Consider the following 57,671-nt stretch of genomic DNA (forward strand, 5'->3'; position numbering starts at 1 on the left):
GACGCCAGCGACTGTGCTGGGTGGGGTCGGACGCATGAGGCTCGGTCACGAGCGAACCCTAACAGCTCTTATATAAGAACTTACATAAGAGCTGACACATGCCCTTGAGCCCGGCCTATGGCACTGACAAAGGCACACCGCCGAAGAAGCCGCCACAGAACACCGGTGAGGGACGTCCACGAGTGAACATCACCGCAGGGACACTATGAGGAAGGCCGTCCACGAGGACGGACGCATGCAGAGGTCATCGAAAGGGACATGAATGGCTACCGATGTGGCGTGGACGCCGTCCGAGCCGGCCGACGCCGAGCAGGCGTGCCCGATCGGCCCGGCCGTGGAGGTGGTGTTCAGCCGGTGGACCACGCCGATCCTGTGGGCCCTGGACCGCCACGGCCGTCAGCGTTTCGTCGAGTTGCAGGGACGCCTGCCGTCCATCACCCCGAAGGTCCTGACCGACACCCTGCGCCGCCTGGAACGCGACGGCGTCATCACCCGCACCTACCACCCCGAGGTCCCGCCACGCGTCGAGTACGAGATCAGCGACCTCGGCCGCACCCTGGCCCCCCTGTTCGCCCACCTGAACCAGTGGGCCACGACCAACATGCCCAAGGTCGAAGAATCCCGCCACATCTACGACACCCGACCGCCCCGCTGAAAGCCCCCCGAGCCGCCCCCGCCACCCTCACGGCGTGACCTCGAACCACACCGTCCGCCCCCCGCCGTGATCCGCCCACCCCCACGCCGAGGACAGCTCCCGCACGAGCCACAGCCCCCGCCCGCCTTCACTCAGCGGATCCACCTGCACCGGAACCACCGGAATCCCACCCGGCGCCCCCTCATCGACCACCTCGACCCGAACCGATTTCCCGTCGTCATACACCTTGAGATTCACCACCCCACCGGGCCTGCGCCCCGAGGCCGAATGCGCCACGGCGTTCGCGACGAGCTCGCCGACCAGAAGCTCGACGTCGTCCGTGCCGGTACGCCCGGCCGCCATGAGCAGCCCCCGCACGTAAACCCGCGCGAGCGACACGGACCCGGCCCGCCCGAGAAGGTCTACAGCGCCCAGCAGATCGTGCACTTTCACAGAGATTCCTCCGGATCCTCATCGGGTTGAGAGATCGGCATGTCTCTGCTCAAACGCGGACTGGGCATCACAGCGTCTCTCACCGCACGTTATTCAGCCCTCCAATCGTGCGGTCATCCGATAGTTTCGGTGAAGCAAACAGGCCCACGGTCCCACCACATTCATGGTGAGACCGGCGCCGTATTGGTGAGACCAGGTGAGACCACGGAGAAAAGCGACATGCCTCAGCCAATCCAAATCAATCCGGACGAGTCACCACAGGCGCGTTTCGCCTATGAATTGCGACGGCAGCGGCTCCGAGCAGGGTGGACGCAGTTGCACCTGGCGCGGATGCTGACCGTGTCGGTCAGCATGGTCGGAATGCTCGAAACGTCCCGACGGCGGCCTGACAGAAGGTTCGCGGAAGCGTGCGACAAGATATTCAGATTGGACGGAGTATTCGTCGAGCTATGGAAGCAGACCAGATGGGAGAGCGCGCCCGAGCACTTCCGGGACTTCGCTGCGGCGGAGGCTCAGGCGTCCGTGCTCCAGGTCTGGGATCCTCTGCTGATTCCAGGACTCTTCCAAGTCGAGCCGTACGCCCGGCGAATCTTCGAGGACGAGCCCGGGATCACCGCCGAGACGGTCGATCAACGGGTGGCCAACCGACTCCAGCGTCAGGCCCTGCTCACCAGTACGAAAGCCCCCATGGTGTACAGCCTCATAGACGAAGGAGTGCTTCACCGGCCTTTGGGCGGTGCGGACATCATGGGTGAGCAACTGGCATGGCTGCTGAAGATGGCGGAGCTTCCGCGAGTCACCATCCAGGTCGTCCCGTATGCCTCCTGGTCAACCCTGGGCCTCCAGGCATCCTTCACCGTCGCCGAGCAACGAGGCGCGCCCCACAGCGCGTACGTCGAGAGCGCTCCGCGAGGACTCACGATAGGAAACCGTGAGACCATAACGGAATTAGTGGGGCGTTTTGACGCCTTACGAGCAGCGGCCCTCCCGCAGAACCTGTCCCTGGACATCATCAAGGATGTGATGGCGCAATGGATCTGACCGGAGCGAAGTGGCGCAAGTCCTCATGGTCCAGCGGTGACGGCGGAACCTGCGTGGAGGTGGCTGCCAACCTGCCAGGACTCGTCGCCGTGCGGGACAGCAAGAACCCCTCGGGCCCCGCACTCATCTTCTCCCCTGTCGAATGGCACGCCTTCTTGCGCGCGGCCAAGGCCGCAGACCTCTGAGGGAATCAGGCTCGGGTGGGTGACGGGGTCACCCACCAGGTTTCCAGGTCGTCGTAAGGCTCGTGGTCGAGGGGGAGGCCGCCGGTTCGGTGGGCTATGGAGCGTAGTTCGCTGACGGCGGGGTCGGTTTCGAGGTCTTCCGGGTCCAGAGGGTTGCTCACCAGCACGTGGGGACCGAGGGCGTACCAGTCGGCGATCAGTTGATGGTCGGACCGGGCGTCGGCGGCGCGGGCGACGGCGGCGACGGCTTCCACCAGGGACGTGCGGCGGGGTGCGACGGCGTCCCCGCCGGTCAGGAGTCCCGCCTCGGACATGCGCCGCCACAGGTCCGTGCCAGCGTCGCAGTAAAGGTACGGGGGGTCGACGTACCCGTCCTCCAGCCAGGTCTCGAAGCCGTCGAAGTCGTCGGCCTCCTCGTCGAAGACCCGCAGTTCGGTGAAGTCGTCCAGGCCGTCGAAGTACTCACGCCGCGCGGCGTAGTCGGGGTGCCGCTCCAGGGGGAACCGGTAGGCGTACCCGCGCCGGAGAAGGGCGTCCATGACCCGGAAGTGCGTGAACGAGCAGTCGTACTGGTCCTGGAAGCGGTACAGCGCGGCCACCCAGTCGCGGACGCGCGGGTCGGGGTCGGGGTAGTGGGCGTCCAGGACGCGGATCGAGTCCGCGACGAGATCCTCGATCAGGTGCATCGACATCCGGACTCCTGGTCGGCGCTACGGCATGGCGTTGCGAATCTACTGGAACCGGCCCCGTCCATCCCCGCGTGATCCCTTCATCCCCGCCCCTGCCACACCGCACCTCTTCCGTCCCTCCTCCCCGCCGCACGTCGTCGCTGATCGCACTTCTCACCAGCAGGTGGGTTACGCACTCCCAAGTGCCTACTTCCCATTAGGAAGTTTCTCTCCGATGCTGATGCAGGGAGGCAGCAGGCGTCATCCCCGCACGACGAAGGGCACCACGATGAGCACTCTTCCCGGAGGTACCTGGACTCTGGGTGACCTGACCGTCACCCGGTTCGGCTACGGCGCCATGCAACTGGCCGGCCCATGGGTCATGGGGCCGCCCGCCGATCGCGGGGGCGCCCTGGCCGTCCTGCGTGAAGCGGTCGACGTCGGTATCACCCACATCGACACCAGCGACGCCTACGGGCCGCGTGTCACCAACGAGTTGATCCGTGAGGCGCTGCACCCCTATCCCGAGTCGCTGCACATCGTGACCAAGGTGGGCGCGACCCGCGACCACCAGGGTGGCTGGCCCACGGCCCGGCGACCCGAAGATCTGCGCCGCCAGGTCCACGACAACCTCAAGTCCCTCCGGCTCGACGTACTCGACCTGGTCAACCTCCGGCTCGGCGACGCCGAAGGTCCCCGGCCCGGCTCGCTCGCCGAGGCGTTCGAGACGCTCGCCGAACTCCGGCAGCAGGGCCTGATCCGCCACCTCGGGGTCAGCAACGCCACCGCGGAGCAGGTCACCGAGGCACAGGGCATCGCGCCGATCGTGTGCGTGCAGAACATGTACAACCTCGCCCACCGCCACGACGACGACCTCATCGACCGGCTCGCCACCGACGGCGTCGCGTACGTGCCCTTCTTCCCTCTCGGGGGCTTCACCCCGCTCCAGTCCTCGGCGCTCTCGGCGGTCGCCGCTCGATCGGAGGCGACACCGATGTCCGTCGCACTGGCCTGGCTGCTGCGGCGATCACCGAACATCCTGCTCATCCCCGGCACGTCATCGACGGCACACCTGCGCGAGAACATCGCCGGCGCGGGCCTCTCCCTCTCTCATGAGGACTTGGCCAACCTGGACGACATCGGCCGCTGAACGCCCAGAGCTGAACGACTCACCGGCCACGACCTTGGCTTATGAAGAGCCCTATCAATACAGCCGTGATACCGCGATATTTTCGACCGGCGTATCGCCGGCGCCCTCACACGGCGCGACCGGCGTTCCGAGCGCGGTCGGTCCGTGCGCGACCTGACCGTCGTCGGTGAGACACCGGTTGGAGGGTGCAGTTTCATGAGTCGCAGCCTGCGGGCCGGGGCGATCATGGCCGCGGGCACGATGGTGTCCCGGGTCACCGGGTTCGTTCGCACCATGATGCTGGCCTACGCCATCGGCACCGCGGCGATGGGCGACGCGTACAACGCGGCCTACGCCATCCCGTACGGCATCCTTGATCTGCTCCTGCTCGGCGTGCTGAGCAGCGTGATGGTGCCCATGATCGTCAAAGCGCAGCAGCGGGACCCGGACGGCGGGCGGGCCTACGAGCAGCGGCTGATGACCGTGGTCATGCTCATGTTGGTCGTGGTGGCGGTCGTGGCGGTGCTCGCCGCGCCGTTGCTGATCGACCTTTACACCACCGACTGGGCGCCCGACAGCGACGAGTTCCGGGTCGCGGTGCTGCTGGCCAGGTTCATCCTGCCGCAGCTCGCCTTCTTCGGCGTCGGCGCCGTCGCCGGCGCGATACTCAACACCCGCGACCGTTTCGCCGCGCCCATGTGGGCGCCCGTGGTGAACAACCTGGTGGTGATCGCGGTGCTGCTGACCTTCGCGCTGGTCACCGGCCATGCGGGCGGCGACGTCGCACAGGTCACCGATGCGCAGCTCGCACTCCTCGGCTTGGGTACCACGGCCGGGATCGTGGCCCAGGCGGTGGTCCTGGTCGTCTCGCTCAGGCGAGCCGGGTTCTCCTGCCGCCCCCGCTTCGACGTGCGCAACGCCCGCCTGGGCGAGATGGCCAGGATGGGCGTCTGGACCGTGGGGTACGCGGTGATCACCCAGCTCGGTTTCATGCTCACCACGAATCTGTCCAGTTCGGCCGGTGACCAGGCGCCCGGCCACGGCATCACCCCCTATACCTTCGCCTTCCAGCTCTTCCAACTGCCGTACGGCGTCGTCGGCGTCTCGGTGATCACGGCCATGCTGCCCCGGATGAGCCGCGCGGCCGGTGAGGGGCGGCTCGACCTGGTCCGTGACGAGTTCCAGTCGGGCGTGCCCCTCATCAGCGCGGTGATGGTGCCGATGTCGTCACTACTGATGATCCTGGGCCCGGCCATCACCGTGCCGATCTACGCACACGGGGCCACGACGGTGGACGACGCCGTCTACATCGGCAACGTGCTGCAGGTGTACGGGCTGGCGCTGATGCCGTTCACGATCTTCCAGGTGCTGCTGCGCGTTTTCTACAGCTTCGGCGATACCCGCACGCCGGTTCTGGTGGGCGGGGGTACGACGGCTCTCTATGCCGTACTGATGATCACCTTGTACTTCGTGCTCCCCGCCCGGTATGTCGTCATGGGACTGGCCTTCGCGTACGCCATCGCTTACGCGGTGGGCGCCGTCGTGGCGTGGACGCTGGCCCGCCACCGCGTGCGAGGGCTCGGGGGATGGTCCATCGGCTCGGCCTTGACCAGGATGTACTGGTCCTCGCTGCCCGGCGCCGTGCTCGCGCTGGCGTCGGTCTGGATCGCTCAGCGGCTGTTCGGTGCGCCGGGATTCTCGAACGCGCTGATCTCCCTGGTCGTCGGCGGTGGCCTTGGCATGCTGCTCTACCTCGGCATCGCCCACAGGGTGCGGATCTGCGAGGTCGGCTCGATCGTCGGTCTTGTGGCCGGACGCGCGCGCCGAAGCGTCTGAAAGAGGAAGCCTCGGCCGGATCGGTTGGAATGCCAGATGTTCTGGCATGGCGTGCCGAGGGGACCGATGTCGCTTTGGTGTTGAGACTTTCCGTGGTCACTTCATGACCCGGCGTGTTCGGTTGCCGGTCCGCTCTTGTCCCCACGTGTCACGCGCGAAGGGCGGGACGGCGGCCGGGTGCGCCGTTCGCGACGGTTCGTCTCACACGGAGGACTTCAATGACGACCATCGACCGCCGAGGGTTCGCCCGGCTCGCCGGGCTCGGCGCCGTCGGATCTCTCGCGGGCACTCTCCCCCCGGCGCCCGCCTCGGCATCCCCCGCCTCCCCCGCGCGCGGCCTCGCCGTGCCGAGCTGGGACACCTGCCTGGACGTCGCCCGCGACCTGCTGCTCGTGGACGACCGCGACCGGGACCTGAAGCTGAAGTACCTGCGGGTGCTCATCGACGAGGGCCTGCCGAGGACGCGGTCGCCCAAGAAGGTGCTGGTGGTCGGGGCGGGCATCGCCGGCCTGGTGGCGGCCACGCTGCTCAAGCGGGCCGGCCACCAGGTCACGGTGATCGAGGCCAACGGCAACCGGATCGGCGGCCGGATCAAGACCTTCGGCGGCGGCTTCGCCGACCCGGCGCAGTACGCCGAGGCGGGCGCGATGCGCATCCCGGACTTCCACCCGCTGACGCTGGCCCTGGTCGACAAGCTGGGCATCCCGCGCCGCCCGTTCTACAACGTGGACGTGCGCCCGGGCGCGGTCGCGACCGGCCCCGTCCCGCCGGTCGTCTACACCGCGCGGGACGGCCACGTGTGGCGGTCGGGCCCGGTCAAGGGGAGGTTCGAGGCGCCGAAGCGGCTGAACCACACCTGGATCCGGGTGAACGGCATCATCCAGCGGCGCGACGAGTACGCCGCCGACCCGCGGAGGATCAACGCCTCGTTCGGCCTGAAGGACCGCAGGACCACCGCGCAGATCCTGGACCAGGCGCTGGACCCGGTCCGCGACCACTTCTCGGTCGTCCGGGGCGCGGAGCGGGTGGACAAGCCGCTGCCGGAGCTGATCAAGGGCTGGGCCCGGGTGCTGCGCGAGTTCGACGGCTACTCGATGTACAACTTCCTGTCCGGGCACGCCAAGCTGAGCGACGCGGCGATCGACGCCATCGGCACGGTCGAGAACCTGACCTCGCGTCTGCCGCTGGCGTTCATGCACACGTTCCTGACGCGCAGCCTGGTGAACCCGGCGGCCACGTACTGGGAGCTGACGGGCGGCAGCCGCCTGCTGCCGTACCGGCTGGAGCCGGGCCTGCGCGGGGAGATCCGCATGGACCGCCGCGCCGTGCGCATCACGACCACCAAGAGCGGTGTGCGCGTCGACACCGTGAGCGAGAAGGGCAGCGACGAGTCGTCCTCGACGCCGCAGCGGCCCGCCGAGTCGTTCCACGGCGATGTCGCGATCATCACGATCCCCTTCCCCGCGCTGCGGCACGTCGAGATCGCCCCGGCCCTGTCGTACGCCAAGCGCCGCGCGATCATCGAGCTGCACTACGACTCGGCGACCAAGGTGCTGCTGGAGTTCAGCAAGCGGTGGTGGGAGTTCGACGAGGAGGACTGGAAGCGCGAGCTCGGCCCGCGCTACCGCCCGGGGCGGGCGACGCACGTGATGGGCGGCGGGTCGGTGGCCGACAACGCCAACCGGTTCACCTACTACCCCTCCCACCGGGTGCCGGGCAGCGAGGGCGGCGTCGTGCTGGCCAGCTACGTGTGGGCCGACGACGCGGCGCGCTGGGACTCGATGGACGACCGGGAGCGGTACTCCTACGCGCTGCGCAACCTGCGCGAGGTGCACGGCGACCGGATCGCCGAGTTCTACACCGGGCACGGCCAGACGCAGAGCTGGCTGCGCAACCGGTACGCCTTCGGGGAGGCCGCGGTGTTCACGCCCGGCCAGATGACCGAGATCCACCCGGCCATCCCGGTCCCGGAGGGACGGCTGCACTTCGCGGGCGAGCACACCTCGCTCAAGCACGCCTGGATCGAGGGGTCCCTGGAGTCGGCGGTCCGCGCGGCGCTGGAGGTCAACGCCTGACAGTCACGCCGTTCCCCGTCGTGGCCCCGGTCCGCGGGCCACGACGGGGAACGGAGGGACATGTCCCCATCTGGTGATCGTTCTGACACCCCCCGACCACCTGTTGTCTGACCGCGGCTGTCATCATTCAGCCATGAGCATTCGGGTCGTCGTCCTCGGGAACGGGATCGTCGGGGCGAGCGCCGCCTACCACCTGGCCGTCCGCGGCGCGTCGGTCACCGTGATCGACCGGCCGAGGCTGGGCCGGGCGACCGACGCGGGAGCCGGCATCGTCTGCCCATGGGTGGACCACGCCGGCGACGAGGCCTGGTACCGGCTGGCGCTGCAGGGCTCCCGGTACTACACGACCCTGGCCGGCCTGCTCGCCGAGGACGGCGAGACCCACATCAGCCACGCCCGGGTGGGCGCGCTGCTGGTGGCGGAGGACCGCGCCGAGCTGGCGGCGACCGAGGCGCTGCTGCGCGACCGCGCCGCCGCGTCCCCCGACATGGGCGCGGTCGACGCGGTGGACCGCCCGGCCGGCCTGTTCCCGCCGCTGGCCCCCTCTCTCACGGCGCTGTTCGTCCCGGGGGCCGCGCGGGTGGACGGCCGGGTCGTCAGGGACGCCCTGGAGCGGGCGGCCGTACGGCGCGGCGCCCGGGTGCGGGGCGGCGCGGCGGCGCTGACCCCGGCGGGGACGCCGCTGCTCGACGGCACGGCGCTGGACGCCGACGCCGTGGTCGTGGCGGCGGGGGCGTGGGCCGGTGAGGTGTGCGCGCCGATCGGGCTGCCGGTCGCGGTGGGCCCGCGGCGCGGGCAGATCGTGCACGCCGAGCTGCCGGGGGTCAGGACGGAGGGCTGGCCGATCGTGCTGCCCCGGCGCGGGCCGTACCTGCTGGGGTTCCCCGGGTCGCGGGTGGTGCTCGGCGCCACGGTGGAGGACGCCGGGTTCGACCCGCGCGCGACCGTGGGCGGGGTGGCCGAGGTGCTGTCGGGCGGGGCGTGGCTGGCGCCCGGCCTCAAGGAGGCGACGATCGTCGAGACCCGCTCGGGGCTGCGCCCGGTGACCGCGGACGGGCGGCCGCTGCTGGGCGCGCTCGGCGGGCACGCGGCCAACGTCGTGGTCGCGACCGGCCTCGGCGCCTACGGCCTGACGGCGGGTCCCTACATGGGCATGGTCGCGGCGTGCCTGGCGCTGGGCGAGCGGCCGCCGCTGGACGTCACGCCGTTCTCGGCCGACCCGGCGGAGCGCGAAAGGGACACCCTTCTCGAAGCCGGGTGATCGCCGGCGGGCCCGGACGCCCGCGATCCGGGGGACAGGGATGCCTAAGAAGGCGTATAGAGAGGTTCTGGCGGGATACGCGGGAAATCACAGGCTCGCGGGCCGACGTCCAAGTGTGTTCAAGATTTCCCCCAAGGGGCTTCGGGTGTCCCTACCCACCTGACCTGCGATGATAACTTGAGGTTTTCCAGATGGTTTCGTCGTTTCACGGCGATTTCGGCGCCGGGCCCGGTCCGACGAACGGGACTCGCCACGGCGTTCCGGGGGCCGCCCGTGCGTTCCTCCGTCGCCAGGCAGGACGTGGCGGGCGAACGACCGGCCACCTTTGACGATCTCGCCGAAAAACCGAAGATTCCTTGAGTAAACGGGTGGTAAGCGCTTTCCCGCGCCGGACGGCGTTCGCCGCCCACGACCTCATACCCGGGGGTTTCCCGGCCGCCGCCCGCGCGGGACGCCCCGGCGGACGCCAGGGGTCACCTGTCCTGGCTCCGCCTCGACCCACCGTTGGGATGCTGAGATGCTCGCAGAGGACCGAAAGACCGGCACACGCCCGTCACGGCGTGTGAGGGCCTTCTCACCCGTGATCCGCAGCCCGCTGTTGCTGCCGGTCTGCCTCCTCGCGGCGCTGCTGTTCCTGCCTTCGGGCACGATGGTCGGCATCATCCTGGCGGTGGTGCTCATCGTGCTGGCCATCGCGGCCACCTGGTGGTTCTCCGGCCGCCGGAGGCACTCCCTGGAGGACGTCCGCACCGAACTCGCGAAGATCGACGATCTGAGCGGCCGAGTCCCGCAGCCTGACGGCGGCGGCGAGGTCGCCCGGCTCGCCCGGACCATCAACAGCACGCTCTCGCGCCTGGAAGGAGCGAAGACGGAGATGGACCAGGCACTCGAACGCCAGCGGCGGTTCGCCGCCGACGCCTCGCACGAGCTGCGCACCCCCCTCGCGGGGCTGCGGGCGAACCTGGAAGAGGCGCAGCTCCATCCCGACGACACCGACCTGGACGAGCTGCTCCGGCGCTCGCTGCGCGACGTCGACCGGCTCCAGGCGATCATCGCCGACCTCCTCCTGCTGGCGAGTGTCCGGGCCGACAACCACAGACTCCGCGAGGAGACGGACCTGTCGGAGATCGTCCGCGAGGAGGTGACGCGGGGGGCGCACCGCGTCGAGGTCCGGCACCACCTGGACCCGTGCGTGCCGGTCGAGGGCATACGCGGCCAGATCGGCCGCATGGTCACCAACCTGCTGGAGAACGCCGAGCGCCACGCCCGGCACACCGTGGAGGTAGAGGTCCGCAGGTCCGGCGGCGCAGCCGACTTCTTCATCGACGACGACGGGGCCGGCATCGCCCCGGACGACCGTGAGCGCGTCTTCGAGCGGTTCACCCGCCTGGACGCGGCCCGCAGCCGGGACCGGGGCGGCACGGGCCTCGGCCTGGCGATCGCCCGCGACATCGTCCTCGCCCACGACGGCACCATCGAGACGTCCACCTCGCCGCTGGGCGGCGCCCGCTTCCACGTCCGGCTTCCGCTGGCGGGGCCGCCGTCGCGGTGGTCGCACGACCCCGCCGCGTGGGACGCGCGGACGCCGTGAACGCCGGGAGCCCGGGTCAGAAGCGGTAGCGGGTCTGCCCGTACGGCCCCTTGGCGAAGGCGAAGCCCGTGGCCGGCGCCACCCGGTACACCAGGGCCCGGCCGCCCTCGCCGTGGAAGGCGCCGTCGCGCACCTCGAAGCGCCAGCCCTCGCCGTACTTGCGCACGTACGCCTCGGCGACCCGCCCCAGCAGCGTCTCGTCCGTCGTGGGCACGGCCCGCCCTTCCAGGACGAGGTCGACGCCCTCCCGCAGGGCGTTGGCCCCGGTGGTGACCGCGCAGCAGGGGTTGTCCGCCAGATTCGCGGCCTTGCGCTCGGCGGCTCCGGTGCAGAAGTACAGGGCGCCCTCCGTCCAGACGGCGATCAGGGGCGTCACGTGCGGCCGCCCGTCGTCGCGGACGGTGGACAGCCAGTACACCTCGGCCTCGGCGAGCCTGGCACGCGCCTCGCCCCACGGCGTCGGGGCGGCGTCCTCGGCGCTGTAGCGCCTGTCCAGCTCGGTCACGGGCTCCTGGCGGGTCATGTCCTCATCTCCTCGTGATCCCTCGGTGATCGTCCCCGGACCAGAGCGTCAGGGGCACGGAGATGTAGACAGGCCCGGCGCGCGGAACTCATCGGCCGGCGCGGGCGTCACCAGGCGGTGGCGCCGAGCGCGGCGGGGACGGGGACCGACAGGTGGCGGAGCAGCAGGGCGAGCTTGTGGTCCAGCTCGGCGCCGACGGCGGTGATGGCGTCGTCGCCGAAGCTGCCGAACCCGTCGGCGGGGCGGTCGAAGCAGAACCGGGTCATCCCGTCGGCGCCCTCGGTGACGGCGGTGCGCAGCGGCGCGTACAGCAGGATGGCCGGGTTGTGGCGGAACATGCGCTCGGCGATGACGTGGTTGCCCATCAGGTACTCCGAGCAGCGGAAGTAGTCGCCCGCGAGGCCCATCATCGGTCCGGCGTCGTACTTCCAGTAGATCATGAAGTGGTGGGGCGCGACCCGGCCCGCCAGCTCGCGCACCTCCTCCCACTCGGCCCCGCGTTCCACGAGCCGGCCGAACTCCTCCGCCGGGTAGGGCGGCACCGCCCGCTCGTACCGGTCGAGGAACTCGTCGAAGTCCTGGCCGACCTCGATCTCGTACCGCGTGACAGGGCGGCTGACCGCCGCGATCCGCTCCCGCTCCATAGACGCCCCCCACGTCCCGGCCCATCCCCACGGCTGTACGTGCCCCCGAACCCGCGGCCGCACGCAGTCACGGACGGCCGGTCAGGTCGTGCCGGGCCAGCAAGCCTGTTGCAGGTCAGCCCCAAGTCGGCGCATCCATGCTGGGCTCATGGACCTGTCCGACGCCCTTGAGCCTTTCACCACGACCGTGACCCCCGGGCGCCGCATGCCGGGGAAGATCGGTATGGGCATCCTGCTGATCTGCTGGCTCGCGCTCGGCGTGCTGCCGTTCGTGACCGCGGTGCCGGATTTCCGGCTCGCGACCGGGAAGATCGGCACTCCCGGCACCCTCACCGTCGTCTCCTGCGTCTCCCTCGGCCAGGGACGCTACGACTGTGAGGGCAGGTTCGACCCCGACGGCGGTGGCGACGCGGTCATGGTGGCCGCGTCCCCCGACTCGGAGGCGGGGGACGTGACGAGGGCCCAGCTCACCCCTGAGGGGGATCGGGCGCTGCCGTCCGGCACGAAGGGCGTTCTGCGGGCCATGACGCTGCCGGCCCTCGGCCTCGGCGTGCTCGCCTTCCTGCCCTACGTCCTGCTGTACGTCTCCAAGGTCAGGCGGGGGCGCAGGACCGCGGTGATCGCGGGATCGGCGGTCACCGTCCTGTCCCTGGTGCTGGTCGTGGTCGGCATGGTCGCCGCCTACTCCTGACCGGCCGGCGGAACAGGCGCTAGCCCAGGTCGGGGTGGGGGCAGTAGCGGTCGAGGCGGAGCAGGCCGGGGTCGGAGGCCATGAGGGTGTCCAGGTCGTCGATCTCCCAGCCGGCGTCCAGCAGGCGGGGCAGGAGGGGGTGGACGCCCGGGACCGCCACCTGGACCTCCTCGACGCCCGGGTGCGCGGCGACCGCGGCGGACAGGGCCGCGCCGCAGTCCTCCGGTGTCTCGCCGCCGACCGGGCCCACCTCCAGGTCGCCCTCGGTCGTCCGGGCGAAGGCGTATCCCGAGCCGGTCAGGTGCAGCGTCACCCCGGGCAGGCCCGCGTACCAGGACAGGGTGCCGGTCCGCTCGCCGCCGGAGGCCCGCGCGTCGAGCGCCCCGGCCTCCCGCACCCGGGAGCCGTCCGCGACCCTTTCTCCGTTCGCGCCGCTCACCCCGTTCCCGCGAGCGCCGCCGCCCGCCGCCCGCACCCCTGACGGCCCCGCGGACGTGGCGGCGTCCGGGGTGAAGGTGAGGTACATCAGCGGGCAGACGGGGCGCATTCCCTGGCGGATGTACAGGCCGAGGGCCCGGGAGTCGTCGGAGGAGAACGTGACCGCGGGCGTGCCGGACGGCAGCGCGAAGCCGAGGATCCCGCGTCCCACACCGGAGGACTGGTATTCCGGCAGGACGTACAGGTCGCCGAGGTGGGAGATCAGCCCGCGGCGCAGCACCCCGCCCAGGCCCACGATCCGCTCGTCCACCTCCCCCACCACCAGCGTCCCGAACGCCCGCTCGGCGTCGAGGAAGTCCGGCATGTCCGTCCAGCCGTCCAGCGCCTCGAAGTGGGCGGCGACCTCCCGCACGCCGGGCATGTCGGCGTCCTGCGCCATCCGCACGATCGTCTCCCCCATCGGCCCCCCAGCCACGCTTCCTGCCGCCTGTCCGGCCGTTCGCGCCGGTCTTTCCCAGGTCCTTCCCAGGTCCTTCCCAGCCGGAGCCCGGCGGCCACCCCGGCGGGGGTGCGGGACGGTCATCCGAACCTTTATCCCCGTGTGACTTCCTTGCCCTATGCTTTTGTCTGGTTTGCACCCTTTTGGGGTGTCTGCTAGAGTCGCTTTTGCCCTGACGGGTCCCCCTGTGCACGGGACCACCCACCTTCCGTGCCGCGCCGATCACCCGGCGTGCCCCGTCCGCCGCCCCCTCGCTCCGCCGGACGCCTTCCGTCCCGCGTCGACGCGGGCGGGCATCGCCCCAACACAGCGGCGGGCCACCGTAAAGACCACAAAGACCGATGAAGGTGGACACAGCGTGAGGAGGACCCGCGTGCGGCGCAGACACCAGGATTCATCGCGCCCATGGTGGCGCGCCCTCCGCCTGTGGCGCATCCGGTCCATCCGCGGGCGGGTCACCGCCCTCGTCGCCGTCATCGCGATGCTCCTGCTGGTCCCGGCCGGCCTGCTGGCCGGCATGCTCGCGCGCCAGCAGCTCACCGAGGCCGGCTGGGCCGACGCGCGGTACGCGGCCGGGGCCGTCGCCGCCGCCGACCGGGTGGGACGGCTGGTCGGTCCGGGCATCATGACCGCCTACCCCAGCATCGACCTCATCCAGATCGTGGACTCCGACGGCCGGGTCCTCGCCTCCACGCCCGAAGCCCGCGGCCTGCCCGCCCTGTCGGACGTGCACCCCCCCGCCTCCGCCCCGCGCGAGGACCTGAAGACCTGCGAGCACCGGGACCTCGGCTGCCTGCGGCTGACGGCGCTGCGCGTCAACTCCTCGCCCGACTCCAACGTCGTCTACGCCGCCGGGACCGACCGCGGCGGCATGTCGGTGGCGGCGTTCGACCTGATGTTCGCCATCCAGGTGGCGGTGCTGATCTCCCTGGCGGTCGGCGCGGCCTGGAAGATCACCGGGCGCACGCTCAAGCCCGTCGAGGCCATCCGCGCCGAGCTGGCGGCCACCAACCTCAGCGACCTGAGCAGCCGCGTGCCCGAACCCCCGGGCGACGACGAGATCGCCCGGCTCGCCCGAACGGTGAACAGCACGCTCACGCGGCTGGAGAACGCCCGCGGGCGGATGGAGGAGTCGCTGGCCCGGCAGCGGCGGTTCGCCTCCGACGCCTCCCACGAGCTGCGCACGCCCGTGGCGGGGCTGCGCGTGCGGCTGGAGGAGGCGCGCATGCATCCCGAGGACGCCGACCTACCCGAGCTGGTGGACCGCGCGCTCGGCGACGTGGACCGGCTCCAGGCGATCATCGCCGACCTCCTCCTGCTGGCCAGGATCGGCGGGGACGCCCCGGGCGCGCTGAAGGACGTGGACCTCGCCGAGACCGTCCACATGGAGGTCTCACGGCGCACAGACCGGCTGCCCGTGCGCCTGCGGCTGGCCCCCGGCGTCGTCGTCAAGGCCATGGACACGCAGATCGCCCGCGTGCTGACCAACCTGCTCGACAACGCCCAGCGGCACGCCAAGCGCGTGGTCGTGGTCGAGGTGCGGGCCGTGGACGGCCACGCGGAACTGATCGTGTGCGACGACGGGGACGGCGTCGCCGTGGCGGACCGGGAGCGGATCTTCGACCGGTTCACCCGGCTGGACGCCTCGCGGTGCCGGGACAAGGGCGGCACCGGCCTCGGCCTCGCGATCGTCCGCGACATCGCCCACGCGCACGGCGGCACGATCGAGGTCGGCGACGCGCCCGAGGGCGGCGCGTGTTTCGTGCTGCGGATCCCCCTGCCCGCGCCCGAGGCGCCGCGCCTGCGCGTCACCGGCACGGCGCTCACCCTGGCGTCCTCCGCCACCCGATAGGACGCCTGCCGCCGGCGGGCATTCCCGCCGCCGGGGAGGGCGCGCACCGGAAACGAGTTTTGCCAGTCCGTGAGATTTGACCTGGGATGTCCAGGAAATCGTGAGGAACAGGCGGATCTCTGGGTGCGCGATAAGCGACGGTCACGACGCTGCTGTCCTGCTCATTCTTGAGGCCGCGGAACTCGAAGGCACCGTCGCTTATCGGAAGGTGTATGGCGTGGCTAGCGTGGATACCAGCAGAAACAATCGCCAGTCGGATAAAACCGTCCCGTCCGCGGTCGCCCAGGCAGGCGCGGGGAAGGTGGTGAGCGGCGCCAGGAAATCGGTGTCCGGTGACCACCTCACGAGCGAGTGGGAGGAGCGCGTCCGCGACATCCTGCGCGTGGGCGGGCTGCGCCGGCGCGGCGTTCAGGCCCCGTCCTACGACGAACTGCGGCCGTTCGGGCACCGGGAAACGGCCGGATTCCCGGTCTACAAGAATCTGGAGCGGCGGCTTCTCACGGCCACCGAGCATCCGGACCCGGAAATCGCGCACGTGCTCGCGACGTGCGCCGCCTACTCGTATTCCGACCCCGAGACGCTTTCCATGATCATGGCCAGAATGGGCCTCGAGGACAATCACTGTCAGATCATCCAGTCCTCGGCCGACGCCATGCTCATCTCCTCGACGGCGTTCCTCATTCTCAGCAGGAGCGGCCGGGTCGGCATCCTCTGTTACCGCGGCACCCAGCCGCTGAACTTCATCAACTGGCTGAGCAATCTGGACGTCGAGCCGGAGCGCATCGGCTACCAGATCAGCGACCCGTGCGCCACCGTGCACGCCGGGCTGTACCGCAACGTGCGGGCCACCCGGTACGAGATCATGAACGCGCTGCGCCACGCCATCGGCGACCACCAGGGCGCCGGCGTCTCCCGCGCGGACGGCCCCACCCGGTCCGGCGAGCGCTACGGCGAGGGCGCCGCCGCGCCCGAGGGCCCGCTGGAGGCGCTCTACATCACCGGGCACAGCCAGGGCGGGGCGATGGCCGCGCTGCTCGCCGTCATGATCCGGCACGAGCGCAAGTACCGCGACGTGCTCGCCGACCGCCTGCGCGCCGTCTACACCTTCGGCCAGCCGATGATCGGCGACCCGGCCTTCGCCGAGGCGGCCCAGAGCGACCCGTTCCTGCGCCAGAACGTGATCCGGTACGTCTACGACGGCGACGTGGTGCCGCACCTGCCGTCCGCCGCCTCCGGGCCGTTCCGGCACTTCGGCCGCGAGTACCACTACCGGGTGCCGCACCTGGTCGGGGGCCTGACGTCGGTGATCTCCGCGGCGCGCTGCCCGTCGCGGATCCGCAAGGGCCGCTGGGAGGCCAGGAGGCGGGCGACCGGCCAGCTTCCCGGCCTGTTCGGCATCCCGCTGGCGGCCCTCTCCTACGTGGCGCGCCGATTCGAGGCGACCCGCGCGCTGCCCGCGATCTACTCGATCGACGACCACCTGCCGCAGCACTACGTCTCTGCCCTGACCCCGCCCGGGGTCCAGAACGAGTTCGGCGACTGACACCCGCCCGCGGGAGGGCTTTCCTTCCCGCGCGGCCAGGCCGTCCGGCCATCGGTCCTCGGCCCGGCGCCAGGCTTCCCGCCCGGCGCCGGGCTTTCCGTTTCTCAGGAGGAATCGTTCCAGAGAAGCGGTCGCACGCTTTGTAAGGCGGTCTCGCCGGATTCCGGGGATTCCCGCTGCCGGGGCAGGGTCGGCGAGGCCGTCGGCCTGTGCGCGTACGCCACCTGAAACCACACGGTCCGGCCGCCGGGATCCTGGCGTACCCCCCAGCCGGAGGCGAGCGCCTGGACGATATGAAGCCCACGCCCGCCCTCCCCCGATTCGTCGTCCCGCACCCGCGGAACCTCTTCGCCGCCCGCGTCCACGACGTCGACGTGTACGAAGTCGTGGCAGTCCGCGAGCGCCAGCGTGATTTTCCCGCCATTCCTGGAATTCGAGTGGATCACTGAATTGGTGACCACCTCGGACACCAGGAGCACCACCGCGTCCACCGCCGGATGACCGTCGCCCAGCTTATCCCGCGCGAACTCACGGGCCATTCTCGCCGACTTCGGCTCACCGGCCATCTCGATGACGCCTAGCAATCTTCCCATCCGCATGCGCTCGCCTTTTCTTCCGACGCGAGAAACGCGCTTCTTGGAGACTTCGCCCTCTCAGAGTGGCGACGGCGAGCTACGATCGGGGAGCGATTGGCTCGTACGAACGTTTACATTTTGGTGAGGGGTACGTGAGCACAGCAATATCCATAATATTGAACTAGAAAGGACCGATTTGCCCCCCATGAAGGAAACAGGATCGCCCCAATCCCCACACGCATTCTTCGCGGCCGAACTCCGACGGCACCGAGAGGCCGCCCGCCTCTCCCAGCGAGCGCTGGCCTCGCGCATGGGCTTCTCGGAGTCGCTGGTCGCCATGGTCGAAACCCTCCGGCGCCCCCCGACCGACGACTTCGCCAAGGCCTGCGACAGGGCTCTCAACCTGGACGGCACCATGACCCGTCTCTACGTCGCCATGGCGTGGGACAAGGCCGTGGCACACCTCAGACCATGGCTCGACGAGGAAGAAGACGCCGAAGCGCTCCGAAGCTGGGAGCCGAACCTCGTCCCGGGTCTCCTCCAAACCGAGGCGTACGCCCGTGCGATGTTCTCAACGGCCCCCGCCATCACCTCAGAGGAGGTCGAGGACCGGCTGGCAAGCCGCATGCGGCGGCAGTCGATCCTGCACAGATACAAGCCACCGATGGTCACCTTCCTCATGGACGAGGCAGTGATCCGGCGTCGTGTAGGGAGCGCGGAGATCATGCGCGAGCAGATGATGCTCCTGCTGGAAATAGCCGAGCGTTCCAACGTGACCATCCAGATCGTGCCCTACGACACGGGAGAGCACTGCGGCCTGGCAGGCGGTTTCATCATCGCCGAACGGAACGGGGCCGCCTACGCCGCCTATACGGATGCGCAACCGAATGGGCGGACCATCCAGCACCGGCAAATCCTCGCCGAGCTCAGCGCCAGGTATGACACCATCCGCGCCGGAGTTCTACCTTTTAAGCAGTCACTCCGACTCATAGAGGAAGTGGTGAACCAAAGTGGCTGACCTCCAGGGCGCACACTGGCGCAAGAGCACCTACAGCACCGACAACGGCAACTGTGTCGAGGTCGCCTCGAACCTCCCCGGCCTCATCGCGGTGAGAGACAGCAAGACCCCCACCACCCCGGCCCTGCTCCTCCCACCAGCCGAGTGGTCCACTTTCCTGACCCACCTCAAGAACGGCACGATCGCCAGTGAGTGAACTGCAGAACGCCCGGTGGCGTAAGAGCAGCTACAGCACCGACAACGGTGACTGTGTCGAGGTCGCATCCAACCTCCCCGGCCTCATCGCGGTCAGAGACAGCAAGACACCGGCCACCCCGGCCCTGTTCCTCCCACCCGCCGAGTGGTCCGCGTTCCTGACCCACCTCAAGAACGGCGCCTGATCTCCCGCGCGGCAGCACCAGAACGAGGGAGCCCTCACTCAGCCAGAGGAGGGCTCCCTCGTGTTTCCGCCCTCAACCAGCGACGGAGCGCCGTACATAGGCCACCAGCACGGCGACTCCCCAAAGGGCCTGCGCGGCGAGGTAGCCCCCGAGATGGGCGGGGCGGCCGAGTGCCGCCTGTAGTGCGGGAAGCGCGCCGAGGAGCGCGATGTCCACGCCGGTCAGCGCCCAGATCACCGGGCCGGAAGGAATGGCCCCCATCCCGGTGTCGATGAGCGGCATGGCATGGTCGACGGGCTGCCTGCGCGCCATCCGGAGCGCCCCGGCGGCCGCGGCGGGGGCGGTCAGCACGCCCAGGAGGAGCCAGGGGCCGGTCAGACCCAGCCACGTCAGAGCGAGGGTGGTCCAGACGGCGGCCAGCAGGACGGGTGGGAGGGCCCTGGCCGTCAGCGCTTGGCGGGAGCCCACGCCCAGCAGCCGGGCGAGGGCGGGGTCGTCGGCGTCGCGCCGGGCTCCCGAGGTGACGGACGCGGCGGCGGCCAGGCCGCCGGCGGCCACCAGGAGCAGCGCGGCCGCGGGGAACCCGGCGCGCGATGCGACCAGCGGCAGCAGCGTGGCCAGGAGCAGCAGGGCCGGCGGCCCGGGACGGCGGACCAGCCGGCAGGCCTCGATCCACGCGAGCGACAGGGGGGCGGGCAGCCGTCCCGGCCAGGGACGGGACCGCAGGTCGCGGGCACGCCAGTGGGTTTCCTCGGCGATCCAGGCCAGCGCACTGGGGTCCAGGTTCGTCGTGGCCCTGGCCAGGTGACCGGTTCGGGCGGAGGCGGCCAGGAGGATCCGTGCGGGCATCCGGGCGAGGGCCGACCATGCCCGGCGCAGGAGAAGAGCCGCCGCGGCGGCGCACGCGACGGCGGCGGGTCCGACGGGCACGGAGGGCAGTAGGTGCGGCACCGCGGCGCAGAGGACGGCGACGAGCACCAGGCCGATCAGCGTGCCCTGCAGCCAGGCGTCCCAGGCGGCGGAGGACTGCGCGAGCACGGCCCAGGCCATGCCGCCGGTGGCGGCCGCCACGCCGAGGACCAGCGCCGCGACCAGGTGCCCGGAGGCCGCGGTCGCGACCGGCAGCGCCAGGCCCAGCGCCAGACCGGCGGCGATCGAGACCGCGAGCAGGACGAGGACGGTCCTGCTGAGCACGGAACGGCGGGGCAGCGGCGTGAGAACGAGCCAGGCGGCGTCGGCGGGCGGCACCACCACGGGTCCGAGGGCGCGGGACAGGGCGAGGAAGGCCGCGTACCCGGCCACGAGCAGCGCCGTCCCGGCGCCGACCTGCGCGGGGCCGGCCTGCCTGGCGGCCGTGGTGAGCGCGGAGCCGACGGGCTTGACGGCGATCGCGGCCGCGACGAGCAGAGCGAAGACGGTGACGTAACGGTCGGCCCAGCTCTTCGGGGGCCGGCCCGACCGGACGAGAGCCCGGATCTCCACAGTCGGGGGCCGACCCGACCGGACGAGAGCCTGGATCTGCTTCACAGCTCGATCCTCCTGGCGCCGGGGACCTGGGCGAGCCGGAGGTCGTGGGTGGCCATCACCACGGTGCCGCCCGCCGCCGCGTACTCCCTCAAGATCTCCCCCAGCCGCACGCGGAACTCCGCGTCCAAGCCCCGCTCGGGCTCGTCCAGCAAGAGGATCCGGCTCGGCCGTACCAGGGCCATCGCGAGCGAGAGGCGCTGCCGCTGGCCGGTGGACAGCCGCAGGGGCGCCATGTCGGCGCGCCCGGCCAGGTCGAACAGGTCCAGCGCCCGCTCCGGGGTCAGGCGGGGCGGGCGATGAACGGCGGCCATGAGGTCCAGGTGTTCCCGCACGGTCAGCCCGGGGTACCAGGCGGGCTCGTCGGCGACCAGGGCGACCTCACGCCAGAAGGCCGCCTCGTCCGACGGCGGCCCGTCCATGACCGTCAGCTCTCCGGCCACGGGATCGAGCAGCCCGGCCAGGCAGCGCAGCAGGGTCGACTTGCCCACGCCGTTCTGCCCCGTGATGGCCACGATCTCCCCCGGGGCGGCGGTGAGGTCGAGACCGCTCAGAATCGGATTACCGCTGAGCTCCACGGCCAGCCCCACGGCATTGATCACTTCGGACATGCTTCAGACACTATGCGCCGCGCGCCCACGGCCGAGGGGCCGCATCCGTACCGGAGGCGGCCCCTTCCTCTTCCCGGTCCCTGTCCGTTCATCTCTCGTGCCCGCCGCGCCGGACGAGCAGGGCGAGCAGCGCGCTCACCGTGGCCGCCGCGGCGCCGACCCACATCGCCGTGTGCAGGCCGGTCATGAACGCCCGCGCCGAGGCGTCGGCGACCGCCGCGGCGACCTGGCCGTGCACGCCGGGAACGATCGGCGGGAGGCCCTGGCCGACCGTGCCCGGGGAGGCGGCCACGCGGGCGGCGACCTCGCCGGGCACCCCCGCGCCGGCGAGCGCGTCCGGCAGCGCGCCGGCGACGGCGCCGGCGACCACCGATCCGAACACGGTGGTGCCGAGGACGCCGCCGAGCTGGTTCGCCGTCGTCTGGAGGCCGCCGGCGACGCCGCCGAGCTCGACGGGCGCGTTCGCGACGATGGCCTCGGTCGAAGCGACGATCACCAGCCCCATGCCGAGCCCCAGGGTCACCAGGTACGGCCACTGCCCGCCGTAGGGCGAGGCGGCCTCCAGGCCGGTGAATCCGTAGAAGGTGCCGGCGAGCAGGAGCATGCCGCCGAACAGCGGCCAGCGGGGGCCGAGCCTTCCGGTGAGGAAGCCGCCGAGCGGCGCGCTGACCGCGAAGACCGCGGTCAGCGGCAGCATCCGCAGCCCGGTCTCAAGGGGGCTGTAGTGGTGCACGTTCTGCAGGTAGAGGCCGATGAAGAACAGCACGCCGTACAGCGCGAAGTTCCCGGAGATCACCAGCGCGACGCCCAGGGACAGCGAGCGGGACCGGAACAGCGACAACGGCAGCAGCGGGTCGGCCGCGCGGCGCTCGCGCACGACGAACAGGCCGAGGACGGCCAGGCCGGCGAGGCCGGGAAGGAGCACGGACGAGGAGCCCCAGCCGTGCCGCTGCGTCAGGATCAGCGACCAGACGACCAGCAACAGGCCGCCGGACAGCAGGGCCGCTCCGGACAGGTCCATGCCCCCCGCGCGGGTGCTCGCGCGCGACTCCGGCACCCGGCGGACGGTGAGGAGCACGGCGGCCAGGCCCAGGGGGAGGTTCAGCACGAAGATCGCCTGCCAGGAGACGTGCTCGACGAGCAGGCCGCCGACGATGGGGCCGGAGGCCGCGGCGAGCGCGGAGGCGCCTCCCCAGGCGCCGATCGCGCGGTCGAGTCCGGCCGGAGGGAAGGCCGCGCGCAGGAGCGCCAGCGTGTTGGGCACCAGCATCGCCCCGGCGAGGCCCTGGAGCACGCGGAACGCGACCAGGACCTCGGTCGAGGGCGACAGGGCGCAGCCGAGCGAGGTGAGCGCGAAGCCGGCGACGCCGATCAGGAAGACGCGCCGCCGGCCGAAGCGGTCGCCGCACTTGCCGCCGAGGACGAGCGCGACGGCCAGGGCGAGGAGGTAGCCGTTCGTCACCCACTGCAGGCCGGCCAGGGAAGCGCCGAGATCCCTGCCGATGGTGGGGTTGGCGACGTGGACGATGGTGCCGTCGAGGCTGACCATCATGACGCCGAGAGCGACCGCGGCGAGCGTGAGCCGGCGCCGTCGCGGCGACGGGTAGGCGGCCTCCGTCGCAGAGGGGGCGACAGGTGGGTGGAGGTCAGAGGTGCTCATGGCGAAAAGACTCCAGCGGGGACATGGGCGAGTTAAGTGGTACGGGACAGTACCACTTGGTACTCCGCTGTTCCACTTTTCGCGTGGCACCGCCAGAGTTCTCCTATGAGCAGCAAGAACCTTCGCTCCGACGCCAGACGGAACCGGGACGCCGTGCTGGCCACCGCGATGCGCGTGCTCGGCCAGAAGCCCGACGCGAGCATCCAGGAGATCGCCGACGCCTCCGGAGTCGGCCGCACCACCGTCTACCGGAACTTCCCGGCACGCGAGGACCTGGCCCGCGCCCTGTTCGCGGTGGTGGTCGAGGAGCAGCGCGCCATCGTCGCCGCGGCCGTCGCCCAGGGCGGCACCGCCGCGGAGATCCTGCGCCGCCTCGGGCCGGAGATCCTCGCGGTCGGCGAGCGCTACCGCTTCCTCGACGTGCACCGCGACCTCGTCACCGAGGATCCGCACGAGCGCCCCGGCCCGGAGGACCCCTTGCTGACCTGGCTCACGGCCGCGCACGAGTCCGGCGCGATCCACGCCGGACTGCCGCCGCACTGGGCGTACGCGATGGTCCGCGCACTCGCCGTCGGCGCGAATGAGGAGGTCGCCGCCGGGCGCGCAAGCCCGGCGGAAGCGGGCCGCCTGCTCGGCGAGACACTGGTCCGGACCTTCACGGCCTAGCCGCCGGTCGACCGGTACATCGCCGCCTTCCTTGACCGAGGCGAGGAGGACGATGCGGGCGGTGGTGCGGACGGCGGCGCAAGGAGTGATGCCGCGCTGGAAAGGCGCACCGGGCTTCCTGGTGACCGGGGTCATCGAGGTCAAGTCGCCGCACAGGCTGGAGCGCGACACGCCGTCGGGGCGGGTGCGCTAGGGGCTCGGTCGGGGCGCCGGGCATGGTGGGCGGCTCCTGGTCGCGCATGCCTGCCCGCCCGGGGAACGCGCGCCGGCGCGGGTCGCCTGGCGTGCGCGCATCGGGCGGCTGACGGAACGTCCGCGCGACCGGCTTAAGTGATCGGATAGTCACGCTCGGTTACGATAAAAGCCTGAAGATCGACGGCCGAGGAGAAAGCCATGCGACGTACCCTGACCACCCTCAGCGTGCTGCTCGCCGCCGCGCCCCTCCCTTTGATGGCCCTGTGCCCCGCGTCGGCGGCCGGGCGGGGGAACGGCGACGCCGACGGCGACATCGTGGTGGAGACCGCCAGCCTGCCCCGCACCAGGTTCTCGCACCCCGCGCCCGGGTGCTACTCGCTCCCCAAATTCCCGCTGCTGAGCACCGTCACGGTCACCAACGGCAGCAACACCGACGTGATCATCTACTCCGGCGAACAGTGCAGGCCCGGCTTCCTACGCCCGGCCACCCGCATACGCGCCGGCACCTCCTCCCGCCACACCCTCACAGGCGCCTACAGCCTCATGGTCGACAACCCCTGACCGAACCGGCCACCCGGCGGGGCCTGACGTGACCCCACGGGCTTCGCCATCGCCTCGCGACGGTCAACCGGGCTCCCCCCTCAGCGTCCAACGACGGTCGACGCCACATTCGAGTTGCCGACCGCGAGGCGGCGGCGCACAGGACTGGTCCCTGGTCCTGCGCAGCCACCGGCCCGGGACGCCGCCAACCTGCGGACACGGGTGGCGATGACGGCGCCCCCGGAGCGGCGACCGGAGAACGATACCCGGCCGTTACTCATCGTGGAGCCTGCGCCGCTTGGCGCCGCCATGGCCCACTGGCCGTGCTCGAGTTCCTGGCTGGTACGACCCGCCGCCCGCTGGCTGCTCCTCCCGGTTGAGCAGGGCGGCCGGCCCACCACAGAGGGCCGCCCGGTACCAGGAGCCCGTCTCAAGGCCACCTAGATCACCAGCCCGCGCGATACCTCCATCATGAGCGGCCGATACGCCTTCTAAGAGACTGGCAGCGCTTTGATGTCAGTCATCGTCCGCGAACCAGGCCATGATTGTGATGGGCCCGTCACCGGACCGTTCTTGGAACGCATAGACATCTACCTCGCGATCATCGATCCTCCCCGAGACCGCCACGGCGTCCTGGTCAGACTCCGCCTGCTCACGGACTTTCGCTTCCGGTAAGGGAGTCCATGCCGGGGAGGCGAACCCGCGCAGAGCTTTCTCGATCGACGTGCCGCGCAGTTCCACCTCCACCGATGCGCCTCTTTCCGGAGGCTCACAGCCGTGCCCGCCTTCGATGTCGTCAGGTCGTACGGAGGGCAGGTGCGGTGCGATCACGTCTGCGAGTCTCTCGTTGTCGGCGGCCGCTTTCGCGACGCATGCCGGATCCGGCCTCTCGAAGGCGAAGTCAAGGAATGACTTCGCCCTCTGAAGGTGAAGACGACGAGTGCGGCCACCACAAAAAACGCCGTCGCGACGATGGTGTTCACCGTTCGTGTGCGCATCTTGCCGCCTGTCTAGAAAAATCGATACCAGTGCTTCTCGTCGTGAACAGCCTCAACGCAGCTCTCTGGAGTCCCACAGTGACTGGCAGAGGCCGTGCACGAATTTCCAGTATCTGGCACCTTCTGCCCCCGTGTACCGGAACCGTAGCGGATGGATCTCAACACATCGAGATACTCCTGAGCCGCTTTCTGCACGACAGCGTTGTTGTGCCGGTCGATCTTTGTGTCCTTCCGCACCTTGGGCTTCGACATATCGTTGCAGTGGCTATAGGTCGTCCCGCCACTGACCGTTCTGGTGACTCAATACCGGACGACGGAGTCGCCAGGCCACCGACAACGCCAACACTTGCGAAGACTCAGTCGAGTTATGTCCTTACCAACGATTAGAACTCGCGGACAAGATCTTCTGTTTCGGCCACAGCTAGACTCATGATGGGAGCCACCGAAATCTACGCTTTACCACCCTGGTCCGTGTCACCTCTTATGGGCAGGGGCTGCGAAGGGATCCGCGGCCGCCTCCCCGTGGTCGGCCAGAGTCCAGACGCCGGACGGCGAGTCTCCGCAGTGCCAAGACGGCGACGAGGAGGTCTCGGGCGCTCTAAGCCCGTACGGGCGAGCCATTAGTCCAGTCCCTCTGAGCAAGAACACACGCCACCTCCACCCGGTTCTCCGGCATTCGGTCATCGCATCCATGAGGGCGGTGGCGTAGAAGCGGCGATACGCCGTACAGCACGAGCCAGCCCGATTCAAGCAGGTCAGAGCTGGGCTGCGCGGGCCCTTCTGAACTGCCCCAGTCACGGTGGCCCGGCGCCGTTGGACTGACGGCCATGACAGTGCCGCCCTGCGAGCGGGCGCACGATGCGTGCGGGCTATGCAGTCGCCATGCCGACCTACTCCAGGCGCGCGTCGAACTCGACGCGGTGGGCGCCGCCCTACGCAAGGCCAGCATCGAATACCCGCTCGGCGACCGCGAGGTCAGCGACCTCGGTGCCATCTTCCATGGCGTCAAGGAAGCCCGCGACGAGGCCCTGGGGAAGCTTCGGGAAGCGAAGCGCTCCCGTGATCACCACGCTGTTCAGTGTCAACATCACCGTCAGTGGGATCGTGAGCGCGGTCCCGGCGGCGAGGCGATCCTGGAAGGGCGTCGGGTCCGGCCCCGGCGGATACGTACGCGATGCAGAACTTGCTCCACCACTTCGCTGGAACGGGCTGGGCTGATGGCGAAGGGGTTCGCAGCGTTAGGGCCCACGGGGAGGACAGAGCGGTCAGTGGCGCCAGCGTGCGCAGTACGTTCCGCCTCCCATTTTCGCGGCGCGCATGCAGTTAATCGAGCGCTTGCAATTTTATCGTCAACTGGCGCGTAGGGAGGTTATATCTGGACATATAAGCTTTTCACGGAAGGGAGTAGCCTAATGACGGACCAATATGGTCTAGGGCAGCGCATAGTCGACGGCGCAGCAAAGGATCCGGCAGCTGCTCGAGCGTCGGCGCTGGCGACGGGAGACCTCGTCGGTGCAGCATTGGAGATCGCACGGGAAATTGGCCGCCAAGTCGACGGAGATCGTTACAAAGGCGCAGATGTTGCCCTCAAACGACTAGAGGAGCAGGGCCTAGTCACGGGGCGAGAACTAGACCAGTTGGAGGAACTGGTCGACTGCCTCCGTGAAGCCGCTGGGAAGCGTAATGTTCCTAGCGCGGTGACGCGCCGAGTCCGCGATATCTACCTGACACTGCTGCCTGATCCCCGGACAAGCCCCACAGCACTCGCTATAGCCTCTGGGGTCAACAACCTCGTGGCCCCACGCACCAAGGGCGACGACGATGAGGACTCACCTCAAGTTGTGTACCTCACAGCCAATGAGGGGGTCACCGCAGGAGCGATAGCGGGGGCCGAGGTCGGTGCAACAATGGGCGCCATCATCGGGGGCGCCGCTGGAGCTGTGGCAGGAGCCTCTATCGGCCTCGCCGTCGGCGTAGTAATAGGTGCGGGCTGTTCCGACGAAGAAGATTGACACTGAGCCTATGCAGGCCGGTCGTTGATTTAATGTTGTCGTGCGTAGACTCCACGTCTAGCGACGCTGTCAAAGTTAAAAGACGTGGGGGCCCACTACCTCACAGCATCACCAGCCTAAGGTGTTCTCGTGGCGCCTGCTCACCTGGCGCTCAGTTGAGCGATTTGTGTGTCCAGTGTTCTCCGGAGCCGGATGGCTGATAATGCATTCGCCTCGGCCTGCCGGGCACGCACCCCAAAGCCAGGCGAAGCGTGTCTTGTCGCAGCGCAAATAGACTGAAGGTACTCGTAAGAAACGTTGCAAAGGGGTTCGCCGTGGCTTGGGAAGCTCAGGATGTGAGAGTGTGGGGGGTTTGCCGGAAATGGGGGATCCCGTACCCCTGCCGAAAAATCGTCACCAAGTACTGTGCCACGGGCTACCACATGTGGAGGGTTTTGGGCGCGGTAGCGAGGGAGAACTACTTCTGTCGCGACGGTAACGAGTCGCACTGGTGGGACAAGGCCGTCTTCTTCGGCTTCCCAACGTGGCATCTGGTCGAAAACGTACGAGTGTGCCGCGGTTCAGTACCCTCGGAGATCAGAGGGTGCCCCAACATAGTTGGCGAGTTCCCCGAGTTCCCGCCCGACGTACCGGACGTACCGGTGGACCCAGGACCCTCCTGATGCGATGAAGGAGCGGCGCCTCCGCTCCCGTGACTCACGGCTCATGCTCGGGGTGCTCACGCCAACGACTTGAGGAGGCACGCTAGTCGCCGATGATGGGCGGCCTGGTCCAGGTCGGCCACGGCGCGGGCACGGCCAATTCGTCGATGTCATAGGCGATCCGGCGCAGCACCGCGGCCACTCGGGCCAGGTCCACCCCGACGTGCTGTCCACGATCTGTGGCCACTGAATGCGGCCTATGCCGCCCATGAGGTACATGTACCCAGTCGGCGTGACCCGCCCCAAAGACCACCCAAACCCCGATGCCCCGCCTCGCCCCCGATCGCGGCGGGCGGCTTTGGCCGCGTACGGCACGCGATGCACCTCCCGGTGCAGGAGGCGTGCCGCACGCGCGTCGCCGGTGACGTGCCCCACGTAGCCGCCGATCACCGCGGCCAGGCGCAGCGCGGCATCGTCGACGGCCGGGAGGCGTCTCGCATGGCGTTCAACGCGTTCCTGGCGACGGCCTTGTACACCTCGACGAACAGGGCGTCGGTGGAGGGAAACACCTCGTAGAACGCCCGCGCGGAGGTGTTGGCATGGGTGCACAGCTGGCGCACTCCGACGCCGTAGTAACCCCAGTCGGCGAAAAGCTGACATCCGGCCGCCAGGAGCCTGGCCCGCCGGTCGTCGGAACGCTGATCGGCGATCATCTTGTGGTAGGTGCGGCCGGTCAACAGGGGGGTGTTCCTTTCCGGGTTGTCGTGGGGCGGGGGTCGCGGCCCCGGGGAGTTCGGATCAGCCGGGCGGGCATCGGCTCTAAGACGGAGGGTGGTGGGTCTTAGATTCCTGCATGGATCGCATCTCCAATGCGATCAAGGGGCGGCTCACGCTCGCGGGCCACCCAGCCAAGGGGGCTCTGCGGCGCGCATCGCCTCCACCAGCTCTACGGTGTCCGCTGCCTCGATCCAGCCCTCGACGCCGTTGGCGCAAGGGATGCCGTATCAGCGGCGGCTGTGCAGGCCCCACAGCACCAGCCACCCGCGTTCGGTCCGGGTTAGGGAGGCCGCCGCGGCAACCTGGTCGCGGTCGAAACGCTGTGCGGGCATGCCGGCAACCGTCGGCGCGCCGTCGCGGTGCCGGCCGTCGTAGCCGTGGCGGCGCCCACGCCCGGTAGAGGCATAAGCTGTGCCCGCCGGCCGGGCGGGCAGGGCCGGGGTCGATGGTCGTGGTCATCCATGGACCGCTCCTCCAGTGGCGATCACGGATCCGATCAGCGTGTCAGCCGCGCGTCGGATCCACCCGGTTACGGGCTGGCCGGAATGCCAGAAAACCGGCACTTCGTTAGGTTCTGCATTGCAGGCAGGTGCGCCGGCCCGCCGCTCGCCAAGATGCTGTGCCTGGCTTGGCCAAGGTGGACAGGCGAGATCTGCGGCTCAGCAGATCACCGATCGAATGACCTGCCCAGGTCATCTCGGCGGCCATTCCATATGGCCAGTGGCCACGCAAATGGCCGTTAGCCGGGCGGATTGGGGGCGTTGCTGTGCTCTTGACCGATACCGCAGGCCCTGAATGACTCAGCTTGTTCCTCAGTCAGCGCCAGCCGGTTACGGTGAGGCCGTGACCGCCAGCCACACACCTGCGAGCGCTCCGATCAACGTGCTGCTCAGAGCGGCACGTCAGCGGAGAAACCTAACCCAGGAAGACGCCGCGGAGCGGCTTTCTCGGCTAGCCGAGCAGATGCACGCCGCGGGGGAACTCCCCAGGCGTACATCGATCAGCGCACGGCAGTACCGACGTTGGGAAAGCAGCTCGGGCAATTCCTGGCCCCATAAAAGTCACCGTGTCGTGCTCGAACGCTTCTACGGCTTATCGAGCGCGGAGCTGGGGTTCATTTCCCCGAAGGGAGAGACCACCACGCCGATCGACTCGACGGTGCAGCAGGTCACCGACTTCGCTACGTGGCTGGAGACGACCAACGTCGGGGCGGGCACTCTCAGCCACCTGGACAGCAAGATCCGGCGCATCGCCCGGGAGGCGGTGCACGGCGCGCCGCTGCCCTGCTTCGCGCAGGCCGACGACCTGCTACGGCGGTCACTGCGGCTCATCACCGAAGGCCGGCAGTACCTGCCTCAGACGCGTGAACTGTATGTGATCACCGGCAAGCTGTGCGCCGTGATGTCGTGGCTGTCGAGCGACCTAGGGAAGATCGCCGACGCGGACGCCTACGGACACACCGGCGCGGTAGTGGCCGAGCAGGCAGGCGATGCATCGCTGATCGCGCTGGTGTTATCAGCCCAATCCAAGGCAGCCTTCTGGGAAGGCCGGTATGCGGAGGCCGGGGAGTATGCCGAACGCGGTTACGCCGTCGCGGCCCGCGACTCCGCGCGCGTGCTCCTGGCGTGCCAGCAAGCCGATGCCTGGCAGGCTTTGGGCGATGTGGCCCGCGCCAAACAGGCATTGACGCTCGCGCAGCACGCCCGAGACGACATGGCCTGCGCCGAGCAACTCGGCGGACCTTTCGAGTGCGGGGTCGCCCGGCAGGCCAACTACGGCATCGCAGTGCATCTACGCGACCGGCGGCCAGACCACGCTCTCACCGCCGCACACCTGGCTGAACGGGCCTGGCGCGGCGGTGAGGACCGTGCATATGGGACGTGGGCGCAGGTACGTATCGGCGCTGCCATCGCACACCTGATGAGCAAGGACGTCGAACGGGCGGAAGCCTCGCTGCGGCCAGTGCTCGACCTGCCCGCCGACCACCGGCTGGCCACGCTCACCACACGCCTGGCCCGCCAGGTCGCCCCCATACTGCACAGCCCTGCTCTCCGGGGCGCCAGGCCGGCGCTCGCGCTGGTCTCGCACATCCGGGAATACTGCTCCCCCAGCGGGAGCATGCCAAGCCTCGTCAGCGGATAGGGGAGGTCCGATGGTTACCGAACTCGGCGCGTCAGACCGGATGCGCGACCACTGGTGGTGGCGGCCCGGCTGGAGCGTTGGCACCCGCATGTACACCTGGCATGTGACCTTCGGCGGGCAGGCGGCCCTGCACCAGATCACCGAGCGCTACCAGGCAGCCCTAGGCGCCTTGCCCGGGGTCGACCTCATACCGCTGCAGTGGCTGCACCTGACCATGCAAGGAGTCGGGTTCACCGACCAGGTACCCGACGCCGAGGTACGCAAGATCACCGCCGCGGCGGAGGAACACCTGACAGCGCATCCCCCGATCACCTTCACGGTCGGCGCGCCGATCGTGGACCCCGAGGCGATCCTGTTCCGTGTCGAACCCGCAGACCAACTGCGCCGAGTGCGTGACTCCGTCCGAGCGGCCATCACCGACGTGTGGGGCGCGCACCGAGTCCCAGACGCTCCCGAGTGGACTCCGCACGTGAGCCTCGCCTACAGCAACGGCGAAGGTTCGGCGGCGCCGTACCTGGAAGCCGTGCACGGCGTGGCCGCCGACCCGGTCACGGTCACCGTGAACGCGGTCCAGCTCATCCGGCTCGACAGAGACACCAAGGTATACAAGTGGGACACCGTCGCTTCGGTGCCACTCGGCGGGTAGGCCGGGGCCTGACCTCTCCCCCCTGAGCCCCCGCACGCCCATTACCGGCGCCGCATCACGCGCCGGCCTTCCACTGGAGCCCAACCCGTGGGCAGCGTGCTGCCCACGGTCGTCGCGGCCTGACGGTTCGTTCACTGGCCGAAGCGCTCGCATTGCCCGGTACCGCTGGATGGCGAGGGGATGTGGCATGAAGATCGGATACAGCTTCTGGGGGTTCTTGGGGCCCGGCATCTTGGACACCCCCGACGGAGGACGGTTCTGGCGGCGCGGGATCGCCGATGAACTGCTGGCCCGCGGCCACGAGCTGGTCATGCTGCAGCGTGACCGCGACCTGCTGGAGGCGGGCATGCGCCTGCCCTACCAGTGGGATGAGGGGTTCCCGGCGCTGGATGCGCTGCTGTGCGAGTGGCGTTGGCCACTGCCCGGGCGAAACACCACCGTCTGCGGCAGTGACGGACACACCTGCGACCTGCACCGGCAAGACGACCTGCTGGACCACTACACCCACAAGGCGGGCACCCCGACCGTGCTATGGGACACCGACCGGCAGATGAGCGCCGATGACCCGCTGCGCGCGATGCCGCACGTGCTGGTGTGCGACCCCGCACTGCTGCCGGATCCACCGGCGGCGATGCTGCCGATCATGGTGCCAGACGCACTGCTGGACGCCGCCGAGCCCGCACGCCTGACGCAGGGGGACCGGCCGCTCGATTTGGCCTACGTCGGCAACCAGTACGATCGCGACGAGGCGTTCGCCAGGTTCTTCGCACCCGCCGCCGCGCACGTGCCGCACCGCGTCGCCGGCAAGTGGACCCGCACCCTGGACTGGCCAGGGGTGAACTTCACCGGCCGCGCCGCGTTCACGGAGGTGAACGGCATCTACGGCCAGAGCGTTGCCACGGTGCTGCTCATGCCTGACCGGTACTCCGCGACCGGTGCCATCTCTCAGCGGTTGCCGGAGGCGGTGCTGGCCGGTTGCCTGCCTTTGACGCCGGCGACCCTGGTCAACGCCGGCCAGATCACCCCGCCGGTCCTGCATGTCGAGGACGCCACGCAGGTCTTGGAGCGCCTGGCCTGGCTGCGGGAGATCCAAGGCAGCCGCCGCCATGTCGACCTCATCTCCGACTGCCTGGGCAGGCTGGAGCTGTTCCGGACCTCGCGGCAGGTGGGCGTGCTGGAGCAGTACCTGACCACCCTGACCGAGCGGCACGCCGAGATGGACGGAGCCCGGTGAACGCCTCCGCAGGCCGGGTGGCCGCGCCCGCGTTCGCCACTTTCCACGATGCCTACCTGGCGGTGCTGGAGGAAGTGGTGTCTCGGCCGCAGCACGCGGCCGCCTCGCGCGGCAACACCGCCACCGAGGTCCTGGGCATGTCGTTCACGTTGACCGACCCGCGGCACCGCATCCCCTACCTGCAGGCCCGGCGCGTGAACATCGTGTTCAACCACGCCGAGGTCTTGTGGTACCTGGCCGGCCGCGACGATGTGGCCATGATCGGCTACTACGCCCCGCGATTACGCCGCCTGGCCAGCGGCGGGCGTCTGACCGGCACCGCCTACGGGCCGCGGCTGTTCCACCCGGCCGGCGCCTCCCAGTGGGACCGGGCGGTCGACCTGCTGCGCGGCGACCCGGGCAGCAAACGCGCCGTGGCGTTGATCATGCAACCCGGCGAGCTCGCCGACCCCGGCAACCCCGACGTCGCCTGCACCCTGGGACTGCAGTTCTTCCTGCGCGAGGGCGCGCTGCACACAGTGGCGTTCATGCGCGGCAACGACGCCTGGATCGGCCTGGCCTGTGACGTGTTCTCCTTCACCATGATCGCCGAATACACCGCGGTCGTGCTCGGCGCACGCCTTGGCACCTACACCCACATGGTGTCCTCGATGCACCTCAACACCCCCGACCAGGCCAAGGCCCGCGCCGCCCTCGTACAGGCGCATCCCGGCCTGTGCTCGGCGGCGGGCGCGGCGCCGGTGATGCCGGCCACGACCACCCGCGACACGCTCGATGTCGTGCTGGACTGGGAGCAGTGCCTGCGCGCCGATCAGCGCCCGCTGCCGGTGCACAGCAGCGAGTTGGCCCACCTGGATCCGTACTGGCTTCAGGTCCTTGGCCTGCTAGAGGCATACCGGCAGATCGTCCATCACAGCGGCCCGGTCACCGGAGAGGTCATGGACCTGCTCACGCCCCCGTATCGGTGGCTGCTCGCCGTTCGCTGGCCCGATCGGGTACTACCCCCGCCGGCGTCCTGCGCTACGCCGGGTCTGGAGCGGTCGGTGCTCGGCCCGTGGGATGCCTCATGACCGCCGAATCCGCCACCCCGGCGATCCGCGGCATCGACTGGTCTGCCTGGTCGGTCATCTTGCTCAAGCCGGACTGTGTGGCCCGCGGCCTGGTGGACACGGTGCTGGCCTGCCTCGCCGAGCACGTCGAGGTGCTGCATCCCCGGTCGATGGTCGCGACCGAGGCCCAGGTGATGGCCCACTACGACGACATGCTCGATCCGGCGCTCTCGGTCGAGTTCGGGATCGACATCGTGGCCGACCTGCGACGGCTGTTCGCCGGGCAGCGCGTCGCCGTCGCCCTGGGCCACGGCGAGCATGCCACCAGGCGGCTGCGGGAGATGATCGGGCCCACCGACCCGGCCACCGCCGCCCCCGACACCATCCGCGGCCGGTTCGGCATCGACAGCCTGCCCCAGGCACGCGCACGCGGCCAGCTCATCAACAACCTGATCCACACCTCCGACCGCCCCGACTGCGTCGAACGCGACCTTGGCATCTGGTACGGCCCCACCGGGATTCGTCTACTTCAGGAGCCACGATGACCCAGAACCCTTCCAACGGCGCTCTTGCCGGCCATGACACGTCCCGAGCGGGCTCGCTGCGGCTGATGCCCGCCGACCACCAGGCCTGCCTGGACCCCTACATGCGCCAGATCATCACCAACCGCAAATCCGGGCTGTCGCTGAACCACATCATCGGCTGCCCGCTGGACTGCGGCTACTGCGTCCGCCACTTCTGGGGCAACTTCGACCAGAAGGTCCCCCAACTGCTCATCCCCACCGCCGACGCCGTCGACCTGCTGGTCGACCATCCGCAGTTCCGGCCCGGCGCCACCCCGCTGCAGTTGTTCAACAAGGCCACCGACCCGATGCTGCCCGGCGTCAAACCGCACACCTTCGCCGTGCTGGAGGACCTGGACCGGCGCGGCCTCGGCAACCTGGTGCTCATCATCACGCGCTTCCACATCACCCAGCAGGACATGACCCGGCTGGAACAGCTCACCCACATCCGCCCGACCCTGCTGTTCACCTACAGCGGCATCACCGACGACCGGGTGGAACCGATCGCCAAGACCACCACCACGGTGGACTCCCTGCGCACCGCCGCCGCCCACGCCCGGCGCACGAAAGTCATCTTGTACTGGCGGCCCATCGTGCCCGGCTGGAACGACGACCCCGACACCATGGCCCACGTACTCGGCGTCGCATCCGGCGCCGGCGTGGACGCCATCGTGTTCACCGGCTACTACCACAAACCACAGAACGCCTCCTACCTACGCGATCTAGGCGTCACCATGCCCTACGGCGAGGGCTGGCAACGCCGCAAAGTGCTGCCCGCCGAACTGGACGCCCGCGTCGTTCAGGCCTGGCGCGACTCAGGCATCACCATCCCGCTGTACCGCAAGACCTCCTGCGGCGTCACCGCCTCCTGGCAGCTGCCCGACTACAACGGCCACCTGGGCGTGCCGCAGCTGTGCGACATCTGCCCGGCCGAGCAGGTCGCCCGCTGCGCCGCCGCCCTGCGCGCGCCCAGCGACGAGGAGTTCCGCGCCGCTCTGGAATCCTTCGGCTTCGACCCGGGTACGCCGTTCATGGTGGAAGACGGCCATGTGCTGACCGGCGACCTGGGCGAGCAACGCCGCTACGCCCTGCAGCACCACTTCGGGTTCCAGATCTGGGAAGTCGAACATCCCCACCTTCCCACCGCGCACGGCCGGGCTCTGGAAGGCTACGCACTGAGCCCACAGCAGCAGGCACACCTGCGGGGCGCGCGCGAACGGCTCACCACCGCGGCGCGCTACGACGACGACTGACCGCACCAGCGCACGGGAGGCACGTCATGCGGCACCTTGAGTGGACCACCGCGCCGCTGGTCGCGCTCGACCTGGAAGGCACCGGCAGCCAAGACCGCGACGCCGAGGCCATCTTGGAGATCGGCCTGGTCCCCATGCCTGACGGCCGCCCCGACCTCGCCCACGCCTACCACTCCCTGGTCAACCCCGGGCGGCGCATCCCACGCCGCCCGTGGATCTCCCCCGGCCTCACCAACGACACCCTGGCAGAGGCCCCCGCGTTCCACGCCATCGCACCAGAGCTGACGGCCCGCCTGGACGGCGTCTACATCCTCGGCCACAACGTGCAAGTGGACTGGCGGCTACTGTCCCGGCACTGCACCACCCTGCGCCCGGCCGGGCTGATCGACACCCTGAAACTCGCCCGAGCAGTCCACCCAGGCCGCAGCGGCCACAGCCTGACCGCGCTCCTGCACACCTACGATCTGCACGACCAGGTGAGCTCGCTGGTCCCCGGCGGGCAAGCACACCGCGCACTGTGGGACGCCGCCGGTGCCGCGCTCCTGCTGCCCGACCTCATCCACCAACTGACCAGCAAACGCCCATTCACCGTCACAGACCTTCTGGCGGCCGCGGCCGTGCCACTCGGCATCGAGACCAACCACGACACCCCAGAGCAGATCTGCCTGCTGTGAAAGCGTTGCGGCAACGTAGAACATTGGCCATGGTTCAATGCGCGTCCGACCAGGGACCGTGTTGACCTGCTCTGCTCTAGCTACCTGCTATCGCCAAAGTGCCGCACCCGGTTACTGGAAGTGTGCACCGTGCTCGCCGTCAACCGCATTGACGCGCCGGGGGGCTACTACGGCAACTGACGGGCCGGTGCTGTCGGGGTGACGCCACTCTGGCCGAAGCGGACATCGCCGCTGTGGCGGCCCACTGGGCGGGACACTGGATGCCGGGGCGGGCTGCCTGCCTGGAGGACGCCCTCGCCGGGATGCTGACGGCGGCAGCTCGAGGGCGGCGCCCGCGGGTGCTGCTGACGAGTCGGATCACCCTGATAGGCCGTACCACGTTGTGCATCGAATCTGACATCCGGTAAGGGAGCCGCATCGTGGCCAGCGCCACCACCCCCAGCCCGCCCGTTCAGGACGCGCTCAACCGCGTCACCAACGCGCACTACACGCAGCAGGCCGACGGCAGCACCCTGCCGCAGACCTCCGCCCCGGAGATCGTCGCCACCATGCTGGACCTGCTGCAGGTCCAGCCGGGCCAGCACGTCCGGGAGATCGGCACCGGGTCGGGCTACTCCACCGCCCTGCTGTCCCACCTCGTCGGTTCCACCGGCACCGTCACCTCCATTGACATCGACCCGGAGCTGACACGCCGAGCCAGGCAACGGCTGGACGCCGACGAGTGCGCCAACGTCACGCTGATCGCCGGCGACGGTGCCGCCGAGGCTCCCGGACCGCACGCCGATCGCATCATCGCCTGGGCCACCATGCAGCACATCCCGACGGCCTGGACCCGGCACGCCGCTCCCGGCGCGCTCATCGTCACCCCCGTGGAGGTGACTGACGCGGCCAAGACCTTCCTCGTCATCAGGGGCCGGCGCGGCGACCACGACCAGGCGCTCACCGCCGACCGGCTCCTGCACGCCGGGTTCGTCGAAGCCGTCCCGGACGTGCTGGACCAGTGGATCGTCCCGCCACGCGGCGTGGACGCCCTGACCCGCGACGACGAAGATCAGCCCTGGTGGCTGTCCGCGCCATGGCTACGCTCCAGCGCGGACGGCACAGGAGACGACCTGCTCAACCGCCTCATCACCCACCAACGGCACGGCGAAGGCCCCCTGACCAACCACGAGCGCGCCGCGGACTTCTGGGCCTACCTGCTGGCCGGCCGACCCGACGGGCTGACCACGGCCGCGCTGGGTGAGCCGCTGTGGCGTATCGGCGCCTCGACCCCCACCGGCGTCGCCCTCATCACCCCGAGCCAGGCGGATCACCACATCGCCGCGGGCGACGACAGCGCCACCGACTTGCTGAACACCTGGGCACGTCAGTGGCGTGAAGGAGGCGAACCAGGACTTGACCAGATGCGCCCCGTCCTGCACCCGGCCCACGACGGCTGGATCGTCCGCGTCGCTCCCCAGGGCGAAGAGAACGACTGAGGCATACACCAGGCTGCGTTTTTGACACGGCGGCTCCTCACCCAATGGCACGAAGCCGCTGCTGTTCCCCCGGCTATGCGCCTGATGACGGGCCTGGACCACTCGACCGTCGCCGCGCACCTGCGATACCCGGGCGCCGAACCTGACCCACTGATCGACCTGGTTCGACCCCCAGGGCAAACCGGCCCGGGCTGCAGCGTTCGACCCGGCTGCAACATTCAGCCCGACCGCACCGGAGCGTTCGGCCCGGCTGCAGTGTTCAACCGGGCCGCACCGTAGCGTTCGGCCACGTTCTACCTCAGAGGTCAGCCGCGCTCCCCGTCCTCGTCCAGCGCGGCGATGAGCCGGGCCGGGGTGCGGGACCGGAACAGTGCGCGGATCGTGACGCCGGGCCCTAGGACGGCGCCCGCTCGGGCGACCAGGCGCATGGCGAGCATCGAGTCGCCGCCGAGGGCGAAGAAGTCGTCGGCGGGGGCGACGCGCGGGACGTCCAGGACCTCGGCGAACAGCTCGCACACGACCTCCTCGCGCGAGGTGCGCGGCGCGCCCGTGGGCGCGGGGCCGGGGACGGGGAGCGCGGCGCGGTCCACCCGGCCGTTCGCGGCCACGGGCAGCGTGTCCACCACCACGAAGTGGGTCGGGATCATGTACGCGGGCAGGAGCGCGCCGACGTGCGCGCGCACCGCCTCGACGTCCACGCCCGACCCGCCGTTGAGCACCCGCACCCCGCGCACGGTGTACGGCGCGGTGACGCGGTGGGGCGCGCCCGCGCCGTTACCCCGGCCGTTGGACCCGTGCGGGCCATGGCCGTTGGATTCGTACCGCTCACGGCCGTTGGACCCGTACCTGTCGCGGTCGCCGGATTCGTAACGGTCACGGCCGTCGGGCTGGTACCCGTCGCGGTTCCCGGATTCGTACCGGTCACGGCCGTCGGGCCCGTGCCTGTCGCGGTTCCCGGATTCGTACCGGTCACGCCCCTTGGGCCCGTGCCTGTCGCGGTCGCCGGATTCGTACCGGTCACGGCCGTCGGACCCGGAGCCGTGCCCCTCGCGGTCGCCGGACTCGTAGCGGTCGTGGTCGTCGGGGGCCTGCCCAGTGCGGTCGTTGGCGCGGTGGGCGCCGGGGGGGCGGCCGTTCAGGCGGGTCGCGGGGGGCGGTTCCTGCGTGGCGCTCGTGCCGAGGGCGCCGAGTTCGGGGGGCTGCACGTACGCGATCAGGCGCTTCTCGCCTGGTCTGTCCTCTCGGACGACGACCGCGGCCCGGCCCACCGACGGGGCCGCCTCCACCGCCGCCTGCACCTCGCGCGGTTCGACGCGCAATCCGTCGATCTTCACCTGGGCGTCGATGCGGCCGGCGAGCTCCAGCTCCCCCTGGGCGTTCCACCGGGCCCGCTCGCCCGTCCTGACCATGCGCTCCCCCGGCGCGCCGTAGGGGTCGGCGAGGAAGCGTTCGGCGCCGGACGCCGGGCGGGCGGAGTACCCGCGCGCCACCCCCGGCCCCGCGATGTACAGCTCGCCGACCACGCCCGGCGGGACGAGCCTGAGGGAGGCGTCCAGCACGTAGGCCCGCGCGGCCGCCAGGGGACGGCCGATCGGCACCAGGCCGGGCACCGGGCCGTCGTCCGGCAGGGGGTGGCGCGTGGCGAAGGACGTCGTCTCGGGCGACCCGTAGGCGTTGACCACGCGCAGGCCCGGATACCGGTCGCGTAGGCGGCGCACGAGGGGCGCGGGCAGGGCGTCGCCGCACACCCACACCTCGCGCAGGACGCCGAGCGCCGCGGGGGCGTCGGTGGCCAGCCGCGTGAATAGGGACGTCGTCATGAACGCCGCCCCGGCCCCGCGCCCGGTGAGCGTGCGGGCCGCCGCGACGGACTCCGGCTCCCCGGACGGCGCGATCACGCACCGGCCGCCGTTCAGCAGCGGGATCCATATCTCGTACGCCGAGGCGTCGAACGCCTGCGCCGCGTGCACGAGCACCCGTTCGTACGCCGGGTCCGCGAAGGCGGGGTCCCGGGCCAGGGCCGTCACGCCGGCGTGGGTGACCGCCACGCCCTTCGGCCCCGCGTCCGTCCCGGGGGTGTAGGTGACGTAGGCGAGGCCGCCGGGCGGGATCGCGGGAGGCGGCGCCTGGTCGCGCACGCGGGGCGGCGCGGGCTCGGCGCCGACGACGATCACCCACGCCGGGTGGTCGAACCGCACCGTGCGCGACGCCTCGTCCAGCAGCAGCACCTTGGCCCCGGTCTCGGCGACGATCGCGCTCAGCCGGGACGGCGGGTCGCGGCGGTCCAGCGGCACGTAGGCGCCGCCGGCCTTCAGCACGGCCAGCAGGGACACGACCAGTTCGGGCGAGCGTTCCATCAGGACCGCGACGGTGACCTCCGGCCCCACCTCCAGCTCGGCGAGCCGGCGCGCCAGCCTGGCCGCCCGCGCGTCGAGCTCGGCGTAGGTCATGGTCTCGTCCCCGTACTCCAGGGCCACGGCGCCGGGGGCGCGCCGCGCCTGCTCGGCGAAAACCTCCGGCACGGTCGCCGCCCACGGGTCCGGGTGGTCTCCGGTGTCCCGCCGGCCGGCGTTGCCGTCGGCCAGCACGCGGCGGCGTTCGGCGGGCGTGAGCAGCTCCACCTCGCCGATCCGCAGCCCCGGGCGCGCGGTGACCTGCTCCAGCACCAGCAGCAGGCACGCGACCAGCCGGGCCACGGTCTCGCGGTCGAACAGGTCGGTGGCGTACTCGGCGACCCCGGCCAGGCCGCGCGGCTCGCCGCCGCCGGTCTCCCACAGGTGGAGGCCGAGCTCGAACGGCGCGACGAGCCGGGGCACGTCCTGGAAGGCCGCGCCGGGGAAGGGCGGGTCGCCGCCGTGCGGGGTGAAGGTCAGCGCCACCTGGAACAGCGGGTTCCAGGCGAGGGACCTCTCGGGGGCCAGCTCGCGGACCACCCGGTCGAAGGGGACGTCCTGGTGGGCGTGGGCGGCGAGCCCCGCCGCGCGCACCCGGTCCAGCAGCGCGCGGAAGGCCGGGTCGCCCGAGGTGTCGGCGCGCACGACGATCGGGTTGAGGAAGGAGCCGACCAGGTCGTCCAGGTGGCCGTCCGAGCGTCCGGGGACCGGCGTGCCGATCGGGATGTCCTCACCCGCGCCGCACCGGGTCAGCACGGTGGCGAGCGCCGCCTGCAGGACCATGGACACGGTGGCCGCCGACCCTCGGGACAGCGCGACCATCCGGCGGTGCAGCTCCTCCCCCACGGTGAACGTGACGGCGGCGCCCCGGTGGGAGGGGACGGCGGGGCGGGGCCGGTCGGCCGGGAGGACGGGGCGCGCCGGGAGGCCGTCCAGGGCGCGCCGCCAGAACGCCAGCCGCGCCGCCACCTCGGGGGTGTCCTCGTCGTCGAGCGTCTCGTGCTGCCACAGGCTGTAGTCGGCGTAGGTGGCGGGCAGGGGCGCGAACTCCGGGGCCGCGCCGTTCCCGCGCGCCCGGTAGGCCAGCGCGAGGTCGCGCAGCAGCGGGCGCACCGACCAGTCGTCGGCGGCGAAGCGGTGCAGCAGCACCAGCAGCACGTGCTCGGGCTCCGGGGCGTCCTCGACGGTGAACAGCCACGCCCGCAGCGGCGGGCCGGCGGCGATGTCGATGAGCTCCCGGGACGCCTCGGCGAGCGTCCCCTCCAGTTCGCCGGCCCGTACGGCGATCCGGCGGAGGCGGGGCCGCGCCGTGTCGAGCACCTTCTGGTACGGGAGGCCGTCGAGCTGGGGGTACACCGTGCGCAGCGGCTCGTGCCTGGCCACCACGTCGCCGAGCGCCGCCTCCAGCGCCGCCGCGTCGACCTCGCCGCGTAGGCACAGCGCCACGGGCATGGTGTGCCGCGGGCTCGGCCCCTCCGCCTGGGCCAGGAAGCACAGCCGCCGCTGGCCGGACGACAACGGCACGCGCGCCGGGCGGGGCAGGACGACCGGCACGGGCCCGCGGACGCCGGGCCCCTCGGCGGCCAGCGCCCGGGCCACGCCCGCCACGCTGGGGCCGCGGAACAGGACGCGGGCGCGGGCACGCGCGCCGAACACGGCCCGGACCCGGCCGATCAGCCGGACCGCCAGCCGCGAGTCGCCGCCCAGCGCGAAGAAGTCGTCGTCGACTCCCACCCGCGGCACGTCCAGGACCTCGGCGAAAAGACCGCAGAGGATCTCCTGCTCGGGGGTGCGGGGCACGTGGCCGGGGAAGAGCGACGAGAACACGGGATTCCCTTCGTTCGGACGGGTGGGGGGGCGGTGGCGGCGCCTTCCTGTGACGCGAGGACGGCGCCGCCGTCGTGCGGGTGTCCGGGCACGGGCGGACGGCGGGCGGGGTCCCGGGGCGGAGGTCGCGCAGGACGCGACGGGCGCAGGCGACACTCCCGCCCGTGCCCGCGACGCGGCGTGGGTCGCGGTGCCACGCCCGTCCCCGGCCCGTGAGACACGTCCCGCTCATGTGCGAGTACGTGGCCCGGACGCGTCGCTGCGCCCGGCGGGGCCTTGAGGACCGTCCCGGCCGAGGGACCGGCGGCCGGGACGGTCGGCGTGAGAGGTCAGACTTCCGTCACGGTGGTCGGATCGGCCGGTCGTGTAACGATCCAACACCTGGCGGCATTTTCGGCGCGTCGCACGCCGGAACGTACGGTCTTCACGGCCCCACCGTCTCGCACGGCGCGCCGGGAAGGCGAGAAATCTCGTGGTTCACCGGCACGGGACAGGCGCCGGCCGGAGCGTTCTCGAAGGGGGTGCGCCACCATCTGTGCGTCCAATTGATGTCGCCACCCCCGAGATGGCACACGGTCACGATCTCGGCCACGAAACCTCTGTTCCCCGGTTACCGATTCGATTCGGTCTGCTGGCAACCATAGGGCCGTCAAAGCACTCGACGCAAGGGCCCCCGCCATATCGGAACCGTCTTCGTCGAGTTTCCGCCATCACATTCTCACTATCCAACTGCGATTATGCGAATGAGCAGCTCAGTCCGCACGCCCGCCGCGGACGCCGGGCTTTAGCGCCGCCATTGGACCGCTCCCGTTATGGACGCCCGCAAACGGTTTGCCTAGAGTGACACGGGTCCGTAACCCGGCGTGGCCGAACACGTTTCCCCGGGTCCGCGCGCCGGTCCCGGGACGCGGCGACCAGTCCTGTTGTCGCATTCGCGATAGTACGTTACGGCGTCGCGCGGACGCGCGGAGAGCACCGGCGGCCATGGTGCCGCTAAAACGTCGCCTCGACCTTTCCGAGTGATATTCGGTAATGCTTCCGGCCGGATCGGCCGCTGTCTCGCATTCCGGGACGCTCGATATCGGATGGCGCGATTCACGGGCTCGTGAATGCTTTCACGCGCCGGGCGGCGCCGCGGCCCTGTGGTCACGGGGGCTCACGCCGCGCACGCGTTTGAAGGCCGTGCTGAGGGCGAACGCGCTGCCGTACCCGACCTGCCGGGCCACGGCCTCGACGGTCGCGTCCGTCTCGCGCAGCAGGTCGGCGGCGAGGTCGAGCCGCCAGCCCGTCAGGTACGCCATGGGCGGCTCGCCGACGAGCTCGGTGAACCGCCGGGCGAGGGCCGCCCGCGAGACCCCGGAGCGGGCCGCGAGCTCGGCGACGGTCCACGGATGCCCGGGGGCGTTGTGGATGAAGCGCAACGCCGTGCCGACCACCGGGTCGCCGTACGCCCGGTACCAGGCGGGCGCGCCGCCGTCCGCGCGGGCGAACCAGGCGCGCAGCAGGGCGATGAGCAGCAGGTCGAGCAGGCGGTCCAGCACGGCCTCCTGGCCCGGCTCGTCCTTGACGATCTCGCCGGCCAGCAGCGGGACGAGAGGGCTGTCCCAGGCGTCGCCCGCCAGGATCACCAGCATGGGCAGCGCCGCCAGCAGGCGCCCGCTGATCTCGCCGCGCATCTGGTAGGTGCAGGTGAGCATCATGACCGGCCCGTCGGGGTCGTCGCCCCAGGTGCGGACGCCGAGGTCGAGAACGCCGTCCAGCGGCTGTCCGTCCGGGGTCGCGCAGCGCTGGCCCGGATGGATGACGATCTTCGGCGGGGTGCCCGGGGCATCCGCCATCGTGTACGGCTCCGGGCCGCGGACCACGGCGGTGTCCCCCGGCCGCAGCAGGACCGGATCGTCCCGCTCCGGCACCAGCCACGCCTCGCCGCGCACCATGGCCACCAGGGTCAGCGGCGCGCCGTCCTGGACGCGGAGCGACCACGGCGGGGTGAAGATCGAGCGCAGGAAGAAGGCTCCCCTGGCCCTCGGCCCGTCCAGCAGCCTCGCGAGCGCGTCCATGGCCTCACCGTAGACGCTCGGACATGCGGGCGCGCTTCTCGGCCATGGACCGTCTCCCCGCCCACCCGCTTCACTGGCAACGCACGGCGACGCGACGGGCGCGCCGGCGGTGAGGAGGCGGACGGTGGAAGCGTTCCGGCAGGCGGCGCTGATCGCGGCGACGGTCACCACGGGGCTGGTGGCGGGGCTCTTCTACGCCTACGCCTGCTCGGTCATGCCCGCGCTGAGACGGACCGACGACCGGACGTTCATCCTGGTGATGCAGCGGATCAACGTCGCCATCCTGAACGGCTGGTTCGCGGCGGGATTCGCCGGGGCGCCGCTGCTGACCGCGGCGGCCCTGGCACTGCACCTGGACGGCGAGCACCGTGGCGCGCTGCCGTGGATCGTGGCGGCGCTCCTCGCGTACGGCGTGATGCTGGCCGTCACGTTCGGTGTCAACATCCCGCTCAACAACGAGCTGGACGCCGCCGGGGAACCGGACGGGATCGCCGATCCCGCCGCGGTCCGTGCCCGGTTCGAGGCCCGGTGGGTGCGCTGGAACGTCGTGCGCGCGCTGGCCTCCACCGCCGCGCTCGGCCTCCTGGCCTGGGCGCTGCTCATGCACGGGACGGCCGGGGCCTCGTAAGGGACCTCCGGCCGCCTCGGCGCGGGCGTCGTGCCCTTGGACGGCCGGTCGCGGAGCGGGGGCCTGCGACCGGCCGGCTCAGACGTTGAAGTACTTGGCTTCGGGGTGGTGAACGATCATCGCCGAGGTCGCCTGCTCGGGGTGCAGCTGGAACTCCTCCGACAGTGACACCCCGATCCGCTGCGGGTCCAGCAGCTCGAACAGCTGCCGCTGGTCCTCAAGGTTCGGGCAGGCCGGGTAGCCGAAGGAGTACCGGCAACCGGCGAAGTTGACCTTCAGCATGTCCTCCAGCGCCTCGCCCCCGCCGATGCCCAGCTCCGCCCGCACCCGGGCGTGCCAGTACTCGGCCAGCGCCTCGGTCAGCTGCACCGACAACCCGTGCAACTCCAGATAGTCCCGGTAGGCGTCCTTGGCGAACAACTCCGCGGTCGCCTGAGAGATCCGCTCGCCCATGGTGACCACCTGGAACCCCACCACGTCCACCTGTCCCGACCCGGCCGGGCGGAAGAAGTCCGACAGGCACAGATGCCGGTCCCGGCGCTGGCGCGGGAAGGAGAACCGGGTCCGCTCCCGCCCCGCCTCATCCAGAATGATCAGGTCATCGCCGGCCGACACGCACGGGAAGTAGCCGTAGACCACCGCGGCCTGCAACAGGTTCTCGGTCTGCAGCCGCTCCAGCCACATCCGCAACCGCGGCCGGCCCTCGGTCTCCACCAGCTCCTCATAGGAGGACCCCGAACCGCCCTGGCCGCTGCCGCCGCGGGCGGGTTTGAGGCCCCACTGCCCCATGAAGGTGGCCCGCTCGTCCAAGAACGCGGCGTAGTCGGCCAGCGGGATGCCCTTGACCACCCGGTCCCCCAAGAACGGCGCGGCAGGCACCGGATTGTCGGCCGCGACATCAGAGCGGGCGGGCAGCTCCTGCTCGGGGGTGCGGACCAGGGTGGCGCCGGTCTTGACGCGGCGTTCACGCAGCGGCGGCAGCGCGGCGCCGGGGGTGCCGCGTTTGACGGCCATGAAGGCGTCCATCAGCCGCAGCCCCTCAAAGGCGTCCCGGGCGTAACGGACCTGGCCTTGGAAGGTGTCGGCCAGGTCCTGTTCCACGAACGCCCGGGTCAGCGCGGCGCCGCCCAGCAGGACCGGGAAGCGGGTGGAGATGCCGCGGGAGTTCATCTCCTGCAGGTTCTCCTTCATGATGACGGTGGATTTGACCAGCAGCCCGGACATGCCGATCACATCGGCGTCCTTTTCCACCGCGGCCTCCAAGATGGCCGACACCGGCTGTTTGATGCCCAGGTTGATGACCTCATAGCCGTTGTTGGACAAGATGATGTCCACCAGGTTCTTGCCGATGTCGTGCACGTCGCCCTTGACGGTGGCCAAGACGATCCGGCCCTTGGACTGGCCCTCCACCCGGTCCATGTGCGGCTCCAGATACGCCACCGCGGCCTTCATCACCTCGGCCGACTGCAACACGAACGGCAACTGCATCTGGCCCGAGCCGAACAGCTCCCCGACCGTCTTCATGCCCTCCAGCAACACCTCGTTGATGATCTCCAACGCCGGACGCTCCGCCAGAGCCGTGTCCAGGTCGGCTTCCAGGCCCTTGCGCTCGCCCTCGACGATGCGGGCCTGCAAACGTTCGAACAACGGCATCGCGGCGAGTTCGGCCGCCCGGTCGGCGCGCATCGCCGCGGCGTCGACTCCCTCGAACAACTGCATGAACACCGCCAGCGGGTCGTAATCCTCACGCCGCCGGTCATAGACCATGTCGAGTGCGACCTGGCGCTGCTCGTCGGGAATGCGCGCCATCGGCACGATCTTGGAGGCGTGCACGATCGCCGAATCCAGCCCCGCGTTCACGCACTCGTTCAAGAACACCGAGTTCAAGACGATCCGCGCCGCCGGATTCAATCCGAACGAGATGTTCGACAGCCCCAACGTCGTTTGCACCTGCGGATAGCGGCGCTTGATCTCCCGGATCGCGTCTATGGTTTCGATGCCGTCGCGGCGGGTCTCCTCCTGGCCGGTGGCGATCGGGAAGGTCAGGCAGTCGATGATGATGTCCTCGACCCGCATTCCCCAATTGCCCGTCAGGTCCTCGATCAGGCGGGAGGCCACCCGCACCTTCCAGTCGGCGGTGCGCGCCTGACCCTCCTCATCGATGGTCAGCGCGACCACGGCCGCGCCGTGCTCCTTGACCAGGCCCATGATCTTGGTGAACCGGGAATCGGGGCCGTCGCCGTCCTCGTAGTTCACCGAGTTGATGATCGCCCGCCCGCCCAGCATCTCCAGCCCGGCCCGCAACACCGCCGGCTCGGTGGAGTCCAGAACGATCGGCAACGTCGAGGCCGTGGCGAACCGGAACGCCAGCTCCCGCATATCGGCCACACCATCCCGGCCGACATAATCCACACACAGATCCAGCATGTGCGCGCCGTCACGCACCTGGCCGCGCGCTATGTCGACGCATTCCTCCCAGTTCTCGGCGAGCATCGCCTCGCGGAACGCCTTGGAGCCGTTGGCGTTGGTGCGCTCCCCGATCGCCAGATACGAGGTGTCCTGCCGGAACGGCACATGCTGGTACAACGACGCCGCGCCCGGTTCGATGCGGGGCTGACGTTCCACCGGCTGCCGGCCCGCGACCGCTTCGACGACGCGTGCCAGGTGTTCGGGCGTGGTGCCGCAGCAGCCGCCGACCAGGCCCAGACCGTACTCGGCGGTGAACTGCACATGCGCCGCCGCCAGCTCCTCCGGCGACAGCGGATACCGCGCCCCATCGGCGGTCAGCTCGGGCAACCCCGCATTGGGCATGCAGGAGAGCGGCAGCCGGGCGTGCCGGGCCAGATACCGCAGATGCTCGCTCATCTCGGCCGGACCGGTCGCGCAGTTCAACCCCAGCACATCCACACCCAGCGGCTCGATCGCCGAAAGCGCCGCCCCGATCTCCGACCCCAGCAGCATCGCCCCGTTGGTCTCGATCGTCACCTGCGCGATCACCGGCACATCACGCCCCGCCGCCTCGATCGCCCGCCGCGCCCCCACCACCGCCGCCTTGACCTGCAACAAATCCTGACACGTCTCCACGATCAACGCATCAGCCCCACCCGCGATCAACCCCGCCGCGTTCGCCTCATAAGCATCCCGCAACGCCTCGAACGCCACATGCCCCAGCGTCGGCAACTTGGTCCCCGGCCCCATCGACCCGAGCACGAACCGCGGCCGCTCCACCGAAGCGAACCCATCCGCCGCCTCCCGCGCCAGCGCCGCACCGGCCCGCGACAGCTCGAACACCCGATCGGCGATGCCGTACTCCCCCAGCGCCGCCAGATTCGCCCCGAAGGTATTGGTCTCCACGCAATCCACACCCACCGCGAAGTAGGCCTCATGCACCCCGCGCACGATGTCCGGACGCGTGACGTTCAACACCTCGTTACACCCCTCATGACCATCGAAGTCATCCAGCGAGGGGTCATAGGCCTGCAACATGGTGCCCATCGCACCATCGGCCACCAGGACGCGCTGGGTCATGTGCTCGCGGAAGGTGCTCACGGTCTACTCCCTGGACGGGCGGCGGAGAGGGGCGGACGGGGCGGAAGTCTAGACGGCCCGGCGGAGCGCGTCGGCGCGGTCGGTGGACTCCCAGGGGAAGTCGTCGCGGCCGAAGTGGCCGTAGGCGGCGGTCTGGGAGTAGATCGGCCGCAGCAGGTCCAGATCACGGATGATCGCCGCCGGACGCAGGTCGAACACCCGCGAGATCGCCTCCTGGATCCGCGACACCTCCACCTTCTCGGTGCCGAACGTCTCCACGAACACCCCCACCGGCTGCGCCTTGCCGATCGCGTAGGCCACCTGGACCTCCACCCGATCCGCCAGACCCGCCGCCACCACGTTCTTGGCCACCCACCGCATCGCGTACGCCGCCGAACGGTCCACCTTCGACGGATCCTTACCCGAGAACGCCCCACCCCCATGACGGGCCATCCCGCCATAGGTGTCCACAATGATCTTCCGGCCCGTCAGACCCGCGTCCCCCATCGGACCACCGATCTCGAACCGCCCCGTCGGGTTCACCAGCAACCGGTACCCCGCCACGTCGATGTCCAGCTCGGCCAGCACCGGCTCGACCACGTGCTCCCTGATGTCCGGGGTGAGGAGGTCGGCGAGGTCCACGCCGGGGGCGTGCTGGGTGGAGACGACGACGGTGTCCAGCCGCACCGGGCGGTCGCCGTCGTACTCGATCGTCACCTGCGTCTTGCCGTCCGGGCGCAGATACGGCACCGTGCCGTTCTTGCGCACCTCCGACAACCGGCGCGCCATCCGATGCGCCAGCGTGATCGGCAACGGCATCAGCTCCGGGGTCTCCCGGCACGCGTAACCGAACATCAGACCCTGGTCGCCGGCCCCCTGACGGTCCAGGTCGTCGGAACCCTCACCCTCACGGACCTCATAGGCGTCGTCCACGCCCTGGGCGATGTCGGGCGACTGCGCCCCGATGGACACCGACACACCACACGAGGCGCCGTCGAAGCCCTTGTGCGAGGCGTCGTACCCGATCTCCAGGATCTTCTCCCGGATGACACCGGGGATGTCGACGTAGGTCTCGGTGGTGACCTCACCGGCGACGTGGACCTGGCCGGTGGTGATCAGCGTCTCGACCGCGACCCGGCTCTTGGCGTCGCCCTTGAGCATGGCGTCGAGCACGGCGTCGCTGATCTGGTCGGCGATCTTGTCCGGGTGGCCTTCTGTGACCGACTCGGAAGTGAAAAGACGGCGGGACACATTCACTCCTCGGGTTGCTGACGGAAAAGCGTGCGCATACTCAAGAGGGTTTCCGATTTTTCTTGGAGAATGCGCCGTGCGAGGCCGCCACGACCGGGCGGAAGGGGTGTTTCCAGGCCGGCCCGCGTCCATGTCGACTTCTGGTTGTGCGTGACGGCGGCCTCGCATCGGCGATGAGTTCGCGCGGGCGGGTTCGCGACGTTAAAAGCAAGGCCACCGCGCGAGTGGCGTTCACGCGATGGCCCTTGCGGGCGTGGTGACCCGCCGCGCGGAATAACACCGGCCAGGCACATCACCTCATCATCCGGATAAAATCCACGCAAGCTCGATCGATTCGATGCTAGGCAGGTGCGCGACGGCGCAGAAACCCCAGCGTGACCCCTAGCGCCTACGGCGGCCGAATGCGCGGGGACGTGATGCGCGCAAGGGCCGTGGTGCTTTGCGGCCAGCGCAAATTCCGTGCGGCCGTGCGCCGCGCGGTCGGGCGGGGCGCCGCGATCGCCGCCGGGCCCCGGATTTCCGCGCGGGACTTGACAGACCGGGCGACGCCGTACCCTTAGGCCCCGGGATGGCATCTGGTAAGACCACGGAGCGCTTCCGGGCCGACGCGAGACGCGATCGTGTGGACTCCGGCGACTTCACCACCTGCGGGTCTTACGCTATGCACCCGCGATTACCCACAACGCTACGTAAAGTAGCGCTTTCCCAGGTTTAACAGAGCATCACAGACGGGATATCTAGGACGTAAATCCCCACTCAGTTGCTGCAACCACAAACTTGTAGTATATGGGATAAGCGGAAGAAGTACGAAGGAGAAGAGTAGCGCTGGATCCTGCGCGCCTCAACAGGCGGGTCCCCGCCGTGGGCCTGTGCCCTGTCCCCGCCTGAGGTGGCGTACCTGATACTTGCTCCAGCAAAATCTTGAGAGCGTGAAGACTTCGGGATGGTCCTAGGGTTTTCTGGCGAGGAGTAGGCAGGTGGAGTTCCGCATACTGGGACCACTTGAAGTGCTGGCGGGCACGGAACGGCTGGACATCGGAGGGACGCGACAGAGGATCACGCTGGCCAACCTCCTGCTGGACGCCAACCGGGTGGTGACCGTGGACCGCCTGGCCGAGGCCATCTACGGCGACGACCTGCCGCCGACGTCACGGGCCCAGGTACAGATCTGCATCTCGTCCCTGCGCAGGCTGTTCGCCGCGCACGGCGACCCCGACGTCATCTCCACCCAGTCGCGGGGCTACATCCTCCGCGTCGCGGACGACGCCCTGGACGCCCGGCGCTTCGAGGCGCTGACCTCGCTGGCCCGCCGCGCCCGCGAGGCCGGGCACCTGGACGAGGCCGTCTCCCGCTACCGCGAGGCCCTGGCGCTGTGGCGCGGGGAGGCGATGGAGGGCATCGACGGCAGGCCCGTGCAGGCCGCGGCGAGCAGGCTGAACGAGGAGCGCATCCTCTCCAACGAGGACTGCGTACAGCTCGAACTCGACCTCGGACGCCACCAGCAGCTCGTCGGCGAGCTCGACCGGCTCGTGGAGCGGTACCCGCTGCGCGAGCGCCTGCGCGGCCAGCTCATGCTCGCCCTGTACCGCTCCGGGCGCAGGGCCGAGGCGCTGCGGGTGTACCGCCTCGCCCGCGAGACGATGATCGAAGAGCTCGGCATCGAGCCCAACGACCAGCTCCAGCGGCTGGAACAGGCCATCCTCACCGCGGACGACAGTCTGGACGCGCCGCCCGAGGCCGCCGTCCCCACCGAGCCGCCCCCGGGGCCGGCCTTCCCCGTGCCGGGGCTGCTGCCGAACGCCATCGCCGACTTCACCGGGCGGGCCAAACAGGTCGACGCGATCGAGCGCGAGCTGGCCCTGGCCTTCGAGGACGCCGGCCGGTTCGCCGTCCCCGTCATCGTCATCACGGGCAAGGCGGGGATCGGCAAGACGACGGTCGCCGTGCACGCGGCGCACACCGTCGCGCAGCAGTTCCCGTTCGGCCAGCTCTTCGCCGACCTGCACGGCGGCGGCGCCTCCCGGCAGGTCAGCCCGATGCAGATCCTGGAACGCTTCCTGCGCGCGCTCGGCGTGCCCGGCAACTCCATCCCCGACGGCCTGGAGGAGCGCGCGGAGATGTACCGGGCGCTGCTCGCCGACCGCAGGACCCTGGTGGTCCTGGACGACGCGGCGGGCGAGAGCCACGTGCTGCCCCTGCTGCCGGGCACACGCAGCTCCGCCGTCATCATCACCAGCCGCAGCCGCCTCGCCGGGCTGGCGGGAGCGATCCACATCGACATGGACATCTTCGACGCCGACCAGTCCATCGAGCTGCTCGGGCGCATCGCCGGGGTGGCGCGCGTGCGCTCGGAGCCCGACGCCGCCAGGGCGCTGGCCGAGCTGTGCGGGCAGCTCCCCCTGGCGCTGCGCATCGCCGGGGCCCGGCTGTCGGCACGCCCGCACTGGCGGGTCGAGCAGCTCGTGAGCCGGCTGGAGGACGAGACGCGCCGGCTGGACGAGCTGAACCACGGGGAGATGGGCATCCGGGCGAGCATCTCGCTGACCTACGAGAGCGTCGGGGAGGAGGCCAGGCGGCTGTTCCGGCGGCTGGCGATCCCCGACACCGGGATGTTCTCGGTCTGGATCGGCGCGGCGCTGCTCGACCGCTCGTTCGAGCACACCTCTGACCTGTTCGACGAGCTCGCCGACGCCCAGCTCATCGAGGCGGCGGGCGGCGGCGCCCACGCCCTGTACCGCTTCCACGACCTGATCCGGGTGTTCGCCCGCGAGCGCCTGGCCGCCGAGGAGACCCCGGCCGAGCGCAAGGCGGCCCTGGAGCGCGTGCTGCGGGCGCTGCTGTTCCTCGCCGAGGCCGCGCACCGGCGCGAGTACGGCGGTGACTACGTCCAGATCCACAGCGACGCCCCGCGCCGCCCGCTGCCGGCGCGGCTGGTCGCCGGGCTGGTCGGCGAGCCGCTGCCCTGGTACGAGCGCGAGCGCCCGCTGCTGGTCTCGGGCATCCGCCAGGCCGCGCAGGCCGGGTTCACCGACCTGTGCTGGGACCTGGCGATCAGCGCCGTGACCCTGTTCGAGTCGCGCGCCTACCTGGACGACTGGCGCGAGACGCACGAGATCGCGCTGGCCGCCTGCCGGCACGCGGGCGACGTGCGGGGCCAGGCCGCGATGCTGTACTCGCGCGGGTCCCTGCACATCACCGAGAAGCGGTTCCCCGAGGCGCGGCGCGACTTCGAGCAGGCGATCCGCCTGTTCACCGACATCGGGGACGACCAGGGCACCGCGCTCGTGCTGCGCAACATCGCCTTCCTGGAGCGGATGAGCGGGCGGTACGAGGACGCCGCGGCCCACTACGAGCGCGCGCTCGCCATGTTCACCGCCGACGGCGACCAGGTGGGCGCGGCGTACGTGCTGCACAACCTCGCCCAGCTCCGCCTGGACACCGGTGACCCGGAGGGGGCGAGCAGCCTGCTGTCGGAGGCGCTGGCCCTCAGCAGGGAGGGCGGCAGCCGCCGGGTGGAGTCGCAGGTGCTGCACCGGATGGGCGACACCTACCTCGCCTGGGGTGAGCCCGCCCTGGCCGCGGAGATCTTCGACACCGCGCTGGCGATGGTGCGGGCCATCGGGGACCCGGTCGGCGAGGCGTACATACTCAACGGGCTCGGGATCGCGCGGCTGCGGCGCGGCGAGACCGGGCGGGCGGACGAGGCGCTGCGTCACGCGGTCGGGCTCGCGCTCTCCACCGGCGACCGGCTGGCCGAGGGGCGCGCGCTGCTCGGGCTGGGCGAGCTGGCCCTGGCCCGCGACGACGCCGGGCACGCGGTGACGCACCTGGAGCGGGCGCTCGGCGTCTTCCGGTGCATCCGCACGCCGACGTACGAGGCACGCGCGCTCACCATGCTCGACGGCGCCCGAGCCGCGCTCCAGCGGCAGGCACGGGAGGACGACGGGCCGCAGGAGACCTCCGGGGCGCTCGGCCGCGGCGACCACCTGGGCGAACCGGGCGAGCTCGTCGGCTGACCTGGACGGCCCCGGCTTTCCTGCGGTGTCGTGGTGGTGGCGCATGGGTGTCGCGGCGGTGGCGCGCAGGCGATTTGTCCGTGCATCCGCGACATGAAGCACGCTTTCCGGACAAGGCGGGCGGGGCGGGCGGGCGGCGCGATAGGATACCGGCACGCCGGGGGAACCCGTCCGGCGATTCGCGCGCCGCGTTATCACCCGGGCGGCGCGTGCCGCGTGCGACGCTTCTTTCCGTGCGCCGGCGACGCCGAATAGGGCCCGATTTCACGACAGGCCTTATGTTCCAGGAATACCTGATATACGATGCGCACGCATCTCGCAAAGAGCCCTTTCCCGCGACCGCCGAATGCCGGTCCGCCCCGGCGGCCCGACGGCCGGGGAAAGCGCGCAGGTCGCGGGCACGACGGAGGGGAAAGCGAAACGGCCGTGCCGCCGCATCGGCCCGTCTAAATGGCGCCGCGCGTCCCCTGCGAGAACCCTTACCCGAAGGCGCCGCCGCCCGGGCGGCACGTGATCCACCACCCCAAGAAACCCCCGTATTGATTTCCGCGGGAACTTCGGCGTCGATACGCTGGGAACGTGACCGTTACCCATGCGAGCATTCATAGGTCCCCCGGGGACGCCCTTTCGCCTTTACGCGTTTCCCCGGGCCCGCGCCGTCGCGGGAGGCCCTCGCCCCGGCGGGGCGGCATGGGCTCCGGTGACGTGTCCTGGCGGTTCCTCACAGGGTGCGCGGTACCATGATCAAATCTATTCTTCCTGACAGCGTGGTGGCCGTCGAGGTGTTCACCGACCCGCCGGATCCGATGCTCTTCCCCGAAGAGGAGATGTCGATCGCCCACGCCGACGACGTCCGGCGCAAGGAGTTCACCACCGTTCGGGTCTGCGCGCACGACGCGCTGCGCAAGCTCGGCATGCGGCCGAGCCCCGTGCTGCCCGGCCTGCGCGGCGAGCCCCTGTGGCCGCCGGGCGTCGTGGGCAGCATGACGCACTGCACCGGCTACCGGGCGGCCGTCGTCGGGGCCTCGGCCAAGGTGTCCACCATCGGGATCGACGCCGAACCCAACGAGCCGCTGGTGGGCGGCGTCCTGTCGGCCATCTCGCTGCCCGAGGAGCGCGACACGCTCGCCAAGCTCGCCGCCCGCCACCCCCGCATCCATTGGGACCGCCTGCTGTTCTGCGCCAAGGAGGCGGTGTACAAGGCGTGGTTCCCGCTGACGAAGCGATGGCTGGACTTCGAGGACATCATGATCAACATCGACCCGCTGCACGGGAACTTCTCCGCGTGGCTGCGGGTGACCGGTCCCCGGGTGCGCGGCCAGCGGCTGTCGGCGTTCAACGGCCGATGGTCGGCCGAGGGCGGCCTCATCATGACGGCGATCGTGGTCCCGAGCCCCGGCAGGTCCCTCGCCCCCCGGCACGGCGTCGAGCGCCCGGCGGCCCATCCGCGCCGCGCGCACGCCGTGGCCGCCCCGCGACGCTGACGCGGGGCGGCCACAGCCGGCCCCCACGCCCGGCCCGGGGTGGCCCGCCTGCCCCTCGCCGCCGGCGGCGGGCATGCGCGGCGTGATCGAATGGGTGTGCGAATAGGTGCCGTATGCTGGCCTTATGACCGCACCGTTCCAGGCCTCGCTGCTGGACTCGTGCGAGGCGGCCGGGCCCGGCCCGCTGGGGTCCACGGTGCGCCGCACCCCGCTCGACCACGGCGCGTGGATCGACCTGCGCCCCGGCTGGATCTCCGGCGCCGACGCCCTGTTCGAGCGGCTCGTCCGCGACGTGCCGTGGCACGCCGAGCGCCGCCACATGTACGACCGGGTGGTGGACGTCCCCCGGCTGCTCAAGTTCTACGACGAGGACGAGCCCCTGCCCGATCCGATGCTGGAGCAGGCCAGGGACGCGCTCAACGCCCACTACGCCGGCGAGCTGGGCGAGCCGTTCCGCACCGCCGGGCTGTGCCTGTACCGCGACGGGCGCGACAGCGTGGCCTGGCACGGCGACCGCATCGGCAGGGGGTCCACCGAGGACACGATGGTGGCGATCATCTCGGTGGGCGCGCCGCGCGCCCTGCTGCTACGCCCGAACGGCGGCGGCCCGGCGCTGCGCCACGAGCTCGGCCACGGCGACCTGATCGTGATGGGCGGCAGCTGCCAGCGCACCTGGGAGCACGCCGTCCCCAAGTCGGCCCGCGCCACCGGCCCCCGCGTCAGCGTCCAGTTCCGCCCGCGCGGCGTCCGCTGACCTGGCCCCGCCGCGGCACCGCCGATCAGCCGCCGTCGACGACGGCCGCGCCGATGTCCACCGCCATGGCCCGGCTTCCGGCCAGGAGGCCGCCGTCCACGGGCAGGTCGATCCCGTTGATCCACGACGCCCGGTCGCCCGCCAGGAACGCGACGGCCTCGGCCACGTCGTCCACGGTGCCGACCCGTCCCATCGGGTACCACGGGACCGCCCTGTCCAGGGCGTGCGGGTCGGCCGCGAGCCGCTCGTCCCAGACCGGGGTGGCGATCGTGCCGGGCGACACCGAGTTGACGCGCACCCCGTACGGGCCGTACTGGACGGCCAGCCCGCGGGTGAGGTTGATCAGCCCGGCCTTCGCCGCGCCGTAGGCGTCGTTGCCGAAGTAGCGGTGGCCGTTGACCGAGGCCACGTTGACCACGGCTCCCCGCCCGGCCTCGCGCATGCCCGGCAGGACCGCCTGGCACATGCGGATCGCCCCGCCGAGGACGACGTCCAGGTCCAGCGACCAGACCGGCTCGGGCGTCGACTCGAATTCGATGTTGCCGCAGACGGCGGCGTTGTTGACGAGCACGTCCAGCGGACCGTGGCGTGAGGTGAGCGCGCCGATCGCCGACCGGACGGACCTCTCCGAGCGCACGTCCAGGTGGACCGCCTCGGCGCCCTCGATGGCGTCCGCGACCGCGCGCGCCGCGTCCAGGTCGACGTCGGTGACGATCACCGCGGCGCCGCCGGCGTGGAGGACGCGGGCGATCGCCGCCCCGATGCCCCCGCCGGCGCCGGTGATCAGCGCGCGGCGCGGCGGAGCCGTGTCATGAGGACCGGATGACATGGATCTCCCTTTCTCGCCTGCGGCTCAGCCCTTGAGCGCGCCGGCCGTCAGGCCCTTGGTGATGTGCTTCTGGAGTAGGGCGAACCCCAGCAGGACGGGCGTGACCGTGATCATCATCCCGGCGAACAGCGTGGCCCAGTTGGTGCCGTAGTCCGCGGCCTGGCCCAGTTGGAACAGCCCGAGCGGCAGGGGCATCTTCTCCGGCGAGTGGATCAGCAGCAGCGCGTAGAAGAACTCGTTCCAGTTCTGCAGGAAGCTGATGATGGCGACCGACGCCAGCCCGGGCCCCATGAGGGGAAGGATCACCGACAGGAACGTGCGGGTCGGGCCCGCCCCGTCCATCGCCGCCGCCTCCTCCAGTTCGTAGGGCAGGGTCTTCATGAAGCCGACCAGGACGAAGACGTTGAACGGCAGGTTGTAGGTGGCGTAGACGAGGATCACCCCGATCCGGCTGTCGAGGAGACCGAGGTCCTGCATGATCAGGTAGAGCGGCGCGAAGGTGACCATCCACGGGATCATCAGCCCGAGCAGGAAGGCGCCGAGCACCACGCCGCTGAACCGGAAGGCGATCCTGGCCAGGGGGTAGGCGGCGAACACCGCCAGGACGACGCCGATCGCGGTCGAGGCGACGCTGATCATGACGCTGTTGCCGAAGAACAGCCCGATGTTGGCGCGGTCCCAGGCGTTGGAGTAGTTCTCCCAGCGCCACCCTTCGGCGATCTGCCAGGGAGGCGAGGAGATGAACTCGGCGTTGGTCTTCATCGACACGTTGAAGACCCAGGCGTAGGCGCTGATCGAGGACAGCGCCACCGCGCCGAGCAGCAGGTAGAAGAAGAGGTGGTGCGGGCGGAAACGCGCGCGGGGCCGGGGCGGGGCGCCTTTGCGCGGCGGGGCGGGGACGGGCGGGGAGGGGGCGTCGGCCGGGCCGGCGGGCGTGGGCTCGGCGGCCAGGTCAGTACTGGAGGTCATCGCGCTTCATCACCTTGTCGAGGATCTTGGCCGCCGCCAGCATGACCGCCACGAGCACGACGCCGATGGCCGCGGCATAGCCGAAGTCGGCCCGGTCGAAGGCGACGCGGTACATCAGGGTGCCGACGGTGTCGGTCGAGCCGAAGGGACCGCCCCCGGTCAGGATGTAGACGAAGGCGAAGGTCTGCAGGCTCTGGACCACCCACAAGATGGCGAGCATGCGCAGCAGGTCG

Annotated in this window: 50 protein-coding genes (2 of these 50 cut by a window edge); 29 read left to right on the forward strand and 21 right to left on the reverse strand. The window is 70.5% G+C overall.

The genetic code is table 11. The features are described from left to right. Positions 1-49: the 5' end (the start) of a MarR family winged helix-turn-helix transcriptional regulator gene (locus tag BJ981_RS37100; RefSeq protein WP_204070044.1), read on the reverse strand. 452 nt of this gene lie to the left of the window's left edge; 49 of the gene's 501 nt are visible here — the first part of the coding sequence; its start codon is at positions 47-49; the stop codon falls past the left edge of the window. Positions 50-262: 213 nt separating this feature from the next. On the opposite strand from BJ981_RS37100, the gene BJ981_RS37105 reads away from it, so the two are divergent. Beyond that, positions 263-655, forward strand: coding sequence for a winged helix-turn-helix transcriptional regulator (locus BJ981_RS37105; RefSeq protein WP_184618211.1), 393 nt, complete (start codon positions 263-265; stop codon positions 653-655). A gap of 27 nt (positions 656-682) precedes the next feature. Here the strand turns inward: BJ981_RS37105 and BJ981_RS37110 are convergent, their stop codons facing one another. Continuing rightward, entirely contained in the window at positions 683-1,087 is a 405-nt protein-coding gene (locus BJ981_RS37110) for an ATP-binding protein (RefSeq protein ID WP_184618212.1), read from the reverse strand. 219 nt (positions 1,088-1,306) lie between these two features. Between BJ981_RS37110 and BJ981_RS37115 the strand changes: the two genes are divergently transcribed. Beyond that, positions 1,307-2,128: a helix-turn-helix domain-containing protein gene (locus BJ981_RS37115; RefSeq protein WP_184618213.1), complete on the forward strand. Its 822-nt coding sequence runs from the start codon at positions 1,307-1,309 to the stop codon at positions 2,126-2,128. Continuing rightward, positions 2,119-2,313 (forward strand): DUF397 domain-containing protein, encoded by a 195-nt coding sequence (locus BJ981_RS37120; RefSeq protein ID WP_184618214.1) that lies wholly within the window; start codon positions 2,119-2,121, stop codon positions 2,311-2,313. Before BJ981_RS37115 ends, BJ981_RS37120 begins: the two co-directional genes overlap by 10 nt. 5 nt (positions 2,314-2,318) lie before the next feature. Here the strand turns inward: BJ981_RS37120 and BJ981_RS37125 are convergent, their stop codons facing one another. Further along, positions 2,319-3,005, reverse strand: a complete 687-nt coding sequence (locus BJ981_RS37125; protein WP_184618215.1) for a hypothetical protein — start codon at positions 3,003-3,005, stop codon at positions 2,319-2,321. Between the two features lie 211 nt (positions 3,006-3,216). Between BJ981_RS37125 and BJ981_RS37130 the strand changes: the two genes are divergently transcribed. The 5 genes from BJ981_RS37130 to BJ981_RS37150 all read left to right on the forward strand — a co-directional run bounded on the left by BJ981_RS37130 (position 3,217) and on the right by BJ981_RS37150 (position 10,873). After that, positions 3,217-4,131: an aldo/keto reductase family oxidoreductase gene (locus tag BJ981_RS37130; RefSeq protein ID WP_443728995.1), complete on the forward strand. Its 915-nt coding sequence runs from the start codon at positions 3,217-3,219 to the stop codon at positions 4,129-4,131. A gap of 195 nt (positions 4,132-4,326) precedes the next feature. Then, positions 4,327-5,946, forward strand: coding sequence for a murein biosynthesis integral membrane protein MurJ (gene murJ, locus BJ981_RS37135; RefSeq protein WP_184618216.1), 1,620 nt, complete (start codon positions 4,327-4,329; stop codon positions 5,944-5,946). A 218-nt stretch (positions 5,947-6,164) separates the two neighbouring features. Continuing rightward, complete coding sequence (locus BJ981_RS37140) at positions 6,165-8,021, forward strand: flavin monoamine oxidase family protein (RefSeq protein ID WP_184618217.1); 1,857 nt, start codon at positions 6,165-6,167, stop codon at positions 8,019-8,021. A gap of 133 nt (positions 8,022-8,154) precedes the next feature. Then, positions 8,155-9,282, forward strand: a complete 1,128-nt coding sequence (locus BJ981_RS37145) for an NAD(P)/FAD-dependent oxidoreductase (protein ID WP_204070043.1) — start codon at positions 8,155-8,157, stop codon at positions 9,280-9,282. A 580-nt stretch (positions 9,283-9,862) separates the two neighbouring features. Next, complete coding sequence (locus BJ981_RS37150) at positions 9,863-10,873, forward strand: sensor histidine kinase (protein WP_184618218.1); 1,011 nt, start codon at positions 9,863-9,865, stop codon at positions 10,871-10,873. Between the two features lie 16 nt (positions 10,874-10,889). On the opposite strand, the gene BJ981_RS37155 is transcribed toward BJ981_RS37150, so the two are convergent. Both BJ981_RS37155 and BJ981_RS37160 read right to left on the reverse strand, forming a co-directional pair. Beyond that, on the reverse strand, positions 10,890-11,396 hold the full coding sequence (locus tag BJ981_RS37155) for a pyridoxamine 5'-phosphate oxidase family protein (RefSeq protein ID WP_184618219.1): 507 nt from the start codon (positions 11,394-11,396) through the stop codon (positions 10,890-10,892). Positions 11,397-11,503: 107 nt separating this feature from the next. Next, positions 11,504-12,040 (reverse strand): DUF302 domain-containing protein, encoded by a 537-nt coding sequence (locus tag BJ981_RS37160; protein WP_184618220.1) that lies wholly within the window; start codon positions 12,038-12,040, stop codon positions 11,504-11,506. A gap of 148 nt (positions 12,041-12,188) precedes the next feature. Here BJ981_RS37160 and BJ981_RS37165 point away from each other — a divergent pair, with 148 nt between their 5' ends. Next, complete coding sequence (locus BJ981_RS37165; RefSeq protein WP_184618221.1) at positions 12,189-12,731, forward strand: hypothetical protein; 543 nt, start codon at positions 12,189-12,191, stop codon at positions 12,729-12,731. A 19-nt stretch (positions 12,732-12,750) separates the two neighbouring features. Here the strand turns inward: BJ981_RS37165 and BJ981_RS37170 are convergent, their stop codons facing one another. Further along, positions 12,751-13,629: a GNAT family N-acetyltransferase gene (locus tag BJ981_RS37170; protein ID WP_184618222.1), complete on the reverse strand. Its 879-nt coding sequence runs from the start codon at positions 13,627-13,629 to the stop codon at positions 12,751-12,753. A gap of 412 nt (positions 13,630-14,041) precedes the next feature. Between BJ981_RS37170 and BJ981_RS39575 the strand changes: the two genes are divergently transcribed. Together BJ981_RS39575 and BJ981_RS39580 are read left to right on the forward strand one after the other, a co-directional pair. Next, positions 14,042-15,520, forward strand: coding sequence for a sensor histidine kinase (locus BJ981_RS39575; RefSeq protein WP_184618223.1), 1,479 nt, complete (start codon positions 14,042-14,044; stop codon positions 15,518-15,520). 217 nt (positions 15,521-15,737) lie between these two features. Beyond that, positions 15,738-17,063: a lipase family protein gene (locus tag BJ981_RS39580; protein WP_184618224.1), complete on the forward strand. Its 1,326-nt coding sequence runs from the start codon at positions 15,738-15,740 to the stop codon at positions 17,061-17,063. Between the two features lie 104 nt (positions 17,064-17,167). On the opposite strand, the gene BJ981_RS37185 is transcribed toward BJ981_RS39580, so the two are convergent. After that, positions 17,168-17,662: an ATP-binding protein gene (locus BJ981_RS37185; RefSeq protein ID WP_184618225.1), complete on the reverse strand. Its 495-nt coding sequence runs from the start codon at positions 17,660-17,662 to the stop codon at positions 17,168-17,170. 181 nt (positions 17,663-17,843) lie between these two features. On the opposite strand from BJ981_RS37185, the gene BJ981_RS37190 reads away from it, so the two are divergent. From BJ981_RS37190 to BJ981_RS37200, 3 genes are read left to right on the forward strand one after another with little or no spacing between them, the layout of a single operon-like run. Continuing rightward, complete coding sequence (locus BJ981_RS37190) at positions 17,844-18,656, forward strand: helix-turn-helix domain-containing protein (protein WP_184618226.1); 813 nt, start codon at positions 17,844-17,846, stop codon at positions 18,654-18,656. Next, positions 18,649-18,852, forward strand: coding sequence for a DUF397 domain-containing protein (locus BJ981_RS37195; RefSeq protein ID WP_184618227.1), 204 nt, complete (start codon positions 18,649-18,651; stop codon positions 18,850-18,852). Before BJ981_RS37190 ends, BJ981_RS37195 begins: the two co-directional genes overlap by 8 nt. Then, the gene (locus tag BJ981_RS37200; RefSeq protein WP_239139039.1) at positions 18,845-19,036 is read left to right on the forward strand and encodes a DUF397 domain-containing protein; all 192 of its coding nucleotides are present in this window, start codon (positions 18,845-18,847) and stop codon (positions 19,034-19,036) included. The genes BJ981_RS37195 and BJ981_RS37200 overlap by 8 nt, the downstream gene beginning before the upstream one ends. 72 nt (positions 19,037-19,108) lie before the next feature. Here BJ981_RS37200 and BJ981_RS37205 read toward each other — a convergent pair whose 3' ends face one another. The 3 genes from BJ981_RS37205 to BJ981_RS37215 form a co-directional block, all read right to left on the reverse strand. After that, positions 19,109-20,518: a DUF6297 family protein gene (locus tag BJ981_RS37205; RefSeq protein WP_184618228.1), complete on the reverse strand. Its 1,410-nt coding sequence runs from the start codon at positions 20,516-20,518 to the stop codon at positions 19,109-19,111. Positions 20,519-20,559: 41 nt separating this feature from the next. Further along, positions 20,560-21,171 (reverse strand): heme ABC exporter ATP-binding protein CcmA, encoded by a 612-nt coding sequence (gene ccmA / locus BJ981_RS37210; protein WP_184618229.1) that lies wholly within the window; start codon positions 21,169-21,171, stop codon positions 20,560-20,562. 88 nt (positions 21,172-21,259) lie between these two features. Continuing rightward, the gene (locus tag BJ981_RS37215) at positions 21,260-22,831 is read right to left on the reverse strand and encodes an MFS transporter (protein WP_184618230.1); all 1,572 of its coding nucleotides are present in this window, start codon (positions 22,829-22,831) and stop codon (positions 21,260-21,262) included. Between the two features lie 105 nt (positions 22,832-22,936). Here BJ981_RS37215 and BJ981_RS37220 point away from each other — a divergent pair, with 105 nt between their 5' ends. Then, entirely contained in the window at positions 22,937-23,497 is a 561-nt protein-coding gene (locus BJ981_RS37220) for a TetR/AcrR family transcriptional regulator (RefSeq protein ID WP_184618231.1), read from the forward strand. A 393-nt stretch (positions 23,498-23,890) separates the two neighbouring features. Next, a complete protein-coding gene (locus BJ981_RS37225) occupies positions 23,891-24,253 on the forward strand; it encodes a hypothetical protein (RefSeq protein WP_184618232.1) in 363 nt (120 codons plus the stop codon). A 495-nt stretch (positions 24,254-24,748) separates the two neighbouring features. On the opposite strand, the gene BJ981_RS37230 is transcribed toward BJ981_RS37225, so the two are convergent. Beyond that, positions 24,749-25,063, reverse strand: coding sequence for a hypothetical protein (locus BJ981_RS37230; RefSeq protein ID WP_184618233.1), 315 nt, complete (start codon positions 25,061-25,063; stop codon positions 24,749-24,751). Between the two features lie 1,099 nt (positions 25,064-26,162). Continuing rightward, positions 26,163-26,318: a hypothetical protein gene (locus BJ981_RS37235; protein WP_184618234.1), complete on the reverse strand. Its 156-nt coding sequence runs from the start codon at positions 26,316-26,318 to the stop codon at positions 26,163-26,165. A gap of 324 nt (positions 26,319-26,642) precedes the next feature. Here BJ981_RS37235 and BJ981_RS37240 point away from each other — a divergent pair, with 324 nt between their 5' ends. After that, positions 26,643-27,242, forward strand: coding sequence for a hypothetical protein (locus BJ981_RS37240; RefSeq protein ID WP_184618235.1), 600 nt, complete (start codon positions 26,643-26,645; stop codon positions 27,240-27,242). Positions 27,243-27,986: 744 nt separating this feature from the next. On the opposite strand, the gene BJ981_RS37245 is transcribed toward BJ981_RS37240, so the two are convergent. Continuing rightward, positions 27,987-28,130 carry a hypothetical protein gene (locus BJ981_RS37245; RefSeq protein ID WP_184618236.1) on the reverse strand — a complete coding sequence of 48 codons (144 nt, stop codon included), beginning with the start codon at positions 28,128-28,130 and terminating at the stop codon, positions 27,987-27,989. Between the two features lie 199 nt (positions 28,131-28,329). Next, the gene (locus tag BJ981_RS37250) at positions 28,330-28,620 is read right to left on the reverse strand and encodes a TetR/AcrR family transcriptional regulator (protein ID WP_184618237.1); all 291 of its coding nucleotides are present in this window, start codon (positions 28,618-28,620) and stop codon (positions 28,330-28,332) included. An 883-nt stretch (positions 28,621-29,503) separates the two neighbouring features. Between BJ981_RS37250 and BJ981_RS37255 the strand changes: the two genes are divergently transcribed. The 8 genes from BJ981_RS37255 (at position 29,504) to BJ981_RS37290 (ending at position 37,699) form a co-directional block, all read left to right on the forward strand. Further along, complete coding sequence (locus BJ981_RS37255) at positions 29,504-30,802, forward strand: helix-turn-helix domain-containing protein (RefSeq protein ID WP_221315653.1); 1,299 nt, start codon at positions 29,504-29,506, stop codon at positions 30,800-30,802. A 10-nt stretch (positions 30,803-30,812) separates the two neighbouring features. Continuing rightward, positions 30,813-31,448, forward strand: coding sequence for a 2'-5' RNA ligase family protein (locus BJ981_RS37260; protein ID WP_184618239.1), 636 nt, complete (start codon positions 30,813-30,815; stop codon positions 31,446-31,448). Between the two features lie 187 nt (positions 31,449-31,635). Further along, positions 31,636-32,682: a hypothetical protein gene (locus tag BJ981_RS37265; protein ID WP_184618240.1), complete on the forward strand. Its 1,047-nt coding sequence runs from the start codon at positions 31,636-31,638 to the stop codon at positions 32,680-32,682. Then, positions 32,679-33,752: a thymidylate synthase gene (locus BJ981_RS37270; protein WP_204070042.1), complete on the forward strand. Its 1,074-nt coding sequence runs from the start codon at positions 32,679-32,681 to the stop codon at positions 33,750-33,752. The genes BJ981_RS37265 and BJ981_RS37270 overlap by 4 nt, the downstream gene beginning before the upstream one ends. After that, positions 33,749-34,276, forward strand: a complete 528-nt coding sequence (locus BJ981_RS37275; RefSeq protein WP_184618241.1) for a nucleoside-diphosphate kinase — start codon at positions 33,749-33,751, stop codon at positions 34,274-34,276. The genes BJ981_RS37270 and BJ981_RS37275 overlap by 4 nt, the downstream gene beginning before the upstream one ends. Then, positions 34,273-35,547, forward strand: coding sequence for a radical SAM family protein (locus tag BJ981_RS37280; protein WP_204070041.1), 1,275 nt, complete (start codon positions 34,273-34,275; stop codon positions 35,545-35,547). The genes BJ981_RS37275 and BJ981_RS37280 overlap by 4 nt, the downstream gene beginning before the upstream one ends. 26 nt (positions 35,548-35,573) lie before the next feature. Continuing rightward, positions 35,574-36,221 carry a 3'-5' exonuclease gene (locus BJ981_RS37285; RefSeq protein WP_184618242.1) on the forward strand — a complete coding sequence of 216 codons (648 nt, stop codon included), beginning with the start codon at positions 35,574-35,576 and terminating at the stop codon, positions 36,219-36,221. A 419-nt stretch (positions 36,222-36,640) separates the two neighbouring features. Beyond that, positions 36,641-37,699, forward strand: coding sequence for a protein-L-isoaspartate O-methyltransferase family protein (locus BJ981_RS37290; RefSeq protein WP_184618243.1), 1,059 nt, complete (start codon positions 36,641-36,643; stop codon positions 37,697-37,699). A gap of 305 nt (positions 37,700-38,004) precedes the next feature. On the opposite strand, the gene BJ981_RS37295 is transcribed toward BJ981_RS37290, so the two are convergent. Both BJ981_RS37295 and BJ981_RS37300 read right to left on the reverse strand, forming a co-directional pair. After that, positions 38,005-41,919, reverse strand: a complete 3,915-nt coding sequence (locus BJ981_RS37295; RefSeq protein WP_184618244.1) for a non-ribosomal peptide synthetase — start codon at positions 41,917-41,919, stop codon at positions 38,005-38,007. A 1,115-nt stretch (positions 41,920-43,034) separates the two neighbouring features. Continuing rightward, positions 43,035-43,979: an AraC family transcriptional regulator gene (locus tag BJ981_RS37300; protein WP_184618245.1), complete on the reverse strand. Its 945-nt coding sequence runs from the start codon at positions 43,977-43,979 to the stop codon at positions 43,035-43,037. A gap of 124 nt (positions 43,980-44,103) precedes the next feature. Here BJ981_RS37300 and BJ981_RS37305 point away from each other — a divergent pair, with 124 nt between their 5' ends. Further along, positions 44,104-44,607 carry an anthrone oxygenase family protein gene (locus BJ981_RS37305; protein WP_184618246.1) on the forward strand — a complete coding sequence of 168 codons (504 nt, stop codon included), beginning with the start codon at positions 44,104-44,106 and terminating at the stop codon, positions 44,605-44,607. Positions 44,608-44,685: 78 nt separating this feature from the next. Here the strand turns inward: BJ981_RS37305 and metH are convergent, their stop codons facing one another. Together metH and metK are read right to left on the reverse strand one after the other, a co-directional pair. Further along, on the reverse strand, positions 44,686-48,135 hold the full coding sequence (gene metH, locus BJ981_RS37310; protein ID WP_184618271.1) for a methionine synthase: 3,450 nt from the start codon (positions 48,133-48,135) through the stop codon (positions 44,686-44,688). 69 nt (positions 48,136-48,204) lie between these two features. After that, complete coding sequence (metK, locus tag BJ981_RS37315; protein WP_184618247.1) at positions 48,205-49,386, reverse strand: methionine adenosyltransferase; 1,182 nt, start codon at positions 49,384-49,386, stop codon at positions 48,205-48,207. Between the two features lie 977 nt (positions 49,387-50,363). On the opposite strand from metK, the gene BJ981_RS37320 reads away from it, so the two are divergent. From BJ981_RS37320 to BJ981_RS37330, 3 genes are all read left to right on the forward strand, one after another. After that, a complete protein-coding gene (locus BJ981_RS37320; RefSeq protein ID WP_184618248.1) occupies positions 50,364-53,402 on the forward strand; it encodes an AfsR/SARP family transcriptional regulator in 3,039 nt (1,012 codons plus the stop codon). Positions 53,403-54,142: 740 nt separating this feature from the next. Beyond that, positions 54,143-54,886: a 4'-phosphopantetheinyl transferase family protein gene (locus tag BJ981_RS37325; protein ID WP_184618249.1), complete on the forward strand. Its 744-nt coding sequence runs from the start codon at positions 54,143-54,145 to the stop codon at positions 54,884-54,886. A gap of 124 nt (positions 54,887-55,010) precedes the next feature. After that, entirely contained in the window at positions 55,011-55,640 is a 630-nt protein-coding gene (locus tag BJ981_RS37330; protein WP_184618250.1) for an alpha-ketoglutarate-dependent dioxygenase AlkB, read from the forward strand. A gap of 25 nt (positions 55,641-55,665) precedes the next feature. On the opposite strand, the gene BJ981_RS37335 is transcribed toward BJ981_RS37330, so the two are convergent. The 3 genes in view from BJ981_RS37335 to BJ981_RS37345 are tightly spaced (at most 24 nt apart) and all read right to left on the reverse strand, a layout consistent with a single transcriptional unit that may run on beyond the window. Next, positions 55,666-56,469: an SDR family NAD(P)-dependent oxidoreductase gene (locus BJ981_RS37335; protein WP_184618251.1), complete on the reverse strand. Its 804-nt coding sequence runs from the start codon at positions 56,467-56,469 to the stop codon at positions 55,666-55,668. A 24-nt stretch (positions 56,470-56,493) separates the two neighbouring features. Continuing rightward, a complete protein-coding gene (locus BJ981_RS37340) occupies positions 56,494-57,438 on the reverse strand; it encodes a carbohydrate ABC transporter permease (RefSeq protein WP_184618252.1) in 945 nt (314 codons plus the stop codon). After that, positions 57,422-57,671, reverse strand: the 3' portion of a protein-coding gene (locus tag BJ981_RS37345; protein WP_184618253.1) for a carbohydrate ABC transporter permease. The gene runs 629 nt beyond the window's last position; only the last 250 of its 879 coding nucleotides appear in the window; its start codon lies off the right edge, out of view — the gene reads right to left on this strand; the stop codon is at positions 57,422-57,424. The genes BJ981_RS37340 and BJ981_RS37345 overlap by 17 nt, the downstream gene beginning before the upstream one ends.

Source organism: Sphaerisporangium krabiense (assembly GCF_014200435.1).
Taxonomy (GTDB): Bacteria; Actinomycetota; Actinomycetes; order Streptosporangiales; family Streptosporangiaceae; genus Sphaerisporangium; species Sphaerisporangium krabiense.

Bases quoted from the DNA above. Each gene is read 5' to 3' on its own strand.
- BJ981_RS37280 (WP_204070041.1), top strand. From the start codon at position 34,273: ATGACCCAGAACCCTTCCAACGGCGCTCTTGCCGGCCATGACACGTCC.
- ccmA (WP_184618229.1), bottom strand. From the start codon at position 21,171: ATGTCCGAAGTGATCAATGCCGTGGGGCTGGCCGTGGAGCTCAGCGGT.
- BJ981_RS37165 (WP_184618221.1), top strand. From the start codon at position 12,189: ATGGACCTGTCCGACGCCCTTGAGCCTTTCACCACGACCGTGACCCCC.
- BJ981_RS37185 (WP_184618225.1), bottom strand. From the start codon at position 17,662: ATGCGGATGGGAAGATTGCTAGGCGTCATCGAGATGGCCGGTGAGCCG.
- BJ981_RS37125 (WP_184618215.1), bottom strand. From the start codon at position 3,005: ATGTCGATGCACCTGATCGAGGATCTCGTCGCGGACTCGATCCGCGTC.
- BJ981_RS37235 (WP_184618234.1), bottom strand. From the start codon at position 26,318: ATGTTGACACTGAACAGCGTGGTGATCACGGGAGCGCTTCGCTTCCCG.
- BJ981_RS37130 (WP_443728995.1), top strand. From the start codon at position 3,217: ATGCTGATGCAGGGAGGCAGCAGGCGTCATCCCCGCACGACGAAGGGC.
- BJ981_RS37140 (WP_184618217.1), top strand. From the start codon at position 6,165: ATGACGACCATCGACCGCCGAGGGTTCGCCCGGCTCGCCGGGCTCGGC.
- BJ981_RS37215 (WP_184618230.1), bottom strand. From the start codon at position 22,831: ATGAGCACCTCTGACCTCCACCCACCTGTCGCCCCCTCTGCGACGGAG.
- BJ981_RS37225 (WP_184618232.1), top strand. From the start codon at position 23,891: ATGCGACGTACCCTGACCACCCTCAGCGTGCTGCTCGCCGCCGCGCCC.
- BJ981_RS37170 (WP_184618222.1), bottom strand. From the start codon at position 13,629: ATGGGGGAGACGATCGTGCGGATGGCGCAGGACGCCGACATGCCCGGC.
- BJ981_RS37120 (WP_184618214.1), top strand. From the start codon at position 2,119: ATGGATCTGACCGGAGCGAAGTGGCGCAAGTCCTCATGGTCCAGCGGT.
- BJ981_RS37335 (WP_184618251.1), bottom strand. From the start codon at position 56,469: ATGTCATCCGGTCCTCATGACACGGCTCCGCCGCGCCGCGCGCTGATC.
- BJ981_RS37145 (WP_204070043.1), top strand. From the start codon at position 8,155: ATGAGCATTCGGGTCGTCGTCCTCGGGAACGGGATCGTCGGGGCGAGC.
- BJ981_RS37115 (WP_184618213.1), top strand. From the start codon at position 1,307: ATGCCTCAGCCAATCCAAATCAATCCGGACGAGTCACCACAGGCGCGT.
- BJ981_RS37285 (WP_184618242.1), top strand. From the start codon at position 35,574: ATGCGGCACCTTGAGTGGACCACCGCGCCGCTGGTCGCGCTCGACCTG.
- BJ981_RS37275 (WP_184618241.1), top strand. From the start codon at position 33,749: ATGACCGCCGAATCCGCCACCCCGGCGATCCGCGGCATCGACTGGTCT.
- BJ981_RS37260 (WP_184618239.1), top strand. From the start codon at position 30,813: ATGGTTACCGAACTCGGCGCGTCAGACCGGATGCGCGACCACTGGTGG.
- metH (WP_184618271.1), bottom strand. From the start codon at position 48,135: ATGACCCAGCGCGTCCTGGTGGCCGATGGTGCGATGGGCACCATGTTG.
- BJ981_RS37155 (WP_184618219.1), bottom strand. From the start codon at position 11,396: ATGACCCGCCAGGAGCCCGTGACCGAGCTGGACAGGCGCTACAGCGCC.
- BJ981_RS37105 (WP_184618211.1), top strand. From the start codon at position 263: ATGGCTACCGATGTGGCGTGGACGCCGTCCGAGCCGGCCGACGCCGAG.
- BJ981_RS37330 (WP_184618250.1), top strand. From the start codon at position 55,011: ATGACCGCACCGTTCCAGGCCTCGCTGCTGGACTCGTGCGAGGCGGCC.
- BJ981_RS37340 (WP_184618252.1), bottom strand. From the start codon at position 57,438: ATGACCTCCAGTACTGACCTGGCCGCCGAGCCCACGCCCGCCGGCCCG.
- BJ981_RS37300 (WP_184618245.1), bottom strand. From the start codon at position 43,979: ATGGACGCGCTCGCGAGGCTGCTGGACGGGCCGAGGGCCAGGGGAGCC.
- BJ981_RS37325 (WP_184618249.1), top strand. From the start codon at position 54,143: ATGATCAAATCTATTCTTCCTGACAGCGTGGTGGCCGTCGAGGTGTTC.
- BJ981_RS37190 (WP_184618226.1), top strand. From the start codon at position 17,844: ATGAAGGAAACAGGATCGCCCCAATCCCCACACGCATTCTTCGCGGCC.
- BJ981_RS37220 (WP_184618231.1), top strand. From the start codon at position 22,937: ATGAGCAGCAAGAACCTTCGCTCCGACGCCAGACGGAACCGGGACGCC.
- murJ (WP_184618216.1), top strand. From the start codon at position 4,327: ATGAGTCGCAGCCTGCGGGCCGGGGCGATCATGGCCGCGGGCACGATG.
- BJ981_RS37160 (WP_184618220.1), bottom strand. From the start codon at position 12,040: ATGGAGCGGGAGCGGATCGCGGCGGTCAGCCGCCCTGTCACGCGGTAC.
- BJ981_RS37240 (WP_184618235.1), top strand. From the start codon at position 26,643: ATGACGGACCAATATGGTCTAGGGCAGCGCATAGTCGACGGCGCAGCA.
- BJ981_RS37265 (WP_184618240.1), top strand. From the start codon at position 31,636: ATGAAGATCGGATACAGCTTCTGGGGGTTCTTGGGGCCCGGCATCTTG.